The organism is Streptomyces sp. NPDC031274 (assembly GCF_055570235.1).
This window is the reverse complement of record NZ_JBVIHP010000003.1, coordinates 179,332-236,712: the sequence shown is the minus strand read 5'-3', so window position 1 is coordinate 236,712 and position 57,381 is coordinate 179,332. Positions and strand designations below refer to the sequence as shown.

At 69.6% G+C, this 57,381-nt stretch carries 46 protein-coding genes and 2 tRNA genes (1 of these 48 only partly in view); 23 read left to right on the top strand and 25 right to left on the bottom strand.

Annotated elements, in window-relative coordinates:
- Positions 1-374, top strand: the 3' portion of a protein-coding gene (locus ACZ5CR_RS06595) for a hypothetical protein (protein WP_468854213.1). It extends 310 nt beyond the left edge of the window; 374 of the gene's 684 nt are visible here — the last part of the coding sequence; the start codon falls outside the window, past its left edge; it ends in the stop codon at positions 372-374.
- On the opposite strand, the gene ACZ5CR_RS06590 is transcribed toward ACZ5CR_RS06595, so the two are convergent.
- Complete coding sequence (locus tag ACZ5CR_RS06590; protein ID WP_468854212.1) at positions 375-2,999, bottom strand: valine--tRNA ligase; 2,625 nt, start codon at positions 2,997-2,999, stop codon at positions 375-377.
- Between the two features lie 137 nt (positions 3,000-3,136).
- On the opposite strand from ACZ5CR_RS06590, the gene ACZ5CR_RS06585 reads away from it, so the two are divergent.
- The 3 genes from ACZ5CR_RS06585 (at position 3,137) to ACZ5CR_RS06575 (ending at position 6,195) form a co-directional block, all read left to right on the top strand.
- Complete coding sequence (locus ACZ5CR_RS06585) at positions 3,137-4,105, top strand: hypothetical protein (RefSeq protein WP_468854210.1); 969 nt, start codon at positions 3,137-3,139, stop codon at positions 4,103-4,105.
- A gap of 118 nt (positions 4,106-4,223) precedes the next feature.
- Positions 4,224-5,219, top strand: a complete 996-nt coding sequence (locus ACZ5CR_RS06580) for a hypothetical protein (RefSeq protein WP_468854209.1) — start codon at positions 4,224-4,226, stop codon at positions 5,217-5,219.
- Positions 5,220-5,253: 34 nt separating this feature from the next.
- A complete protein-coding gene (locus ACZ5CR_RS06575; protein WP_468854207.1) occupies positions 5,254-6,195 on the top strand; it encodes a hypothetical protein in 942 nt (313 codons plus the stop codon).
- A gap of 81 nt (positions 6,196-6,276) precedes the next feature.
- Here ACZ5CR_RS06575 and clpX read toward each other — a convergent pair whose 3' ends face one another.
- The 5 genes from clpX to ACZ5CR_RS06550 form a co-directional block, all read right to left on the bottom strand.
- Positions 6,277-7,563 carry an ATP-dependent Clp protease ATP-binding subunit ClpX gene (gene clpX / locus ACZ5CR_RS06570; protein ID WP_389907149.1) on the bottom strand — a complete coding sequence of 429 codons (1,287 nt, stop codon included), beginning with the start codon at positions 7,561-7,563 and terminating at the stop codon, positions 6,277-6,279.
- 155 nt (positions 7,564-7,718) lie between these two features.
- Positions 7,719-8,399, bottom strand: a complete 681-nt coding sequence (locus ACZ5CR_RS06565; RefSeq protein WP_468854205.1) for an ATP-dependent Clp protease proteolytic subunit — start codon at positions 8,397-8,399, stop codon at positions 7,719-7,721.
- Positions 8,400-8,461: 62 nt separating this feature from the next.
- Positions 8,462-9,067 carry an ATP-dependent Clp protease proteolytic subunit gene (locus ACZ5CR_RS06560; protein ID WP_249593023.1) on the bottom strand — a complete coding sequence of 202 codons (606 nt, stop codon included), beginning with the start codon at positions 9,065-9,067 and terminating at the stop codon, positions 8,462-8,464.
- A gap of 453 nt (positions 9,068-9,520) precedes the next feature.
- The gene (tig, locus tag ACZ5CR_RS06555; RefSeq protein ID WP_468854204.1) at positions 9,521-10,912 is read right to left on the bottom strand and encodes a trigger factor; all 1,392 of its coding nucleotides are present in this window, start codon (positions 10,910-10,912) and stop codon (positions 9,521-9,523) included.
- A gap of 126 nt (positions 10,913-11,038) precedes the next feature.
- A tRNA-Pro gene (locus tag ACZ5CR_RS06550) sits at positions 11,039-11,115 on the bottom strand.
- A gap of 150 nt (positions 11,116-11,265) precedes the next feature.
- Here ACZ5CR_RS06550 and ACZ5CR_RS06545 point away from each other — a divergent pair.
- Positions 11,266-11,336 (top strand) — tRNA-Gly (locus ACZ5CR_RS06545).
- A 195-nt stretch (positions 11,337-11,531) separates the two neighbouring features.
- Here ACZ5CR_RS06545 and ACZ5CR_RS06540 read toward each other — a convergent pair.
- Positions 11,532-11,726 carry a hypothetical protein gene (locus ACZ5CR_RS06540; protein ID WP_453525728.1) on the bottom strand — a complete coding sequence of 65 codons (195 nt, stop codon included), beginning with the start codon at positions 11,724-11,726 and terminating at the stop codon, positions 11,532-11,534.
- Positions 11,727-12,366: 640 nt separating this feature from the next.
- On the opposite strand from ACZ5CR_RS06540, the gene ACZ5CR_RS06535 reads away from it, so the two are divergent.
- The gene (locus ACZ5CR_RS06535) at positions 12,367-13,647 is read left to right on the top strand and encodes an acyltransferase family protein (RefSeq protein WP_468854202.1); all 1,281 of its coding nucleotides are present in this window, start codon (positions 12,367-12,369) and stop codon (positions 13,645-13,647) included.
- Here ACZ5CR_RS06535 and ACZ5CR_RS06530 read toward each other — a convergent pair.
- Genes ACZ5CR_RS06530 through ACZ5CR_RS06520 form a run of 3 tightly spaced genes read right to left on the bottom strand, consistent with a single transcriptional unit; the run spans position 13,644 to position 17,508 of the window.
- Entirely contained in the window at positions 13,644-14,129 is a 486-nt protein-coding gene (locus tag ACZ5CR_RS06530; RefSeq protein WP_468854200.1) for an HD domain-containing protein, read from the bottom strand. The two genes, ACZ5CR_RS06535 and ACZ5CR_RS06530, sit on opposite strands and share 4 nt — an antisense overlap.
- A 32-nt stretch (positions 14,130-14,161) precedes the next feature.
- A complete protein-coding gene (locus ACZ5CR_RS06525) occupies positions 14,162-16,615 on the bottom strand; it encodes an ABC transporter permease (RefSeq protein ID WP_468854789.1) in 2,454 nt (817 codons plus the stop codon).
- Between the two features lie 50 nt (positions 16,616-16,665).
- Complete coding sequence (locus ACZ5CR_RS06520) at positions 16,666-17,508, bottom strand: ABC transporter ATP-binding protein (protein WP_468854198.1); 843 nt, start codon at positions 17,506-17,508, stop codon at positions 16,666-16,668.
- A 305-nt stretch (positions 17,509-17,813) separates the two neighbouring features.
- On the opposite strand from ACZ5CR_RS06520, the gene ACZ5CR_RS06515 reads away from it, so the two are divergent.
- Complete coding sequence (locus ACZ5CR_RS06515) at positions 17,814-19,001, top strand: cation:proton antiporter (RefSeq protein ID WP_468854196.1); 1,188 nt, start codon at positions 17,814-17,816, stop codon at positions 18,999-19,001.
- Here the strand turns inward: ACZ5CR_RS06515 and ACZ5CR_RS06510 are convergent.
- Positions 18,987-20,147, bottom strand: coding sequence for a PP2C family protein-serine/threonine phosphatase (locus tag ACZ5CR_RS06510; protein WP_468854193.1), 1,161 nt, complete (start codon positions 20,145-20,147; stop codon positions 18,987-18,989). The two genes, ACZ5CR_RS06515 and ACZ5CR_RS06510, sit on opposite strands and share 15 nt — an antisense overlap.
- A gap of 128 nt (positions 20,148-20,275) precedes the next feature.
- Here ACZ5CR_RS06510 and ACZ5CR_RS06505 point away from each other — a divergent pair, with 128 nt between their 5' ends.
- Positions 20,276-21,505 carry a GNAT family N-acetyltransferase gene (locus ACZ5CR_RS06505; RefSeq protein WP_468854191.1) on the top strand — a complete coding sequence of 410 codons (1,230 nt, stop codon included), beginning with the start codon at positions 20,276-20,278 and terminating at the stop codon, positions 21,503-21,505.
- Between the two features lie 6 nt (positions 21,506-21,511).
- On the opposite strand, the gene ACZ5CR_RS06500 is transcribed toward ACZ5CR_RS06505, so the two are convergent.
- The 3 genes from ACZ5CR_RS06500 to ACZ5CR_RS06490 form a co-directional block, all read right to left on the bottom strand.
- Positions 21,512-21,742, bottom strand: a complete 231-nt coding sequence (locus tag ACZ5CR_RS06500; RefSeq protein ID WP_468854189.1) for a superinfection immunity protein — start codon at positions 21,740-21,742, stop codon at positions 21,512-21,514.
- 115 nt (positions 21,743-21,857) lie between these two features.
- On the bottom strand, positions 21,858-22,679 hold the full coding sequence (locus ACZ5CR_RS06495; protein WP_468854187.1) for an Fpg/Nei family DNA glycosylase: 822 nt from the start codon (positions 22,677-22,679) through the stop codon (positions 21,858-21,860).
- Positions 22,680-22,916: 237 nt separating this feature from the next.
- On the bottom strand, positions 22,917-23,402 hold the full coding sequence (locus tag ACZ5CR_RS06490) for a ribose-5-phosphate isomerase (RefSeq protein ID WP_468854185.1): 486 nt from the start codon (positions 23,400-23,402) through the stop codon (positions 22,917-22,919).
- 192 nt (positions 23,403-23,594) lie between these two features.
- On the opposite strand from ACZ5CR_RS06490, the gene ACZ5CR_RS06485 reads away from it, so the two are divergent.
- Positions 23,595-25,076, top strand: a complete 1,482-nt coding sequence (locus tag ACZ5CR_RS06485) for an amino acid permease (protein WP_468854184.1) — start codon at positions 23,595-23,597, stop codon at positions 25,074-25,076.
- Here the strand turns inward: ACZ5CR_RS06485 and ACZ5CR_RS06480 are convergent.
- Complete coding sequence (locus tag ACZ5CR_RS06480; protein WP_468854182.1) at positions 25,073-26,137, bottom strand: serine/threonine-protein kinase; 1,065 nt, start codon at positions 26,135-26,137, stop codon at positions 25,073-25,075. The genes ACZ5CR_RS06485 and ACZ5CR_RS06480 overlap by 4 nt on opposite strands.
- A gap of 147 nt (positions 26,138-26,284) precedes the next feature.
- Here ACZ5CR_RS06480 and ACZ5CR_RS06475 point away from each other — a divergent pair, with 147 nt between their 5' ends.
- Positions 26,285-27,622, top strand: coding sequence for an FAD-binding oxidoreductase (locus ACZ5CR_RS06475; RefSeq protein ID WP_468854181.1), 1,338 nt, complete (start codon positions 26,285-26,287; stop codon positions 27,620-27,622).
- A gap of 1 nt (position 27,623) precedes the next feature.
- On the opposite strand, the gene ACZ5CR_RS06470 is transcribed toward ACZ5CR_RS06475, so the two are convergent.
- The gene (locus ACZ5CR_RS06470; RefSeq protein WP_468854180.1) at positions 27,624-28,202 is read right to left on the bottom strand and encodes a biotin transporter BioY; all 579 of its coding nucleotides are present in this window, start codon (positions 28,200-28,202) and stop codon (positions 27,624-27,626) included.
- Positions 28,203-28,466: 264 nt separating this feature from the next.
- Here ACZ5CR_RS06470 and ACZ5CR_RS06465 point away from each other — a divergent pair, with 264 nt between their 5' ends.
- From ACZ5CR_RS06465 to ACZ5CR_RS06450, 4 genes are all read left to right on the top strand, one after another.
- Entirely contained in the window at positions 28,467-29,879 is a 1,413-nt protein-coding gene (locus tag ACZ5CR_RS06465; protein ID WP_468854177.1) for an amino acid permease, read from the top strand.
- A gap of 146 nt (positions 29,880-30,025) precedes the next feature.
- A complete protein-coding gene (locus ACZ5CR_RS06460) occupies positions 30,026-31,462 on the top strand; it encodes an amino acid permease (RefSeq protein ID WP_468854174.1) in 1,437 nt (478 codons plus the stop codon).
- 213 nt (positions 31,463-31,675) lie between these two features.
- Complete coding sequence (locus ACZ5CR_RS06455) at positions 31,676-32,326, top strand: superoxide dismutase (RefSeq protein ID WP_389907111.1); 651 nt, start codon at positions 31,676-31,678, stop codon at positions 32,324-32,326.
- 142 nt (positions 32,327-32,468) lie between these two features.
- Complete coding sequence (locus tag ACZ5CR_RS06450) at positions 32,469-32,678, top strand: hypothetical protein (protein WP_468854171.1); 210 nt, start codon at positions 32,469-32,471, stop codon at positions 32,676-32,678.
- 93 nt (positions 32,679-32,771) lie between these two features.
- Here ACZ5CR_RS06450 and ACZ5CR_RS06445 read toward each other — a convergent pair whose 3' ends face one another.
- Positions 32,772-33,419: a mycothiol-dependent nitroreductase Rv2466c family protein gene (locus ACZ5CR_RS06445; RefSeq protein WP_468854170.1), complete on the bottom strand. Its 648-nt coding sequence runs from the start codon at positions 33,417-33,419 to the stop codon at positions 32,772-32,774.
- Between the two features lie 164 nt (positions 33,420-33,583).
- Between ACZ5CR_RS06445 and pepN (ACZ5CR_RS06440) the strand changes: the two genes are divergently transcribed.
- Complete coding sequence (gene pepN, locus ACZ5CR_RS06440) at positions 33,584-36,160, top strand: aminopeptidase N (protein ID WP_468854168.1); 2,577 nt, start codon at positions 33,584-33,586, stop codon at positions 36,158-36,160.
- A gap of 272 nt (positions 36,161-36,432) precedes the next feature.
- Positions 36,433-37,488, top strand: a complete 1,056-nt coding sequence (locus ACZ5CR_RS06435) for a hypothetical protein (protein WP_468854167.1) — start codon at positions 36,433-36,435, stop codon at positions 37,486-37,488.
- Between the two features lie 133 nt (positions 37,489-37,621).
- On the opposite strand, the gene ACZ5CR_RS06430 is transcribed toward ACZ5CR_RS06435, so the two are convergent.
- The 5 genes from ACZ5CR_RS06430 to ACZ5CR_RS06410 form a co-directional block, all read right to left on the bottom strand.
- Positions 37,622-38,791 (bottom strand): serine hydrolase domain-containing protein, encoded by a 1,170-nt coding sequence (locus ACZ5CR_RS06430; protein WP_468854166.1) that lies wholly within the window; start codon positions 38,789-38,791, stop codon positions 37,622-37,624.
- Between the two features lie 138 nt (positions 38,792-38,929).
- Positions 38,930-40,711 (bottom strand): TIGR03767 family metallophosphoesterase, encoded by a 1,782-nt coding sequence (locus ACZ5CR_RS06425; protein WP_468854165.1) that lies wholly within the window; start codon positions 40,709-40,711, stop codon positions 38,930-38,932.
- 248 nt (positions 40,712-40,959) lie between these two features.
- On the bottom strand, positions 40,960-41,415 hold the full coding sequence (locus ACZ5CR_RS06420; RefSeq protein WP_468854164.1) for an NUDIX hydrolase: 456 nt from the start codon (positions 41,413-41,415) through the stop codon (positions 40,960-40,962).
- A 9-nt stretch (positions 41,416-41,424) separates the two neighbouring features.
- Positions 41,425-42,321 (bottom strand): pyridoxamine 5'-phosphate oxidase family protein, encoded by an 897-nt coding sequence (locus tag ACZ5CR_RS06415; RefSeq protein WP_468854163.1) that lies wholly within the window; start codon positions 42,319-42,321, stop codon positions 41,425-41,427.
- 182 nt (positions 42,322-42,503) lie between these two features.
- The gene (locus ACZ5CR_RS06410) at positions 42,504-42,992 is read right to left on the bottom strand and encodes a VOC family protein (RefSeq protein WP_468854161.1); all 489 of its coding nucleotides are present in this window, start codon (positions 42,990-42,992) and stop codon (positions 42,504-42,506) included.
- A gap of 124 nt (positions 42,993-43,116) precedes the next feature.
- Between ACZ5CR_RS06410 and ACZ5CR_RS06405 the strand changes: the two genes are divergently transcribed.
- The 3 genes from ACZ5CR_RS06405 (at position 43,117) to ACZ5CR_RS06395 (ending at position 48,644) form a co-directional block, all read left to right on the top strand.
- Positions 43,117-43,695 carry a CGNR zinc finger domain-containing protein gene (locus ACZ5CR_RS06405; protein ID WP_468854160.1) on the top strand — a complete coding sequence of 193 codons (579 nt, stop codon included), beginning with the start codon at positions 43,117-43,119 and terminating at the stop codon, positions 43,693-43,695.
- Between the two features lie 276 nt (positions 43,696-43,971).
- Complete coding sequence (locus ACZ5CR_RS06400) at positions 43,972-47,262, top strand: S8 family serine peptidase (RefSeq protein ID WP_468854158.1); 3,291 nt, start codon at positions 43,972-43,974, stop codon at positions 47,260-47,262.
- Between the two features lie 365 nt (positions 47,263-47,627).
- Positions 47,628-48,644 (top strand): aspartate-semialdehyde dehydrogenase, encoded by a 1,017-nt coding sequence (locus tag ACZ5CR_RS06395; protein WP_468854156.1) that lies wholly within the window; start codon positions 47,628-47,630, stop codon positions 48,642-48,644.
- Positions 48,645-48,740: 96 nt separating this feature from the next.
- Here ACZ5CR_RS06395 and ACZ5CR_RS06390 read toward each other — a convergent pair whose 3' ends face one another.
- Positions 48,741-49,790 carry an MFS transporter gene (locus ACZ5CR_RS06390; protein ID WP_468854155.1) on the bottom strand — a complete coding sequence of 350 codons (1,050 nt, stop codon included), beginning with the start codon at positions 49,788-49,790 and terminating at the stop codon, positions 48,741-48,743.
- Here ACZ5CR_RS06390 and ACZ5CR_RS06385 point away from each other — a divergent pair.
- A complete protein-coding gene (locus tag ACZ5CR_RS06385) occupies positions 49,777-50,328 on the top strand; it encodes a LysR substrate-binding domain-containing protein (protein ID WP_468854153.1) in 552 nt (183 codons plus the stop codon). The two genes, ACZ5CR_RS06390 and ACZ5CR_RS06385, sit on opposite strands and share 14 nt — an antisense overlap.
- 29 nt (positions 50,329-50,357) lie before the next feature.
- Here ACZ5CR_RS06385 and ACZ5CR_RS06380 read toward each other — a convergent pair whose 3' ends face one another.
- A complete protein-coding gene (locus ACZ5CR_RS06380) occupies positions 50,358-50,873 on the bottom strand; it encodes a DUF1203 domain-containing protein (RefSeq protein WP_468854151.1) in 516 nt (171 codons plus the stop codon).
- A gap of 201 nt (positions 50,874-51,074) precedes the next feature.
- A complete protein-coding gene (locus tag ACZ5CR_RS06375; RefSeq protein WP_468854786.1) occupies positions 51,075-52,319 on the bottom strand; it encodes a flavin-dependent oxidoreductase in 1,245 nt (414 codons plus the stop codon).
- A gap of 275 nt (positions 52,320-52,594) precedes the next feature.
- Here ACZ5CR_RS06375 and pepN (ACZ5CR_RS06370) point away from each other — a divergent pair, with 275 nt between their 5' ends.
- The 3 genes from pepN (ACZ5CR_RS06370) to ACZ5CR_RS06360 all read left to right on the top strand — a co-directional run bounded on the left by pepN (ACZ5CR_RS06370) (position 52,595) and on the right by ACZ5CR_RS06360 (position 57,124).
- On the top strand, positions 52,595-55,162 hold the full coding sequence (pepN, locus tag ACZ5CR_RS06370) for an aminopeptidase N (RefSeq protein WP_468854149.1): 2,568 nt from the start codon (positions 52,595-52,597) through the stop codon (positions 55,160-55,162).
- A 175-nt stretch (positions 55,163-55,337) separates the two neighbouring features.
- A complete protein-coding gene (locus ACZ5CR_RS06365) occupies positions 55,338-56,300 on the top strand; it encodes an ATP-binding cassette domain-containing protein (protein WP_468854147.1) in 963 nt (320 codons plus the stop codon).
- Complete coding sequence (locus ACZ5CR_RS06360) at positions 56,297-57,124, top strand: ABC transporter permease (protein WP_468854144.1); 828 nt, start codon at positions 56,297-56,299, stop codon at positions 57,122-57,124. Before ACZ5CR_RS06365 ends, ACZ5CR_RS06360 begins: the two co-directional genes overlap by 4 nt.
- The last annotated feature ends 257 nt before the right edge of the window (positions 57,125-57,381 follow it).

Below are 57,381 nucleotides of genomic sequence, written 5' to 3'. Positions count from 1 at the left end.
TGCTGAGCAGCTGGCTCCCCCGCCGCCTGCGCTGGATCCGGCAGGCGGCCGCCGCCCAGGAGCTCGCCGCGAGCGACGACGGACGCGAGCTGCTCGCCCTGCGCGCCCTGCTGCGGCCGCTGGACGAGGTCGCGCGGACGGCGTACGAACTCCCCGACGCCACCGCGGGCAGCCTCGCCGAGGGCTGGCGCGGCGGCGACCCCGACATCATCGACGCGCTCGCCGAGGCGGAGCTGGTGCGCCTGGGCCTGCACATCCCCGAGCAGGTGTACATCCCCGGGCAGGAGACGGGACCGGAACAGGGTGCGGGACCGGAACACGGGACAGGGCCCATGGAACCGGTCGGTTCCATGGGCCCTGTCCCCACTGCCTGACTAAGCCTGCGGCAGACCGTCCAGCTGGGCCTGGAGCCTGCTGATGTCGGCGTCCGCCTTGGTGAGGCGGCCACGGATCTTGTCGACCACGTTGTCCGGCGCCTTCGCAAGGAACGCTTCGTTGCCGAGCTTCGCCGTGGCCTGCGCCTTCTCCTTCTCGGCCGCCGCGAGGTCCTTGGCGAGGCGCTTGCGCTCCGCCCCGACGTCGATCGTGCCGGACAGGTCGAGCGCGACCGTGGCGCCCGAGACCGGCAGCGTGGCGGTGGCCGCGAAGCCCTCGCCCTCCGGCTGGAGGCGCAGGAGCTGGCGGATGGCCGCCTCGTGCGGGGCGAGCGCCGTGCCGTCCAGGGTGAGGCGGGCCGGGACCTTCTGGCCCGGCTGAAGACCCTGGTCGGCGCGGAAGCGGCGGACCTCGGTGATGACCTGCTGGAGCGTCTCGATCTCCTGCTCGGCACCGGCGTCGCGGAAGCCGCTGTCCTTCGGCCACTCGGCGATCACGAGGGACTCGCGGCCGGTGAGCGTCGTCCAGAGCGTCTCCGTGACGAACGGGACGATCGGGTGGAGCAGGCGCAGCGTCACGTCGAGGACCTCGCCCAGGACGCGGCCCGAGACCTTCGCCGCCTCGCCGCCGCCCATGAACGTGGTCTTGGACAGCTCGACGTACCAGTCGAAGACCTCGTCCCACGCGAAGTGGAAGAGGGAGTCCGACAGCTTGGCGAACTGGTAGTCGTCGTAGAACGCGTCGACCTCGGCGACCGTCGCGTTCAGCCGGGACAGGATCCAGCGGTCCGTCGCCGAGAGCTGCTCCACGGGCGGGAGTTCGCCCTCGATCGTGGCGCCGTTCATCAGCGCGAAGCGCGTGGCGTTCCAGATCTTGTTGGCGAAGTTGCGCGAGCCCTGGACCCAGTCCTCGCCGATCGGCACGTCGACGCCGGGGTTGGCGCCGCGGGCCAGCGTGAAGCGGACGGCGTCCGAGCCGTACTTGTCCATCCAGTCCAGCGGGTTGACCGCGTTGCCGAAGGACTTCGACATCTTCTTGCCGAACTGGTCGCGGACCATGCCGTGCAGCACGATCGTGTGGAACGGCGGGGTGCCGTCCATCGCGTACAAGCCGAACATCATCATCCGGGCGACCCAGAAGAAGAGGATGTCGTAACCGGTGACGAGGACGGAGTTCGGATAGAACTTCGCCAGGCTCTCGGTCTCCTCGGGCCAGCCGAGCGTGGAGAACGGCCACAGGCCGGAGGAGAACCAGGTGTCCAGGACGTCGGAGTCCTGGGTCCAGCCCTCGCCGGTGGGCGCCTCGTCGTCGGGTCCGACGCAGACGACCTCGCCGTTCGGGCCGTACCAGACCGGGATGCGGTGGCCCCACCACAGCTGGCGCGAGATGCACCAGTCGTGGAGGTTGTCGACCCAGTCGAAGTAGCGCTTCTCCATCTCCTGCGGGTGGATCGCGACCTTGCCGTCACGGACCGCGTCACCGGCGGCCTTCGCGAGCGGGCCGACCTTGACCCACCACTGCATCGACAGGCGCGGCTCGATGGTGGTCTTGCAGCGCGAGCAGTGGCCGACCGAGTGCGTGTACGGGCGCTTCTCGGCGACGATGCGGCCCTCGGCGCGCAGGGCGCCGACGATGGCGCTGCGGGCCTCGAGCCGGTCGAGCCCCTGGAAGGGGCCGGGCACGGTGATCACGGCGTGCTCGTCCATGACCGCGATGTTCGGCAGGTCGTGGCGCTGGCCGATCTCGAAGTCGTTCGGGTCGTGCGCCGGGGTCACCTTGACGCAGCCCGTGCCGAACTCGGGGTCGACGTGCTCGTCCGCGACGACCGGGATCGAGCGGTCGGTGAGCGGCAGCCTGATCAGCTTGCCGACGAGGTGTTTGTACCGCTCGTCGTCGGGGTGGACGGCGATGGCCGTGTCACCGAGCATCGTCTCGGCGCGGGTGGTGGCGACGACGACGGTCTCGTCCCCGTCCCCGTACTTCAGCGAGACGAGCTCGCCGTCGTCGTCCTGGTACTCGACCTCGATGTCGGAGATCGCGGTCAGACAGCGCGGGCACCAGTTGATGATGCGCTCGGCGCGGTAGATCAGCTCGTCGTCGTAGAGCTTCTTGAAGATGGTCTGGACGGACTGGGACAGGCCCTCGTCCATCGTGAACCGCTCACGGTCCCAGTCGACGCCGTCGCCGAGGCGGCGCATCTGCCCGGAGATCTGCCCGCCGGACTCGTCCTTCCACTGCCAGACGCGGTCGATGAACTCCTCGCGCCCCAGGTCGTGGCGGGACTTGCCCTCCTTGGCGAGCTCGCGCTCCACGACGTTCTGCGTGGCGATACCGGCGTGGTCCATGCCCGGCTGCCACAGCGTCTCGAAGCCCTGCATGCGCTTGCGGCGGGTGAGGGCGTCGATGAGCGTGTGCTCGAAGGCGTGGCCCAGGTGCAGGGAGCCCGTGACGTTCGGCGGCGGGATGACGACCGTGTACGGAGGCTTCTCGCTCGCCGCGTCGGCGGAGAAGTAGCCGCGTTCCACCCAGCGCTCGTACAGCGTCCCCTCTACCTCGGCCGGCGCGTACTGGGTCGGCAGTTCGGTGATGGGCGCTGGAGTCTGCTGCTGAGGATTCTCGGTCACGGGCCCAGTTTAGAGGTGTCACAGCCCGGTCCCGAAACCGGATTCTTGGGTAACGGTTGCGGCCCGACGCCCCATGGGACTCCGGCGTCGGTCAGGATGTCGGAATCACATAAGCGCACTCAGGGGGAACCCACACGATGAGCTACAACCAGCCTGGCCCGTACGGCGGGCAGCAGCCCCAGCAGCCCGGTCCGTACGGGCAGCAGCCGGGCCAGCCTGGGCCTTATGGCCAGCAGCCGGGCCAGCCTGGCCCCTACGGCCAGCAGCCGCAGGCGCCCCAGCCCGGCTACGGCTATCCCCAGCAGCCCCCGCAGGGCGTCCCTCCGCAGCAGGGCGGCTACAGCCAGCCGCAGCAGCCGGGCCCCTACGACCACGGCCAGCAGCAGGCCCCGTACGGGCAGGTCCCGCCGCCCCCGCCCGCGAGTGGCGGCGGCAAGAAGACCGGCCTCATCATCGGCGCGGTCGTCGCGCTCGTCGCGCTCGGCGGCGGCATCTGGTGGTTCACGGCGGGCAAGGACGACAGCTCGTCGGCGGGCAACTCGGCGGTGACGGACGACGGGAAGCACAAGCTCGTCACGCCGGAGACGGTTCTCTCCGAGTACAAGAAGCAGGCCGGCACCGACGGCGGCTTCAACGACGACGACATGGCGAGGGCCGAGAAGGACGGCGTCAAGAACGGCAAGCCCGTGGACGCCGAGTACCAGTCGGGTGACAAGAGCAACCCGTTGGCGCAGAAGATGATCAAGTTCATGGGCGTCTACGGCGAGATCGACGACCCGTCCAAGGTCGTCGACGGAATGTTCGACAAGATGAAGACGGAGTCCGAGAAGGAGGACGCCTCCACCTCCACCGGCAAGCTGGTCGGCAGCCCGAAGAGCTTCGACGCGGACGGCGCGGTCGTCAAGTGCCAGGAGACGGAGGTCAAGGGTGGCGGCTCCGGACCCAAGTCGATCCGCATGCCGGTCTGCATCTGGGGCGACAACAGCACCCTCGGCATCGTGATCCCGGTCGACATGGGGAGCGCCATGACCGGTAAGAGCGCCTCGCTGGACGACGCCGCCGACACGGCGACGAAGCTCCGCAAGGAAGTCCGCGTCAAGGCCTGATTTCTCCTCCGATGTCCTGACGGCGTCACCTCGCACCCAGCAGCCCCGGTCGCTTCGGCCGGGGCTGCTTCCGTCAGGATGTTGGCTACACATAAGCGCACACAGGGGGAACCCACTCATGAGCTACAACCAGCCGGGCCCGTACGGCGGCCAGCAGCCCCAGCAGCCCGGGCCGTACGGAGGAGGGCAGCCTCAGCAGCCCGGCCCCTACGGCCAGCCGCCGCAGGCCCCGCAGCCCGGCTACGGCTACCCCCCGCAGGCGCCGCAGCAGCAGCCCGGCTACGGCTACCCCCAGCAGCAGGCCCCGTACGGGCAGCAGCCGCAGGCCCCCTACGGGCAGGTCCCGCCGCCCCCGCCCCCGCAGGGCGGCGGCAAGAAGACCGGCATCATCATCGCCGCCGTGGTCGCGGTCGTCGCGGTCGCCGTCGGTGGCTACTTCGTTCTCGCGGGCGGTGACGACGAGGACGGCGGCAAGAAGGGCGGCGGCTCCTCGTCCGTGGCGGGCGGCGGCATCAAGGACGACGGGCCGCACAAGCTGATCACGCCGGCGACGGTCCTCTCCGAGTACAAGCAGAACGAGGAAGCCGGCAGCGAGGGCGGCATGAGCTCCGACGACATCGAGAAGGCCGAGGAGCAGGGCGTGAAGAACGCCAAGGACGTCGCGGCCCAGTACCAGGCGGGGGACGAGGACAACCCGCTGTCGCAGAAGGTGCTGCAGTTCAACGGCGTCTACGGCGACATCACCGACCCCGAGAAGGTCGTCGACGCGATGTTCGGCGAGGCGGCGAAGAACGCCGGGGAGGGCGGCACCGGCGCCGGTGGCGGCGAGATGAAGCTGGTCGGCAGCCCCAAGTCGTACAGCCCCGTCGGGCTCGACGGCGCGGTCCTCAAGTGCCAGGAGATGAAGCTCGACCTCGGTTCGTCGTCGACCGCCGGCAGCAGCCAGGGCCCGAGCGAGATGTCCATGGCGACCTGCATCTGGGGCGACAACAGCACCCTGGGCATAGCGATCACCTCGGACGTGGCGAACGCGATGGCGGGCAAGAGCGCCGACCTCGACGAGGCCGCGGAGACGACGGCCAAGTTCCGCAAGGAAGTCCGCGTCAAGCTCTGAGCCGACCGAAAGCGTCTGGAGGGGAACCCACGTCATGAGTTACAACCAGCCGGGCCCGTACGGCGGCCAGCCACAGCAGCAGCCTGGACCCTACGGCCAGCAGGGGCCCTACGGCGCCCCTCAGCAGCCTCCGCAGCCGCAGCCGCAGCCGCAGCCCGGCTACGGCTACCCGCAGCAGCCGCAGGGGCCGTACGGCCAGCAGCCGCAAGCTCCGTACGGACAAGCCCCATACGGACAAGCCCCATACGGACAAGCCCCGTACGGGCAGGTCCCGCCGAGCGGTGGTGGCGGCAAGAAGGCCGGAATCGTCATCGGTGCCGTCGTCGCGATCGTGGCGGTCGGGGCCGGTGTGTGGTGGTTCACCGCGGGCAAGGACGGCGGATCCGTCGCCGACGACGGCAAGACGTACGAGCTGACGGTGCCCGCGAGCATCCTCGGCGGCGAGTACAAGCAGGACAACTCGGGCGCCGGCGGTGGCGGTATGTCGTCGAGTGACCTGAAGGACCTGGAGAAGCAGGGCGTCGGCAGTCCCAAGGACGCCCACGGCGCGTACAACTCGGGCTCGGGCGCGAGCATGAAGAGCCTCAACTTCTCCGGTGTCTACGGCGAGATCGACGACCCCGAGAAGGTCGTGGACGCCATGTTCGCCGAGATGAAGAAGAAGTCCGGGACCGAGCCCGGGAGCCTGACGCTCATCGGCAGCCCCGAGGAGTTCACCCCGGACGGCTTCGACAACGGCGTCATGAAGTGCCAGAAGGCCGAGTTCCGGCTCGGCGCCCCCGACGAGGCCGAGCAGGAGGAGGACGTCCCCAACACCTTCCAGACGCCGATGTGCATCTGGGGCGACCACAGCACGGTGGCCTCCGTCGGGCACTCCGACGCGAGCGCCGTCGCCAGCGGCAAGGACATCTCGCTCGACACGGCCGCGGGCCTGACCGCCAAGCTCCGCGCCGACGTCCGCGTAGAGGCCAAGTAGCTCCGCACGGCGATACGTTGAAGGGGGCGCCCCGCGATCACTCGCGGGGCGCCCCCTTCGTCGTACGCGACGGGCTGCCGCCTATGCGGACTTCTGCTCTCCCGGCCCCGGACCCCGCGCATCGCGCGGCACCAGCGTCGGGTTCACGTTCGAGTGGACGACGTCCGCCGTGATGACGACGCGGGCCACGTCCTTGCGGGACGGGACCTCGTACATCACCGACTGGAGGACTTCCTCCATGATGGCGCGCAGGCCTCGCGCGCCGGTCTGGCGCAGAATCGCCTGGTCGGCGATGGCCTCAAGAGCCTCGCGCTCGAACTCCAGCTCAACGCCGTCGAGTTCGAAGAGGCGCTGGTACTGCTTGACGAGTGCGTTGCGCGGCTCCACCAGGATCTGGAGAAGAGCCTCGCGGTCCAGGTTGTGGACCGAGGTGATCACGGGGAGGCGGCCGATGAACTCGGGGATCATCCCGAACTTCACCAGGTCCTCCGGCATGATGTCCTCGAACCGGTCCTTCTCCTGGAGCTCACGCTTGGAGTGGATCGTGGCGCCGAAGCCGATGCCCTTCGCGCCCGCCCGCGACTCGATGATCTTCTCGAGGCCGGCGAAGGCGCCGCCCACGATGAAGAGCACGTTCGTCGTGTCGATCTGGATGAACTCCTGGTGCGGGTGCTTGCGGCCGCCCTGCGGTGGAACCGAGGCGGTCGTGCCCTCCAGGATCTTGAGCAGTGCCTGCTGGACGCCCTCACCCGATACATCGCGCGTGATCGAGGGGTTCTCGCTCTTGCGAGCGACCTTGTCGATCTCGTCGATGTAGATGATGCCCGTCTCGGCCTTCTTGACGTCGTAGTCAGCGGCCTGGATGAGCTTCAGGAGGATGTTCTCGACGTCCTCGCCGACATAGCCCGCCTCCGTGAGCGCCGTCGCGTCCGCGATGGCGAACGGGACGTTCAGCATGCGCGCGAGCGTCTGCGCGAGCAGCGTCTTGCCGGAGCCGGTCGGGCCGAGCAACAGGATGTTGGACTTGGCGAGTTCGATCGCGTCGTCACGGCCCTGTGCCCCGCCGGTCTCCCCGGCCTGGACCCGCTTGTAGTGGTTGTAGACCGCTACCGAGAGGGCTTTCTTCGCGGGCTCCTGGCCCACGACATACCCCTCGAGGAATTCGTAGATCTCACGAGGCTTGGGGAGTTCCTCCCACCGCACCTCGCTCGTCTCCGCGAGCTCTTCCTCGATGATCTCGTTGCAGAGGTCGATGCACTCATCGCAGATGTACACACCGGGACCTGCGATGAGCTTCTTGACCTGCTTCTGACTCTTCCCGCAGAACGAGCACTTGAGCAGATCGCCGCCGTCACCGATGCGTGCCACGAGGTGCTTCCCCTTCGCCTGGGAGACGCCACGTTCAGCGACTCCTGGTGCCTCTATCTGACGGTACCTTGCCCGGCCCCCCGTTCGGGCCCCCCTTGGCACGGTTCACTTTGACGTGGACCGCGCCAAGGAACGGCAGATGCTACATCGCTGCGTCAGACGACCGAGGAATTGTTCATCTTCCGGGTGGAGATGATCTGGTCGATCAGGCCGTACGCCAGCGCGTCCTCGGCAGTGAGGATCTTGTCGCGCTCGATGTCGTCGCGGATCTTCTCGATCGGCGTCGTGGAGTGCTTGGCCAGCATCTCCTCCAGCTGCGAGCGCATCCGGAGGATCTCGTTCGCGGCGATCTCCAGGTCGGAGACCTGACCGCGGCCCGTCTCGCTGTAGGGCTGGTGGATCAGGACGCGCGCGTTCGGAAGCGCCATGCGCTTGCCCGGCGTACCCGCCGAGAGGAGCACGGCGGCGGCGGACGCGGCCTGGCCCATGCAGACCGTCGACACGTCGGGCTTCACGAACTGCATCGTGTCGTAGATGGCCGTGAGTGCCGTGAAGGAGCCGCCGGGGCTGTTGATGTAGATCGAGATGTCACGGTCCGGGTCCATCGACTCCAGGCACAGGAGCTGTGCCATGACGTCGTTGGCGGACGCGTCGTCGATCTGCACGCCGAGGAAGATCACGCGCTCCTCGAACAGCTTCGCGTACGGGTCGTACTCGCGCACGCCCTGCGAGGTGCGCTCGACGAAGCGCGGGATGACGTAGCGGGATTCGGCGGACGGGCCGGTGTACTCGGCCTGGGCGCCCTCGTAGAGGCCGCTGCCGGGGAAGTTCTTCATCTCTGTAGGTCTCCTGAGGAGCGTGGGCTGAGGTCGGCTTCGGAGGGGCTGAGCGGTGAGGCTCAGGCTCCGGTGCCGCCGCCGCCCGGCATGCTGGCCGCGTTGGGCATGATGTCGTCGATGAGGCCGTACTCCTTGGCCTCCAGCGGGTCGAACCAGCGGTCGCGGTCCGAGTCGCGGGTGACCTGCTCGACGGTCTGACCCGTGTGGAACGCGGTGAGGTCCGCCATCTTCTTCTTCGTGAGGAGAAGGCGCTCGGCGTGGATCTTGATGTCCGACGCGGAGCCCGCGAGTCCGGCAGAGGGCTGGTGGATCAGGATCTCGGCGTTCGGCAGCGCGAAGCGCTTGCCGGGCGTACCGGCGCTGAGCAGGAACTGGCCCATCGAGGCCGCCATGCCCATCGCGATCGTCACCACGTCGTTCTGGATGTACTGCATGGTGTCGTAGATCGCCATGCCGGCCGTGATGGATCCACCAGGGCTGTTGATGTAAAGGAAGATGTCCTTGTCCGGCTCTGCGGCAAGGAGCAGCAACTGCGCGGTGATCTTGTTGGCGATGTCGTCGTCCACGGCCTGGCCGAGGAAGATGATCCGCTCGCCGAGCAGCCGGTTGTAGACCTGGTCGCCGAGGCCACCACCGATGGAGGGGTCGCCGGCGGCGGAGGGCATCAGATTCGTCACGTATCCACCTGCTCGTCTTACGACGGCGCCGGGCCGTCTCACGTCTTCTTCTGAGGCTTGGGACCCCGCGTGCTCGCCGCTCCGGGACGGCTTCGGGGACTCCCCTGCCCTCGTATTCATGGACCCTAACGCGCGGGCCCCTCCGGAGAATCCCGCAGAGGGAACTGTTCGCTGTGAGCGCAGGTTCTGGCGGGGGCGCCTTGAGCAGGGGCCCCGGGGTTGCCTCGGGCCCCGTCAGGGCCTCGCCAGGGCCTCGTCAGGGGCGCGGGGAACGGCGCGGGCCGCCCCCGCGCGGTCGCGGGCGCATCGCCGCGGGGGTCCCATGGCGGGTGCGGCTCGTACGTGGCTGAGCGCGCAGTTCCCCGCGCCCCTGACGGGGCACGAAAGGGCCCCCGGGACCGAAGTCCCGGGGGCCCTTTCGTACGGGCGTCAGAACGAGGCTCAGGCCTCGGTCTTCTCCTCGGCCTTCTCCTCGGCGGCGTCAGCCGACTCCGTGGCCTCGACCGTCTCGGCGGTCTCATCCTCGTCGTCGAGGTCCACGACCTCGCCGTTCGTGTCCTTGACCGACGCGGCCTCGACGACGACCGCGAGGGCCTTGCCGCGGGCGACCTCGCCGACCAGCATCGGGACCTGGCCGCCTTCGACGACCGCCTGGGCGAACTGGTCGGGGCTCATGCCGGAGGACTGCGCGCGACGCATGAGGTGCTCGGTGAGCTCCTCCTGGTTCACGTTCAGCTTCTCCTTGTTGACGAGCTCGTCGAGGACGAACTGCGTCTTGATGCCCTTCTCGGCCTGCTCCTTGGTCTCGGCGTCGAACTCTTCCTCGGTCTTGCCCTGGATCTCCAGGTACTTCTCGAGGTCGAGGCCCATCTGGCCGAGCTGGTGGTTCACCAGGTTGTGCTTGCGGGTCTCGATCTCGTCCGCGAGGAGCTTCTCGGGGACGGGGACCTCGACGAGCTCGAGCAGCTTCTCCAGGACGCGCTCCTGGGCCTGGGTCGCCTGGTCGTACTGCTTCATGTTCTCGAGGCGCTTGCGGCTGTCCGCCTTGACCTCGTCCAGGGTGTCGAACTCCGACGCGAGCTGCGCGAAGTCGTCGTCCAGGGCGGGCAGTTCACGGGCGGCGACCTGGGTGACCTTGACGGTCACCTCGGACTCCTTGCCCGCGGCGGAGCCGCCCTTGAGCTCGGAGGTGAAGGTGGCCTCGCCACCGGCCTCCAGGCCCTTGACGGCCTCGTCGATGCCTTCGAGGAGCTCGCCGGAGCCGATCGTGTAGGAGACGCCGGACGCGACGCCGTCCTCCAGGACCTCGCCCTCGACCTTGGCCTCCAGGTCGATCGTCACGACGTCGCCGTCCACGGCGGCACGCTCGACCGGCGAGGTGGACGCGAAGCGCTCACGGAGCTCCTCGACGGCCTTCTCGACGTCCTCGTCGCTGACCTCGACCGCGTCCACCTCGACCTCGATGCCGGAGTAGTCCGGGATCTCGATCGCGGGACGGATGTCGACCTCAGCGGTGAAGTTGAGGGTCTCGTTGTCCTTCAGCTCGGTGATGTCCACCTCGGGCTGGCCAAGGACGTTGAGCTCGGCCTCGTTCACGGCCTCGGTGTAGAACTTCGGGAGCGCGTCGTTGACGGCCTCTTCGAGGACGGCGCCGCGGCCGAACCGCTGGTCGATGACTCGGGCAGGGATCTTGCCCTTGCGGAAGCCCTTCACCGTGACCTGCTGGTTGATCTTCTTGTAGGCCGCGTCGAGGCTTTCCTTGAGCTCCTCGAAGGGCACCTCAACAGTGAGCCGAACCCGGGTCGGGTTCAGGGTCTCCACGGCGCTCTTCACGGTTCGGTCTCCTTGGGGCTGACTTCTTGGGATTGAGCCCGGCTCAGAGACACACGGGCACACAGCTTGCATAGTAACGGCAAGCGGGAGCCGACCCACAATGCGATCTTGTGAGGGAGATCTTGCTGGTCGGGGTGGCGGGATTTGAACCCACGGCCTTCCGCTCCCAAAGCGGACGCGCTACCAAGCTGCGCCACACCCCGTCGGTGCGACACGTAGGGTACATGCCCGCAGGCAGTGCGGCGCCCGCTTAATCGCGAGTACGTACGGGGTGTGCGGCGAGGGGCTCCGACCCGCTACGATGCTTGCCGTGCCGCGGTCGCTGACCTGCGGTGTCCTGTGGCACGTGCTGTGCGGGTGTAGCTCAATGGTAGAGCCCTAGTCTTCCAAACTAGCTACGCGGGTTCGATTCCCGTCACCCGCTCTGTTGCCTCCGGCCCGGTTCCTCGGAACCGGGCCGGAGGCTTTTTCGCGTTCCAGGGGGCGCGTTCCAGAGGTCGCGTTCCAGGGGCATGGCGGCGCGCGGGCTCCATCGAGGGCGCCTCAGGGGTCGCCGACGAGAGCGCCGACCGCGCGGGCGGCTTGGCCGGTTTCACATCGCGGCGGACCGCCGCGCCGCTCAGAAGCTGATCGAGTTGATGGTCTCCGCCACCTCGTTGAGGAAGCGGTTTATGGAAGGCGCCATTCCAGTTGAGGCGAGGAAGAACCCGAACAGGATTGCGACGATCGCGGGCCCCGCCTTGATCGATCCTCCACGGATCAGCACTACAAGGATGACCGCCAACAGCAACACCACGGACAGTGAAATGGCCATACTGATCACACCCTAGGTCGGTCTCTCCCCGGCCCGGGGGGTACGACCTCGCACACCCCCGCCAGGACCATCGTGCCACCAACGCGCCGCCCGTATGCGGCCGGTGACACATCGTCGGCCAAGGCCTGACGCGCCCCGCGTGGCCCTCGCGCACGGGGACACCCTTGGGGCGTCTGATCATCGCACCCCCGCACGGCAATTCGAAGCCCGCGCGTGACCGCTAATTCGACTTGATCGTTTCCATTGCCACACAACTCGTTCGCCAGAAATTCGAATTGTTGCCGGACACACATCACCAGCGCCACAAAGGGCCAATCAAGTGGACATTTCGCCAGAGTCGCCTGCGGGCGTTATGCAACGTTTAAGGGGTATTAAATGTGACGTAACGGACATCACGCCCGTTGTTTGTCCCCTGTATCGAGGGTGACAGGAGGTGAATCTCCATGTCGACTTCCGTGTTTTCTGGGTACTCGGACATCAATAGTCCCGAACCGCCTGTGATTGGTATGACAGGCGAGTTGAGGGTTTTACGAATACACGCAAGCGACGCTAGGGTGCCTCAGATGTTCCACGCTGCCACCATCCCCGCAGGCGCAGTGCGGTCCCGGGTCGTCTCACCTGGTTCTTGGTGGGAGGGCCTGTGACGAACTCGGTTCAACCGCACGGCCGCCACCGGGCGCCGCTCCCCCCGGCACACGTGCCGGCAGAGGGAGTCCCTGGCCCCCGCGCCCCCCAGTCCACCATGGCCGCGTCCGTTTCCCACGCCCCGGCCGGCACCACCGCTCGACCCGGCTGCACGGGTCACTCAGGCTCCACCGGTCCCTCCAGCTCCACGGGCCACTCCGGTTCCACCTCAGACAGACCGGTTTCCACCGGTCGGTCCGCCAAACAGCGCGACTCCTTCTTCGACAACGCCAAGTACCTGGCGATCGTCCTGGTCGCCATGGCTCACGCCTGGGAGCCGTTGACGGACGGCAGCCGCGCCGCAGAGGCGCTGTACATGACCGTCTACACCTTCCACATGCCGGCGTTCATCCTCATCTCCGGCTACTTCTCGCGCAGCTTCGACATGCGGTCCGACCGCCTCAAGCGCCTGGTGACCGGCATCGCCGTGCCGTACGTCATCTTCGAAGTCGCGTACACCTTCTTCAAGCGCTACGCGGACGACGATCCGACACAGCCGATCAGTCTGCTCGACCCCTGGTACCTCACCTGGTTCCTGGTCGCGCTCTTCGTCTGGCGTCTGACGACTCCGCTGTGGAAACTGGTCCGCTGGCCGGTGCCGCTGGCGCTCGCCATCGCCGTGCTCGCCTCGGTCTCGCCCGACATCGGCGACGACCTGGATCTGCAGCGGGTGCTGCAGTTCCTGCCCTTCTTCGTGCTCGGCCTGTTCATGAAGCCCGAGTACTTCCAGCTGGTGCGGCGCCGCGAGGTGCGGCTGCTCTCCATCCCGATCTTCGCGAGCGCGCTGCTTCTCGCGTACTGGGCCGGTCCGCGGATGACCTCCGCGTGGTTCTACCGCCGAGACAGCGCGCAGGAGTTGGGCGCTCCGTGGTGGGCCGGTGTCGTGATGACGCTGGCGCTGTTCGGCTGCTCCGTCGTCCTCACCGCGTGCTTCTTCGCGTGGGTTCCGCGTCGCAAGATGTGGTTCACGGTGCTGGGTGCGGGCACGTTGTACGGCTACCTGCTGCACGGCTTCCTCGCCAAGGGCTCGCGCTTCTGGGGCTGGTTCGACCACGACTGGGTACACACGCCTGTCGGTCAGATCTGTGTGTCGTTGGCGGCCGGGACGGTGGTGACGCTTCTCTGTACGCCTCCTGTGCAGCGGATGTTCCGCTTCGCCATGGAGCCGAAGATGGAGTGGGCGTTCAAGCGGGATGCCGCGGCGTTGGCTCGGGAGCGGGCGAAGTCCTCCTCCTAGCGCGGTGGTTCAAGGCCCAGTAGGGCGTGCATGTTGGCGTACTTCGCCGTGAGGCGAGTGCGGGTCGGCCCGTCTAGCTCTGCTAGACGGGCCGGATGTGCGTTGTGGGCCAGGTCCGCCTCCTTCACCAGGCGGGCGCCTGGGGTGGTGAGGATGCGGGTGGCGTAGGCCTCGGGGGATTCGCCCGCGCGCTTGGTGAGGGCGCGCACGATGTCCTTCGTACGGGGGGTGAGGCGCGCGTCCCGCAGCCACTGCTCGGTGAGGGCGTTGTCCTCTATGGCGTCGTGGAGCCAGGCGGCGGCGATCTGTTCCGGCGAGCCGCCTCGGGCCTCGACTCCGTCGGCCACGGCTCGCAGGTGCTCTGTGTAGGGGCGGCCCGCTTTGTCCTTCTGGGTGGCGTGGGCCTGGCGGGCTACCGCTTCCACTTGGGGGAGGGTGAGGTGGGAGTGGGTGTTGGGGTTGGGGTTGGGGTTGGGATTCATGCAGGGATTCTCTCCCCGACCCCGCGGAAGGATCAGCCCTTCTCCCGCAGCGCCACCCTCGCCGGAAGCGCCGTGGCCGCCAGACCGAGCGCCAGCGCCCCGCCCGCGAAGGAGCCGTAAAGGAGCGGTGGGATGTACGGCGACTCCCCCGTCAGGCCGTTCATCATGGGGACCAGCGTCGTCATCGCGATCGCCGAGCCGATGACGATGCCCGCGCAGGATACGAGCAGCGCCTCCCATCGCACCATCCGCATCACCTGGCGCCGGGTGGTGCCGATCAGGCGCAGCGTGCCGAGTTCGCGGCGGCGGTCCAGGACCGTCATGACCAGGGTGTTGGCCGCGGCGACCGCCGCGAAGCCGCCGAGCACGGCCGCCATCATCTTGTTCGCCCAGCCGTTGACCGCACGGTCCGTGGACTGCGCGGTGGCGTAGTCGTCGCGGTCCCGCAGCGTGCCGAGGGCCGTGAGGGAGCGCGGCGCTTCGCCCTTCGTCCAGATCTCCGAGGAGAAGGACGAGGTCACGTGCTGCTTCAAGTCCGAGGAGGGGGCGGTGATTTGAGAGAGGCCAAGGCCTCTGCCGTAGGTGGCGACCACCTTCGGTGTCGCCTTCGTGCCGTCGGGCAGGCGCAGGGCCATGCGCTCGCCCGTCTTCACGTGCGCGGCGTCCGCGAGCTTCGCGTCCACGGCGATCTCGCCCCTGCCGAGCGAGGCCATCGTCCCCGTCCTGACGTCCAGGTCTTGGACCTCGGCCAGGTCACGCGATGCGCCCGTGACGCCCTGCGTCGAGGCCGACTCCAGCCAGCGGTCGCCGCCCGAGCCCACCGGCACGAGGACGGAGGTCTTCAGGAGGCCTACGGCCGACGTGACTCCCTGGGCCCGCCCCGCCTTCCTGACCCCGTCGGCGGTCGCTCCCGCTCCCGAGGCGGAGACGATGTGGTCCGCCGTGATGCCCTCGCGCTGTTGGTCGGCGGCGACCCGGTCCTCGCTGGTGTGCATGAAGACGAGGGTCGACGAGAACGCCATCGCGAGGACGATCGGGGTGATCGCCGAGGCGAGACGGCGGGCGTTCGTACGGGAGTTGGCTGCCGCGAGCGAGGCGGACGCGGACGCTCCGCGCAGCGGAAGTCCGAACAGGGCCGCGCAGCCGCGGGCCACCAGGGGGCCGAGCAGGGCCACGGCCAGCATGAACAGCATGACGATGCCGAGTGCCACGTTGGCCGCGTCGTCGCCCGTCATGGAGGAGGCGACCTTGGCGAGGACGCAGCCGCCGACGGCCGCCGCGATGCCCAGTGGCGTACGGATCCAGCCGGGGCGCAGGCGTTCCACCGAGGACTCGGCCAGCGCCTGGCCCGGTTTGATGCGGGAGGGGCGGCGGGCCGCCATGTAGCCCGCGAGCAGTGCGGTGATCACGGCTGCGCCGACGGCCGAAAGGAGGGGGATGAAGGAGACCGAGAGGTCCAGGGCCTCGGGGATCGCGCCCTTCTCCTTCAGCTGGCCGAACCACCAGCCGGCCAGGGCGATGCCGGGCAGCAGGCCCACCGCTCCCGCGAGGGGTGCGACGAGCAGGGCCTCCGTGGCGATGGTGCGGCGGATCTGGCGAGGCGTCGTACCGATGGCCCGCAGGAGTGCGTACTCGCGGGCCCGCTGGCCGACGGAGAGCGCCACGGTGCCCGCGGCAGTGAACATGGCGACCATGGTGGCGATGCCGCCGAAGGAGCCGCCGAGCCCGGTGAGCATCTCCTTGGCGTAGGCGAGTTCGGAGCCCTCGGCCGCGCTGCGGTCGTCGCCGGTGAGGACGTCGGCCTTGCTTCCGACGGCGTGCGCCACCTGGGACTTGAGGGCGTCGTCCGTGACACCGTCCTTGGGCAGGACGGCGATGGCGTCGACGCGGCCGGGGTGGCCGGAGAGGCGTACGGCCTCCGAGTCGGTGAACCAGGCTGTGGGAGCGCCCTGTTGAGCACTCACGGTGCCGGATACGCGGAAGTCGCGCGGGCCGTCCGCCGTGGTGAGCGTGGTGTGTTCGCCGACGGATGCGCCGGGCGCCGCGAGGACGACCTCACCGGCCTTCGGGGCGCGGCCCGCGGTCAGCTTCTCGCCGGTGAAGGCCGTGGAACCCCAGCCGTGCGCGGTGACGCTCTTGTCCCCCGACTGCACGGGGAAGGTCACGTCCGCGACGGCGGCGCGGGCGCCGGGCACCGAACCGGCCCTCATCGCGAGGGTGTTGTCGATCCTGGCCTTGTCGGGCAGCGGCGTGTCCGACTCGGACCTGCTGTCGCCGCCGCCCGTCACGAAGTGGGCCGTCTGCTGGGCCGCGGCCACCACCGGGGCGTCGGCGTAGCGAGTGGGCGGCACCGACGCCCGCGCCCCCGTCTCCAGGAGGATGCCGCAGGCGGACACGATCATCGCGGCCATCATCAACGCGACGAACGTGCCCGCGAAGGCGGCCGGTTTGAAGCGGATGGCGGCGCGGGCGATGCCGTTGGGCATGAACTGCACGGGGAATCTCCGGAGTTGGTGAAGGGGCGGGGTGAAGGGGACTACGCCGCCGCTGTCGCGTACGCCGGTGCCGTGAGCGTCGTCATCCGCGCCGCGATCTGTGCCGCCGAAGAGCTTTCGAGGCGGTCCACGATCGCGCCGTCCGCGAGGAAGAGCACCCGGTCCGCGTAGGCAGCGGCGGCCGGGTCGTGGGTGACCATGACGACCGTGGCGCCCATCCCGTCGACGGCCGAGCGGAGCAGGGTGAGGATCTCGGCGGCCGTCGTGGTGTCCAGGGCGCCCGTCGGCTCGTCGGCGAAGATCACGTCCGGGTTCGTGACCAGGGCGCGGGCGATCGCGACGCGCTGCTGCTGGCCTCCGGAGAGCTCGCCGGGGCGGCGCTTGTGCTTGTCGCTGCCGAGTCCGACACGGGCGAGGACCTCGGCCGCCCTGCGGCGGTCGGGACGTCGGCCCGCGAGGCGCATCGGCAGGACCACGTTCTGCTCGACGGTGAGCGAGGGCAGCAGGTTGAAGGCCTGGAAGACGAAGCCGAGGCGGGTGCGGCGCAGCGCGGTGAGCTTGTTCTCACTCAGGGAGGTGATCTCCGTACCGCCGAGGCGCACCGTGCCCTCGCTGGGCCTGTCGAGTCCGGCGGCGCACTGCAGGAAGGTGGATTTGCCGGAGCCCGACGGGCCCATGACGGCGGTGAAGCTGCCGCGCTCAAGGGCGAGGTCGATGCCGCTGAGGGCGTGCACGGCGCCGGAGCCCCTGCCGTACCTGCGGCGCACGCCGTGCAGTTCGACGGCCAAGGCGGCGCCGGCGGGCGCACCGGCTGGCATCGGGGGCACCGCTCCCCCGTCGAACCGTTCGCCCGCTTCGGATCGCTTCTTGCGCCGCAGCCCCATCGTCCCGCCCGCCTTCCGTGAGTACGCCCTGATCGATGTCTCGAACGTACGGATTCGGGGGTGCCGTGGACCATGAGGTCCCCTGGCGAATCGGGGGTGGGGTTAGCCCCCGGCAGCCTCCCTGGCACCCCCTCGGCAGCCCCGGCGATCCATGGCCTGAAGCAGTGGCCAGGCACCGCACAGGTCGTTTGGTAGGCTAACTATTGACGCGTTCTTGACGCTCCCTTTGCCATAAGTGTGCGGTGGGTGCGTCGCCGACTACCAGGAGGAACGGGCCCATCGGACACGCAGACACCCTGATAGCCATGGGCGGCGCCTTTCTCGCCGCCGCCGTGCTCGCCCGCCTGGGCGGCCGTATCGGCCTCCCCACCATCCCTCTCTTCATCCTGGCCGGGATCCTTCTCGGCCCTCACACTCCCGGCGTGGTCCTGCTCTCCGACCCCCACGACCTGGAGATGCTCTCGGCGCTCGGCCTGGTGCTTCTGCTCTTCTACCTGGGCCTCGAGTTCCACATGGACGACCTCAAGACGGGCGGCCGCAAGATGGCCCTCGCCGGAGGGACGTACCTCGCGCTGAACGTCGGCGCGGGCCTCGGCTTCGGATTCGCCCTCGGCTGGGGCACCTCCGAGGCTCTGGTCCTCGCCGGGGTGCTCGGCATCTCGTCGTCGGCGATCGTCACCAAGGTGCTCGTCGACACCGGACGCCTCGGCAATCCCGAGACGAAGCCGATCCTCGGCATCATCGTCGTCGAGGACATCTTCCTTGCGCTCTATCTGGCCGCGCTGCAGCCCGTCCTGTCCGGCGCCGACAGCCTCGCGGCGGCCGTCATGGACGGCGGCAAGGCGTTCGGCTTCCTGCTGCTGCTCGCCCTGGTGGCGCGCTTCGGCACGAAGGTCGTCGGGCGGCTCATGGACACCCGTGACGACGAGCTGCTCGTCATCTCCTTCCTCGGCGCCGCGGTCTTCGTCGCCGGTGTCTCGGAGTGGTTCGGGGTCGCGGACGCGATCGGCGCGTTCATGGTCGGTCTGATGGTGGGCAGCACGGCGTCCGGCGAGCGCGTCCGCAAGCTCGTGCACCCCCTGCGGGACGCGTTCGGAGCGATCTTCTTCTTCGGCTTCGGACTCTCGATCGACCCCGGCGACCTGCCCGTGGTGCTCTGGCCGGTGCTCGCCGCAGTGGCCGTGACGCTTCTCATGAACGTCCTCGCGGGACTCGGCGCCGCGCGGATCTACGGCTTCGGGGCAGGACCCGCGGCGAACATCTCCACCACCCTGCTCGCGCGCGGTGAGTTCGCCCTGATCCTCGCGACCATGGCGGCCACCGCGGGACTCGACGAACGCCTGTCCCCCTTCATCGCGGGGTACGTGCTGCTGCTCGCCGTGCTCGGTCCGCTCGCGGCGGGACGCTCGCACTGGCTGGCCCGGATACTGCCGGGCGGACGCGACGCGGCCCCCGAACCGGATCCGGAGCCTGAACTGTCAGGCGCCCGGTGAGAGGTCCCGGCAGATCAGAAGCAGCGCACGGTCGTCGTTGACGTCCTTCGCGACCGCCTCGATCAGATGCCACGCCGCGCCGTGGAAGCCGCCCGCCACATAGCGGTCGGCTTCCCCGGTGAGGCGGTCGATGCCCTCGCTGATGTCGCGGTCGGAGGTCTCGACGATGCCGTCGGTGAACAGCATCAGGACGTCGCCGGGGCGCAGGGAGCCCTTCACCGGGTCGAACTGCGCCCCGTCGTAGACCCCCAGGAGGGGGCCCTCAGCGGCCTTCTCCTCCCAGCGGCCGCTGCCCGCGCTGAGCTGGAGGCCCGGCGGGTGGCCCGCCGTGAAGAGCTCGTAGTCGCCGGTCTCCAGGTCGAGGACCAGATGGGTCGAGGTCGCGAAGCCCTCGTCCCAGTCCTGGCGCAGGAGGTAGCCGTTGGCGGCGGTAAGGAACGCGTGCGGCGGCAGCGAACCGAGCAGGCCGCCGAAGGCGCCGGACAGGAGCAGGGCGCGGGAGCCCGCGTCCATGCCCTTGCCCGAGACGTCCGTGAGGACGACCTCCAGGGTGCGGCCGCCGTTCGTGCGGGCCGCGACCACGAAGTCGCCCGAGAAGGACTGGCCGCCCGCGGGCCGCAGCGCCATCTCGCGGTGCCAGCCCGCGGGCAGCTGCGGCAGCTTGCTCTGTACGCGGATGCGTTCACGCAGGTCGAAGAGCATCGTGCCGCCACCGCGCCAGGGCACACCGACCCGGCTGCGGAACTGCGCGATGACGAGGCCGAAGAAACCGCAGGCCGCGACGACAAGCACCACTCCGGGCGTGACCCGCGACGGCCCTTGCGTGTACGGGCCGAGCTTGACGGACTCCACGATGAGCGCGCCGGCCGCCGTCGCGTAGAGGCCGAGCAGGCTGGAGGGCCGCAGGAGCAGGCCGCCGGCCACGATGGGCAGGACGAGCGTGGAGGGCGCGCACCAGACGTTGTTGACGATGGTGCAGAACGCGATCACCGGAATGGTGACGAGCAGGCCCGCGAGCGCGACCCAGTCCGAACCGTCGCCTCTGAAGTAGTCGACCCCGGATTTGCGCAGGCCTATGCGAGCCCGGTGGATCCGCTTCTTCATCCGGGCTGTGAACGTCTCGGCTTCCGCTCGGCTGCCTGCCATTGCTCCCGGACCCTATCCACCGGGTCAGGCACTTCGCACGGGAGGTACCGGTTGTCCCCCGTCAGTGGCAGGTCCAGGCGGGCGGAAATCCTGTCGCTCCGCCCGCTTCTCCCTGGTAGGCATGGCATATGACGACGGAATTGCGGGAGTTGCGCCAGCAGGACTGGGACGAGTACTACGGCACGCTGGAGCTGGCCTTCGGCGGCGTAGCGGAAGCGCGGGAGGAGCATGAGCTCTGGAACTCGCTGACCGAGTTCGACCGCTTCTTCGGCACCTGGGAGGGCGAGACCTGCGTCGGCACGACCGGAGCGTTCAGCTTCCGCCTCTCCGTGCCGGGCGGCTCCCTGGTGGACGCGGCCGGTGTGACGATGGTCAGCGTCGCGGCGACGCACCGACGGCAGGGGATCCTGACGTCGATGATGCGGCGCCAGCTCGACGACGTACGTGCGAAGGGTGAGTGTCTGGCCGTGCTCACCGCCTCCGAGCCCGTCATCTACGGACGGTTCGGGTACGGCGCGGCGACGCAGACGGTGAAGGCGGAGATCGACACATCACGCGTACGTCTGACGCTGCCGGCCGGCACCGATGACGTACGCCTTCGGTACGCCGAGGCCGCCGACGTCCACGAGGCCTGCGAGGCGCTGTACGCACGACGGGTGAGCGAGCGCCCGGGGATGCTGGCCAGGCAGCCCGGCTGGGAGCGGCTCGGTCTGCTCGACCCGGAGAGCGAGCGGCACGGTGCGTCTGCGCTGCAGTGCGTGGTCGCCGAGCGCGACGGGGAGCTGGTCGGGTACGCGCGCTACAGCGTGAAGCCCGACTGGGACATGGCGGGCCCCAAGGGCACGGTCCGGCTCCGCGACCTCGAAGCCGTCGACCCGGCCGCGAACGCGGCACTGTGGCGCTTCCTCTTCGGCATCGACCTGACGTCGACGGTCGAGGCGCACAGCCGCCCGATGGACGACGCGGTGTTCCACCTCGTCTCGGACATGCGGCGCTGCCGGATCCAGGTGCGGGACTCGCTCCACGTACGGCTTGTGGAGGTCGGGGCCGCGCTGGAGGCGCGCGCGTACCGGGCGCCGGTGAACCTGGTGTTGGAGGTCGAGGACGCCTTCTGCCCCTGGAACGAGGGCCGTTGGCGGCTCAAGGGCGACGTGAAGGGCGCGATCTGCGAGCGCACCGACGACGACGCCGATCTCTCCCTGTCCGTGCGGGACTTGGGCTCGGCCTACCTCGGCGGATTCTCCCTGACGTCACTGGCGGCGGCGGGCCGGGTACGCGAGCTGCGTCCGGGCGCGCTCGCCGAGGCGGCGCTGGCCTTCGGGTCGGACGTGGCGCCGTGGCTGCCGCACGGTTTCTGAGCGTCTCTAAGCGGTCATTCCCAGTGACGGCTTCGGCTTGCGGATCGCGAGGTAGAGGGCGACCAGCCAGCCGATGAACGAGGCACCGAGGAAGATGTTGATGACGAGAATCACCCAACGGAGCTCGACGCCCCGGTTGAAGGCGATGAGGGACGGCAGCAGGTAGACGGCGACGAAGAGCACGCCGAGCACGATGACGATCGGCCCGCTCAGCCAGCCGGCTTCGAAATGGAACATGAGTCCCCCCTTTGAGTATTTGAGTGGCGTTTCGGCCTTCGGCCGAGTGCTGGGTGTCGAGTGTCGCTGAGTGTCGGGTGTCGATCAAGGGGCTCAGGCGTGTCGCCCTCGGGGCTCAGGGCGCCGTTCGCTGGCAGGTGGGGCACCAGAAGAGGTTGCGGGCGGCGAGATCGGCGGTGCGGATCTCGCCGCCACAGATGTGGCAGGGCATCGTGGCCCTGCGGTACACGTACACCTCGCCGCCGTGATCGTCCACGCGCGGCGGGCGGCCCATCGCCTCCGGCGTGTGCTCGGGCCTGACGGTGTCGATGCGGTTGAGGCGCACGCCCTCGCGCATCAGGGCGACCAGGTCGTCCCAGATCTCCGTCCACTGGCCGGGCCCGATGTCCTTGCCCTGGGTGTACGGGTCGATGCCGTGCCGGAAGAGGACCTCGGCGCGGTAGACGTTGCCGACGCCCGCGATGACCTTCTGGTCCATGAGGAGGGCGGCGATGGTGGTGCGGCTGCGGGCGATGCGGGCGTAGGCGGCGGCCGGGTCGTCCTCCGCACGCAGGGGGTCCGGGCCGAGGCGGGCGTGTATCGCCTGCTTCTCCTCGTCGGTGATGAGGGCGCAGGTGGTGGGGCCACGGAGGTCCACGTACGCGTCCTTGGTGGCAAGGCGGAGGCGGACGGTGTCCGTGGGCGGGTTCGCGGTGGCGGTCGTGCCGAAGTTGACCTTGCCGAAGAGACCCAGGTGGATGTGGATCCAGCCGGTCTCGGCGAAGCCGAGGAAGAGGTGCTTGCCGTGGGCCTCGGCGGTGTCCATCTCCTGCCCGTCGAGCAGGGCCGCGCTGTCGGAGAACTTGCCCTGGGGGCTGGTCACCCGGAGGGGGCCGCGGCCTTCGAAGCGGGTGCGGTGGTCGTCCGCGAGGCGGTGAATCGTGTGCCCCTCCGGCACGGGTCCTCCTGGGGTCGGTTCGGAGCAGGGATTCTTCCCCGGCCTCGCCCCGTCCCGGCTGTATCCATGTGCGGCTCCGCCGCGTGGCATGCCTGCGCCCCGGGCCTGCCAGGGGCTCCGCCCCGGACCCCGCTCCTCGAACGCCGGAGGGGCTGAAAGATTCAGCCGTCCGGCGTTCGAGGACGCTCCGGCGCAGCCGGTTTCCGGGAAGGGGCGGGATCAGGGAGAGGAAAGGCCCTACTGCTGCGGGTGGCCTGCCGGGATGGCCGGCAGCTCGCCCGTCTCCTCGTAGGCCGACAGCATCTCGATGCGGCGGCTGTGACGCTCCTCGCCCGAGTACGGCGTCGCCAGGAAGATCTCGACGAACTTCGTCGCCTCTTCCCGCGTGTGCATCCGGCCGCCGATCGACACCACGTTCGCGTCGTTGTGCTCACGCCCGAGCGCGGCCGTCTGCTCGCTCCAGGCGAGGGCGGCCCGCACCCCCTTCACCTTGTTCGCGGCGATCTGCTCCCCGTTGCCGGAGCCCCCGATCACGATGCCGAGCGACGACGCGTCCGCCGCCGTCTTCTCCGCGGCGCGGAGACAGAAGGGGGGGTAGTCGTCCTGGGCGTCATAGATGTGGGGCCCGCAGTCGACGGGCTCGTGGCCGTGGCTCTTGAGCCACTCGACCAGGTGGTTCTTCAGTTCGTAGCCGGCATGATCCGAGCCGAGGTACACGCGCATGCGAATGAGTGTGGCACGTCGCGGGGCGGGTAGCGGCGACCGGGGGCCGGACCTTGGTCACCCTTGTTCAGCTGTTCGCCAAGGTCTGGGCCATTGGGCCGGAATACAACGATCCGGAGTCGGGACTTCCGTCACGTACACCCCTGAGTTTGAATGCGGGGGCTCGTGACCCGAGAACTTAAGGATTCGTCCATGACCTCGCAACCCTCCCTTGCGAAGGCAGACCGTAACCCCACCGACCCTGGGGATTCACAGTCTGGTGACAACGGTGACGGCCTCAAAGCCGGGCTGAAGAACCGCCACCTCTCCATGATCGCCATCGGTGGCGTCATCGGAGCGGGCCTCTTCGTCGGATCGAGCTCCGGAATCGCCGCCGCCGGGCCCGCCATCCTCGTCTCGTACGCCCTCGTCGGCACGATGGTCGTCCTCGTGATGCGGATGCTCGGCGAGATGGCCGCCGCGCGCCCCGCGTCGGGCTCCTTCTCCACCTACGCGGACCAGGCACTCGGCCGCTGGGCCGGTTTCTCGATCGGCTGGCTCTACTGGTTCTTCTGGGTCGTCGTGCTCGCGGTGGAGGCCACCGCGGGTGCCGTCATCCTCAACGGATGGATACCGTCCGTCCCGCAGTGGGGCTGGGCGCTCATCGTGATGGTGGTGCTCACCGCGACGAACCTCGTCTCGGTCGGCTCCTACGGTGAGTTCGAGTTCTGGTTCGCCGGCATCAAGGTCGTCGCCATCGGCGGGTTCGTGATCATCGGTCTGCTCGCCGTCTTCGGCGTGCTGCCCGGCTCCGACAACCCCGGCGCCGGATTCGCGCACCTCACCGACGCGGGCGGATTCATGCCCAAGGGTGCGGGCGCCATCCTCACCGGCGTGCTCATGGTCGTCTTCTCGTTCATGGGCTCCGAGATCGTCACGCTGGCCGCCGGTGAGTCCGAGGACCCGCAGCGCGCCGTCACCAAGGCGACGAACAGCGTCATCTGGCGCATCGGTGTCTTCTACCTGGGCTCGATCTTCGTCGTCATCACGCTGCTGCCGTGGAACGACAAGTCGATCCTCAAGGACGGCTCGTACGTCGCCGCGCTGAACTCGATCGGCATTCCGCACGCCGGTCAGGTCATGAACGTCATCGTGCTGACCGCCGTGCTCTCCTGTCTCAACTCCGGTCTCTACACCGCTTCCCGCATGGCCTTCTCGCTCGGGGCGCGCGGTGACGCGCCCAAGGCCTTCGCGCGCACCAACTCACGCGGTGTGCCGCAGGCCGCGATCCTCGGGTCCGTCGTGTTCGGCTTCATCGCCGTCTGGTTCAACTACCAGTGGCAGGACACCGTCTTCGACTTCCTGCTCAACTCCTCGGGCGCGGTGGCCCTCTTCGTCTGGCTGATGATCGCGTTCACGCAGCTGCGGATGCGCGGCATCATCCTGCGCGAGGAGCCGGAGAAGCTGGTCGTGAAGATGTGGCTCTTCCCGTACCTGACCTGGGTCACGATCGCGATGATCTCGTTCGTGCTCGTCTACATGCTGACCGACGAGGCCGGACGCAAGCAGGTGCTGCTCTCGCTGCTCGCGGCCGCGTTCGTGGTGGTGTTCTCCCTCGTACGGGACAAGGTGCGGCCCCGCGCGGACGACGCGGCTGCCACGGACACCGTCGACACCGTCGACGTCGACGCCTAACCGGTGCCGTCCGACGGTGGCGCGGTCGACGTGCCCGCCACCGTCGGCGGCCTCGTGCTCGGTCCCTTCGGCTCGCCGCCTCCCGGATCGCGCGCGGTGAGGAACATGACAGCTGCCACGGCGGCCGCGACCAGCAGGACCAGGGCGGTCAGGACGCGGTTCTGCAGGTCGGCGGCGGGCTGGGTCCGCGGTGATTCCCGTGGCCTCGGTGGTGCCGCGAGCACCGCACGCAGAGCCGCCTCCGTCTCGTCGAGGCCCGGGCGCCGCTCCGGCTCCTTGATGAGGAGCGCGGCGAGCACCGGACGCAACCGGTTTGATTCCGGCGGCAGTTCAGGTGCCTCATACAGGACCGCCACCAGCGTGTTCAGGGTCGACTCACGGGCGAAGGGCGAGCTGCCGCGCACCGCCGTGCAGAGCGTCGCCCCCAGGGACCAGAGGTCCGACGGCGGTCCCTGCCGCGTCCCGTAGATCCGCTCGGGCGCCATGTACTCGGGCGAGCCCACCAGTGTGCCCGGCGGCGTGAGGCGGCCCGTGTCCTCGAGCGCGGCGATGCCGAAATCGGTGAGGACCACACGGTCGGCGGGTCCGCCGGGGCTCAGCAGGACGTTCCCCGGCTTGATGTCGCGGTGCAGGACGCCCGCCGCGTGCACCCGGCGCAACACCGCCACCAGGGCGAGGCCGACACGCGCCGCCCCGTACTCGTCGAGCGGCCCCTCCTCGTCGACGTACCGGGCGAGAGAGCGCGCGACGATCAGTTCCATGACGATCCAGAGCCGGCCGTCCTCCTCGGCGACGTCATAGACGCGTACGGCACCGGGGTGGTCGATCCGCGCGCTGGCCCGCGCCTCGCGCAGCGCGCGTTCTCTGCGGACGCGGGTGTCCTCCGCGTCAGGGCCCCCGAACGCGCCAGGGCCGCCGAAGGCACCGCCGATCCGCATCTCCTTGACCGCGACAGGGCGGTCGAGGAGCTCGTCGACCGCGCGCCACACGCGGCCCATGCCGCCCTGGCCGATGACGTCGAGCAGGTGGTAGCGGCCCGCGACCACGCGAAGCTCCGGCATGGGCGTCCACCCCCAACCCTCCTCTCATGACAACACAGTCGACGCGGTTTACCGAAGGTCTGGAAACGGCCCGGAAAACTTGACGGCGGATGTCAGGTTTTCCGGGGAACCTCTGGTGCGTCAGCAAGGACTTCCTGGAGGATCACCGTGAACTTCACCGATCAGCGACTCGTGTTCCGGCCCGGCGACGACGGGTACGACGAGGAGACCGCCGGGTTCCAGACCGGTTTCGCGCAGCGGCCCGCGATCGTGTTCGCCGCAGAGAGCGCGGACGACGTCGTCGCCGCCGTGTCGTACGCCGCTGACGCGGGCCTTCCCCTCGGCGTGCAGGCCACCGGGCACGGGCTTCCGGGGTCGTCGGAGGGCGGCGTCCTGATCAGCACGCGGCGGATGGACTCCGTCCGGATCGACGCCGACGCGCGCACGGCGACCGTGGGCGCGGGTGTTCGCTGGGCCCAGGTCGTCGAGGCCGCCGCGGCGCACGGGCTAGCGCCGCTGAACGGTTCGGCCCCGGGCGTGGGCGCCGTCTCGTACACGCTTGGCGGCGGCCTCTCCATCCTGGCCAGGGAGTTCGGGTACGCGGCCGATCACGTCCGGTGGCTCGACGTCGTCACCGCGGACGGCGAGCTGCGGCACGTGACGGCGCGGACCGAGCCCGAGCTGTTCTGGGGGCTGCTCGGCGGGGGCGCGAACCTGGGGGTGGTGACGGCCCTGGAGATCGGTCTGGTGCCGGTGGCGCGGCTGTACGGCGGGGCGATCGAGTTCGACGGGTACGAGGTCGACCCCGGCCGGGTCCTTCGGGCGTACGAGGAGTGGACGCGGACGGTGCCGGACGAGGTGACCTCGTCGGTGGCGGCCCTTGTCTACCCGGACATCCCTCAGCTGCCGCCGCATCTGCGGGGCCGCTACCTCGTCACGGTCCGGGTCGCCTACTCGGGCCCGGAGGCGGCGGGCGAGCTGCTGGTGGCGCCGCTGCGGGAGATCGGGCCCATGGTGTCGGACTCGCTGCGGGAGATGCCGTACACCGACAGCCACACGATTCACAGCGACCCGGACTTCCCGCACTCCTACTACGGGGACAGCGTGGTGGTGGGCGATCTCGACGTCGCTGCGGCGAGTGAGCTGTTCACGCTGACCGGTCCGGCCGCCGATGCGATGCACGTCGTCCAGATCAACCAGTTGGGCGGGGCGCTCGCGAAGCCGGCGGGCAATGCGGTGCCGTACCGGGAGGCGGGGTGGCTGGTGCGGGTGCTCTCGCCGTTCGAGGGCCCCGACCTCGCCGCGGTGCGGGCCGTGCAGGAGCAGGCGTTCGGTCTCTTCGCGCCGGGGACCGTGGGGCGGTTGCTCAACTTCGCCTTCGGCGCGGGCGACCGGCCCGACGGGCTGTACGACGCCGGTACGCGGAAGAGGCTCGCCGATCTGAAGGCCACGTATGACCCGGCGAACCTCTTCAGGCGGAACTACGGCGTGAGCGCCGGCGGCTGAGCTAGCGGTCGAGCAGCTTCCACGCCGTGGGCAGCGCGCCCATCGCGAGCGCGGCCTTGAGGACGTCGCCGATCAGGAAGGGCGTGAATCCGGCGGCGACGGCCTGGGTCAGCGACATGCCGGTCGCCGCGGCGAGGTAGGGGACGCCGACCGCGTAGATGATCGCGGAGCCGAGCACCATCGTGCCCGCGGTGCGCAGGACCGAACGGTCGCCGCCGCGGCGGGCGAGGGCGCCGACCACGGTGGCGGCGAGCAGCATGCCGAGGACGTAGCCGAGGGACGGCGCGGCGAGGCCGGAGCCCGCCTCCGCGAACCACGGCATGCCCGCCATGCCGACGAGGGCGTACACGGCGAGGGAGAGGAAGCCGCGGCGGGCGCCGAGCGCGGTGCCGACGAGGAGGGCGGCGAAGGTCTGCCCCGTCACCGGTACGGGGGAGCCCGGGACGGGCAGGGCGATCTGGGCCGCTATGCCGGTGAGGGCGGCGCCGCCGAGGACGAAGGCCGCGTCCTTCGCGCGGGACGCGGGGAGCAGGTCCGCGAGGACCTGGCCGGGACGGGAAGAGACGGCGGCGATGCTCATCGGGACTCCGCGGGTTCTGGGACGGGCAGGTGGGACCCCGCGACGCTATCTCAGGCGGGCGCGACCGACATCGGTGGTGGGTGACAAGGTGCCGGGGGCTCCGGTGGTGGGCACTGTACAAAGTGCGGGGGTACCCCTGTGGGGGGCGTGATGCTCGTCACTGAGGTGAGCGGCGTGTGGGCCCGCTTTGCGTGGGGGGCCGTGGCACGGCGACACTGTAGGTTCCCGCCAAGCCTTTGTGATCCCGAGAGCAGCCTGAGCACCATGCACGAAGCACCCCCCGATGAATCGGCCCCCTCAGGCGTGGGCACAGCAGGGGGTACTGAGCCCCTCGGCGGAGGTCTGAAGCAGCGGCATCTGACCATGCTCGGGCTCGGTGGTGTCATCGGGGCCGGGCTCTTCGTCGGATCCGGGGCCGGGATCGCCGTCGCCGGGCCCGGCATCGTCGTCTCGTATCTCATCGCCGGTGCGCTGGCGATGTGTGTGATGCGGATGCTGGGCGAGATGTCGGCCGCGATGCCCGCGTCCGGGTCCTTCTCCGTGCACGCCGAGCGCGCCCTCGGCCGCTGGGCGGGGTTTAGCGTCGGGTGGCTCTACTGGTTCCTGCTCGTGGTCGTGCTCGCCGTGGAGGCCACCGGCGCCGCGCAGATCGCGGGCGGCTGGGCGCCGGGCGTTCCGCAGTGGGCCTGGGTGCTGATCTTCATGCTGGTGTTCACGGCGGCCAACCTCGCCGCCGTGAAGAACTTCGGCGAGTTCGAGTTCTGGTTCGCCACGCTGAAGGTCTTCGCGATCGTGGCGTTCCTGGTCCTCGGGCTGCTCGCGGTCTTCGGGGTGCTGCCCGACACGGAGCCCACGGGCCTCAGCAACCTCAGCGGGCACGGCGGGTTCCTGCCGAACGGGTGGGAGGGCGTCGTCTCCGGCGTGCTCGCCGTCGTCTTCGCCTTCGGCGGCCTGGAGGTCGTGACGATCGCCGCCGCCGAGTCCGACGACCCGGTGCGCTCGGTGGCCCGCGCCGTGCGCAGCGCCGTCTACCGGATCCTCTTCTTCTATGTCGGGTCGATGCTGGTCATCGTGACGGTGCTGCCGTGGACGGCGCAGAAGGCGGGCGTCAGTCCGTATGTGAAGGTCCTCGACTCGATCGGGGTGCCGTCCGCGGGCACGATCATGAACATCGTGGTGTTCGTGGCGCTGCTCTCGGCGCTGAACGCCAACCTCTACGGCTCGTCCCGGATGATCTTCTCGCTCGCCGAGCGCGGCGAGGGCCCCAAGGCCCTCCTGAAGGTGTCGGGCGGCGGAGTGCCCCGGCGGGCCGTGCTCGCCTCGGTGGCCTTCGGCTTCGTGTCCGTCGTACTCAATCTGAAGTGGCCCGACTCGGTCTTCCTCTACATGCTCAACTCGGTCGGCGCCGTGCTCCTCTTCGTGTGGGCGCTGATCGCGGTCTCGCAGCTGAGGCTGCGCCGCCGCATCGAGCGCGACGCACCGGAGCGGCTCGTCCTGCGGATGTGGGCGTTCCCGTATCTGACATGGGCGGCGCTCGCCGCGATGGCCGCCGTGCTCGGGCTGATGCTGACCGACGACGGGGCGCGGCCGCAGCTGCTGTGGTCGGCGGGTGCGACGGGGCTCGTGCTCGTGGTCGCGGGGCTGCGGGAGTGGCGCGACCGCGCGAGGCGCACCTGAAACGGGCGTGAACATTTCGTGCCCGCCTCTTCACGACGTGTGAGCGTCGTGTCCGTATAGCGGTCGGGTGTTCCCTGTCAGCGGTGCCGGACTTCAGACTGTGGGCCGCTCGCTCCCCCACTTCAGCTACTGAACAGGGCACGCCCATGTCTCGGATGTCCACTCCCCAGGACACCCCCAAGGACGCAGCACACGACCCGGCTCACACCGTCGATTCGCCGCTCGTCCACGGCCTCAAGCAGCGGCATCTGTCCATGATCGCCCTCGGCGGCGTGATCGGCGCCGGACTCTTCGTGGGCTCCGGGGCGGGCATCGCCGCGGCCGGTCCCTCGATCGTCCTCGCCTACGCGGTATCCGGCGCGCTCGTCATGCTCGTGATGCGCATGCTCGGTGAGATGTCGGCGGCGAACCCGGCGTCCGGCTCCTTCTCGGTCCACGCCGAGCGGGCGATCGGCCCCTGGGCGGGCTTCACGGCGGGCTGGGGCTTCTGGTTCCTGCTCTGCGTCGCCGTCGGCATCGAGGGGATCGGCGCCGCGGACATCATGGTGGGCTGGTTCCCCGGTACGCCCCAGTGGGCGTGGGTCGCCCTGTTCATGCTGGTGTTCTGCGGCTCGAACCTGACGGCCGTGAAGAACTTCGGCGAGTTCGAGTTCTGGTTCGCCGCCCTCAAGGTCGGCGCCATCGCGCTCTTCCTCGGCATCGGCGCCCTCGCGATCCTCGGCATCCTGCCCGGCTCGGACGTCTCGGCGCCCGGCGCGGACAACCTGACCGGCGTGGGCGGCTTCATGCCCAACGGCACGGACGGCCTGATCATCGGCCTCCTCGCGTCCGTCTTCGCGTACGGCGGCCTGGAGACCGTCACGATCGCGGCGGCGGAGTCCGAGAAGCCGGTCCAGGGCGTCGCCAAGGCCGTGCGCACGGCGATGTGGCGCATCGCGGTCTTCTACGTCGGCTCGATGCTCGTCGTCGTCACGCTGCTTCCCTGGGACAACAAGGAGGTCGTGGCGAAGGGCCCGTACGTCGCCACGCTCGACCACCTGGGCATCCCCGGCGCCGGGCAGATCATGAACGTCGTCATCCTCATCGCCCTGCTCTCCGCGATGAACGCCAACATCTACGGCGCATCGCGCATGTCGTACTCCCTGATCGAGCGCGGCCAGGGCCCCAAGGTGCTCGGCCGTGTCCACAGCGGTGTCCCGCGCCTCGCGGTCCTCGCGTCCTCGGTCTTCGGCTTCGTCTGCGTGCTGCTCAGCTACTGGCGCCCCGACGATGTCTTCCCGTGGCTCCTGAACATGATCGGCGCGATGATCCTGGTGGTCTGGATCTTCATCGCCGCATCGCAGCTGATCCTGCGCCGCAGGACGGAACGCGAGGAGCCCGAGAAGCTGGTCGTGAAGATGTGGGCCTACCCGGTCCTGACGTGGGTGGCGCTCGCCGCGATGGCGTACATCTTCTACCTGATGACGCAGCAGCCCGACACGCGCAAGCAGTTGCTCGCGACGGGCCTCCTCACGCTGGTCCTGGCCGCGATCGGATTCGCGCGGCAGAAGATCGCGGAGCGTGCGGCGGTCACCGCCGAGTAGCAGGCGGCGTTCCGTCCCGCGAGAGGGCCCCGAGTCGACGGACTCGGGGCCCTCTCGCGTGGTGTCCGGCGTGTGCGCGTCCCCGGTCCTAGGACGAAGGGCTGATCAACTTCGAACCCCTCCTGCTGCTAGCCTGCACTTGCATATAGGTTGCAATAAGCGTTGCACTACAGAAGAGCAGCACCAGCAGAGCAGCAGTCGGAGGGCTCGGACATGGCCATTTACACGCTTCCAGAACTTCCGTACGACTACGCGGCGCTCGAGCCGGTCATCAACCCCCAGATCGTCGAACTGCACCACGACAAGCACCACGCGGCGTACGTGAAGGGCGCGAACGACACCCTTGAGCAGCTGGAGGAGGCGCGCGACAAGGAGACTTGGGGCGCGATCAACGGCCTGGAGAAGAACCTGGCCTTCCACCTCTCCGGCCACATCCTGCACAGCATTTACTGGCACAACATGAACAGCCCGAAGGACGGCGGCGGCGGTGAGCCGCTGGCCGCGGACGGTGTCGGTGACCTCGCGGACGCGATCACCGAGTCCTTCGGCTCCTTCGCCAAGTTCAAGGCCCAGCTGACCAAGGCCTCGGCGACCACGCAGGGTTCGGGCTGGGGCGTGCTCGCCTACGAGCCGCTCAGCAACCGCCTCATCGTCGAGCAGGTCTACGACCACCAGGGCAACGTCGGCCAGGGCTCGACGCCGATCCTGGTCTTCGACGCCTGGGAGCACGCCTTCTACCTGCAGTACAAGAACCAGAAGGTCGACTTCATCGAGGCCATGTGGCAGGTCGTCAACTGGCAGGACGTGTCGAAGCGTTACGAGGCCGCCAAGCAGCGCGTGAACAGCCTGCTGCTCAGCCCGTGAGGCACATCGTCCTCTGAAACGCCCTGCCTCGTGATCGTCTTCTCAACCTTCGCCGAGGCAGGCGGATGGACGAAAGACCCCCGTGAGGACATGACTTACGGGGGTCTTTCGGTATGCCTGATTCCGGGGGACATTGTGGTCTATGGACAAGATTTCCAGGCATTGCCCGACATGCGGCGGCAAACCGCAGGACTTCCGGCCGGTCAACCAGGAAGAGGAGGACTACTTGGCCACCCAGATGACCCGGGCCGAGGCTCACGGCCACTGGCGCTGTCAGGGCGCGGGGTGCCTCTGGGTGCAGCCGCACCTCAACCAGGTAAAGGGCCGAAGCCTCCCAGAATCGTTCCTCTGACTCGGTCGAAACCGTTCGTCCGACTCGGTCGGAACCATTCGTCCGACTCGGTCGGAACCATTCCTCCGGCTCAGTCCCAACCGTTCCTCCGGCTCAGTCGAAGATCGGACCCTGCTTACGCGTCCGCTTGATCTCGTAGAAGCCAGGCGTCGACGCCACGAGCAGCGTGCCGTCCCACAGCTTCGCCGCCGCCTCGCCCTTGGGGGCGGGTGTCACGACGGGGCCGAAGAAGGCGACCTGCTCGCCGTCCGCGCCGGGAACGGCGATGACGGGCGTGCCCACGTCCTGGCCCACCTTGTCGATGCCCTCCTGGTGGGAGGCGCGCAGCTGGGTGTCGTACTCGTCCGAGTCCGCGTAGTCCGCGAGGTCCTCGGGCAGACCGACGTCCTTGAGCGCGGAGACGACCGCGTCACGGGTCGGGCCCTCGCCGAGGTTGTGGAAGCGGGTGCCGAGGGCGGTGTAGAGCTTGCCGGTGTACTCGTCGCCGTGCTTCTGCTGGGCGGCGATGACCACGCGGACGGGGCCCCAGGCCTTCGTCTCCAGCATGTCGCGGTACTCCTCGGGCAGCTCGTCGAGCCGGTCCTCGTTCAGTACGGCGAGGCTCATGACATGCCAGCGGACCTCGACGTCGCGGACCTTCTCCACCTCCAGCATCCAGCGCGAGGTCATCCAGGCCCACGGGCACAGCGGGTCGAACCAGAAGTCCACGGGGGTCTTGCCGGGCTTGCCGTTCTCGGACATGTCTCTCCCTAGGGGAATGCGTGCGCGCTTGGCCAGGGGAACGTCAGTGATCTACCTGGGCATTCCCGGATACCGCGCGCTGGGGGCACATGCGAGGATCGTAGACATTCGTACAGGTCGTGCGATCCACGACTTTCCCCCGCGAGTACAAAGGAGTGCCGCCCGTGCCCGGTGAGAATCTTTCCCGCGACGAGGCCCAGGAGAGGGCCGCGCTGTTGTCCGTCGACGGGTACGAGGTCTTTCTCGACCTGCGCTCCGCGATCGGCGAGAGCGACCAGGAGCCGCGCACGTTCCGCTCCGTCACCACGATCCGCTTCCGCTCCGCCGAACCCGGCGCCACGAGCTTCGCCGACCTGATCGCCCCGAGCGTCACCGCGGTGTCCCTCAACGGCAAGGACCTGGACCCCTCCGAGGTCTTCGACGGCACCCGGATCACCCTTGAGGACCTGGCCGCGGAGAACGAACTGGTGGTGGACGCCCAGTGCGCCTACAGCCGCACCGGCGAGGGCATGCACCGCTTCGTCGACCCGGAGGACGGCGAGGTCTATCTCTACACGCAGTACGAGCCCGCGGACTCGCGCCGCGTCTTCGCCAACTTCGAGCAGCCCGACCTGAAGGCGCCTTTCCGCTTCGAGGTGCAGGCTCCCGAGGGATGGACCGCGTGGTCCAACGGCTCCGGTGAACTGGTCGACGGGGTATGGAAGTTCGCCGAGACGAAGCCGATCTCGACCTACATCACCGCGGTCGTCGCGGGCCCGTACCACTATGTGACGGACTCCTACAGCCGCACCTTCGACGACGGCACGACGCTGGACATCCCGCTCGGCGCCCTGTGCAGGAAGGGGCTCGCCAAGCACTTCGACGCGGACGACGTCTTCCTGGTCACCAAGCAGGGGCTCGACTTCTTCCACGACAACTTCGACTACCCCTACCCCTTCGGGAAGTACGACCAGGCATTCGTCCCGGAGTACAACCTGGGCGCGATGGAGAACCCCGGCCTCGTGACCTTCCGCGAGGAGTTCATCTTCCGCGGCAAGGTGACCCAGGCGTCGTACGAGCGCCGGGCCAACGTCATCCTGCACGAGATGGCGCACATGTGGTTCGGTGACCTCGTCACCATGCGCTGGTGGGACGACCTGTGGCTCAAGGAGTCCTTCGCCGACTTCATGGGCTCCTTCTCGATGGTCGAGGCGACGCGCTTCACCAACGGCTGGATCACCTTCGCCAACAACCGCAAGGCATGGGCCTACCGCGCCGACCAGCTGCCCTCCACGCACCCGGTCACGGCCGACATCCGCGACCTGGAGGACGCCAAGCTCAACTTCGACGGGATCACGTACGCGAAGGGCGCGAGCGTCCTCAAGCAGCTCGTCGCCTACGTCGGACGTGACGCGTTCCTCGATGGCGCGCGGCGCTACTTCAAGCGGCACGCGTACGGGAACACCCGGCTCGGCGACCTCCTCTCGGTCCTTGAGGAGACCTCCGGGCGCGACATGGCGTCCTGGTCGCAGTCGTGGCTCCAGACCGCGGGCGTCAACTCCCTCACGCCGCAGGTCATCCTGAACGCGGAGGGCCGGATCACCGAGCTCTCCGTGGTGCAGGATGCCGCGGAGTCGCACCCCGAACTGCGGCCGCACCGCGTGGCCGTGGGCCTCTATCGCCGCACCCCCGAGGGCGACCTGACGCGGTACGCGCGCGCGGAGGTCGACGTAGAGGGCCCCCGTACGACCGTCGACGAGCTGGCCGGTGCCGAGGCGCCCGAGCTGGTCCTGGTCAACGACGACGACCTGACGTACTGCAAGATCCGCTTCGACGAGACCTCCCTCGACACGCTGCGGCAGCACCTGGGCGACATCACCGACCCGCTCGCCCGCGCCCTGTGCTGGTCGGCGCTGTGGAACCTCACGCGGGACGCGCTCATGCCCGCGCGGGACTTCATCGGGCTCGTGCTGCGGTTCGCGGGGCGCGAGAGCGACATCGGCGTCCTTCAGATGCTGCACACCTGGGCGGACTCGGCCCTCACCTTCTACGCGGCCCCGGAGTGGCGCGAGGAAGGCGGGCGCGCGCTCGCCGAGGGCGCGCTGCGGGAGCTGCGGGTTTCGGAACCCGGCAGCCAGCACCAGCTGACGTGGGCGAGGTTCTTCGCCGCGGTGGCGTCTTCGGAGGCCGATCTCCAGCTGCTGCGGGGCCTCCTCGCGGAGACGGCGAAGATCGACGGCCTGGACGTCGACCAGGAGCTGCGCTGGTCCTTCCTCGGCCCGCTGGCCGCGGCCGGCGTCGCCGACGAGCAGACGCTCGCCGCCGAACTGGCCCGGGACGACACGGCCTCGGGCAAGCGGCACCAGGTGCGGCTGCTCGCCGCGCGGCCCTCCGAGGCGGTCAAGGCGCAGGCCTGGGCCTCCGTGGTGGAGTCCGACTCGCTGTCCAACGCGCTGGTGGGGGCGACGATCTCGGGGTTCGCACGGGCCTCGCAGCGTGAGCTGACCGCTCCGTACGCGCCCAAGTACTTCGCCGCCATCGAGCGGGTGTGGGCCGAGCGGTCCATCCAGATCGGGATGGACGTGGTGAAGGGTCTCTTCCCGCACCTCCAGGACGATCAGGGGACGCTGGAGGCGGCGGACGCGTGGCTCGCGTCCCATGAGTCGGCCGCGCCGGCACTGCGGCGGCTCGTGCTCGAAGCCCGGGACGACCTCGCCAGGTCGCTGCGGGCGCAGAGTTGCGATGCGGCTGCCGCTTCGTAGGTCAAACGGGGTGGGCGCACCGGCCGTTGCCGCTCGGCGGCTTCGGCGATGTGCCCACCCGTAGGGCCCGCGGAGGATCCTGCGAAGAGGCTTGCGGAGGGGCTCGCGGCGGGGCCCTCGAAGGGGACTGAGCGCGACTGCTGGAACGTACCCAACGCAAACGGACCTTTTCGGCAGTCGAACGTCTGCACTTTAGTGCGGGGTTGTCCGGTTATGTCGACGGGCGTGTAACAGCGGTTAGGGGATGGATCAGCAGCGGGAAGGGCCCCGTCATGAACCACAACACCCCGCTCTCCCCCCGCCCCCTCCACCACCTCGCCGACGTCCAGCGCCGCGTGATGAGCACCGCCCAGCTCCGCGCCCACGGCATCACCGCAGCCGACGCCGCGGCGCACTGCCGCCCGGAAGGGCCCTGGCAGCAGCTGCTCCCGGGGGTCTGCCTGCTGCACCCGGGGCCGCCGACCAGTGAAGAGCGCCTGCACGGCGCCCTGTTGTTCGCGGGGCGGCCGCCGGCCAAGGCGGCGAAGACCGTGCCCGCACAGCCCTGCGCGGGCGCCCCCCACGCCCCGTACGCCGACGCCCTGATCACGGGACTCGCGGCGCTCACCCTGCACCGCTTCTCGTCGGCTCCCCCGCTGCTCTCCCTGGACCGCATCGACGTCCTGCTCCCCCGCACGCGGCGGCTGCGGTCCACCGGGTTCGTCCGCCTCGTGCGGACCCAGGCGCTGCCGACCGCCGTACAAATCGCCGGAGTTCCGGTGGCCCCGGTGCCGCGCGCGCTGGCCGACGCCGTGGCGGGACTCTCCGAGGCGGGCGCGGTGCGCAGGCTGCTCACGGAGGCGGTGCGCGGTGGACACTGCGAACCGGCCGCCATCGTGCGGGAGTTGAACCAGGCGAAGCTGCTCACCCGGCCGCATGTCGTGGACGCGGTGGACTCTCTGCTCGCCGAAGGCCGTGCCATCGCCGAGGACCGTCTCTACCGGATGGTCGCCGAGCACGGCCTGCCCGATCCGCTGTGGAACGTCGACCTGCGATTGCCCGGCGGGCCGCACCTCGGGGGCGTCGACGCCTACTGGCCCGATCTGGCCGTCGCGGTCGAGCTGGACACCCGGGCACCCCGCCACGGCCTCCGGCAGGACGACGACGCGCAGTGGTCCGAGTACGCCCGCAAGCGCGACCACCTGGAGCGGCTCGGCATCACGGTCGTCCATCTGACGCCCAAGAAGCTGCGCGAGTCCCTCGAACAGCAGGCGACCGTCATGCGGACCGCGCTGATGGCCTCGGCCGACCGTGATCCGGCGGCGTACGTGGTGGTGCTGCCGCGATAACCCGAGCAAGCGGGGCAGGAGGAGAGCAGGGGGAGCAGGAGGGGAGCGAAGGGGGCGGGACCGCGCGACGGTCCCGCCCCCTTCTCGTACGCAACTCCCGTACTTTTCACGTCACTTACCACTACTTCTTAAGTCACTTACCGCAGAACTCCGCGTTCAGGATCGCCTGGCGGTCGCCGTCCGGGCCGTTGAAGTTCGCGGCGATCGCATGGCCGCCGTTCTGAGTCGCCAGCGCCATCGAAGCCGAACCGTGGATGTCGCCGCCGTGCCCCCAGACCACCGTGCCGCAGGAGGTCTTGCGGCTCTCCAGGCCGAGCCCGTACCGCTCGTCGGGGTTGTCCTTCCCCTGCTCGACGGTCGTCTTCATCTCGGCCAGCTGCTTCTTCGGCAGGAGCTTGCCGCGCAGCAGGGCCGTGTAGAAGCGGTTCAGGTCGGCCGAGTCGGAGATCATCCCGCCCGCCGAGCCCGCCACCGACGGGTTGAGCTCCGTGACGTCGTGGTTCTTGGCGTCCGGGGCGTCGGACAGTTTCGTGTACGCCCGTGAACTCGGCTTCGGCATCGCGGAGTCCGTCTCCGGCACGCTGGTGGCGCCCAGACCGAGCGGCTTGATGATGCGCCGTTCGATCTCGTCCGCGTACGACTTCCCCGTCACCTTCTTGATGATCATTCCTGCGAGGAGGTAGTTGGTGTTGGAGTAGTTCCAGTCCGTGCCGGGCGCGAAGTCCGGTTCGTGGCGCATGGCGATCGCGACCTGCTGCTCGGCGGTCCAGGTGTCGTAGCGGTGCGCGAGGAACTTCTCGCTGAACACCTTGTCCTGGAAGCCCTTGTCGGCCGTCACGTCGAAGATGCCGCTCGTGTGGTTGAGGAGCTGGCGGACCGTGATGCGGTCGCCGTCGTGGCCGTGGCCCTCGACCACGCCCGGCAGCCACCGCCCCACCTTGTCGTCGAGGCTCAGCTCCCCCTCGGCCACCAGCTGGAGCAGCACCGTCGAGACGAAGGTCTTGGTGATGCTGCCGACGCGGTACCGGTCGTGGGCGCCGCGCGGGCTCTGCCGTTCGAGGTCCCCGATGCCCGCGGCCGCGTTCCAGGCCCCGTGCTTGTCCTTGGCCTGGACGGTCACGCCGGGGGCGTCCTCGTTGACGGCGGCCTCCATCGCCTTCTGCGTCGCCCGGTGCCGATCCCCGTGCCCGGCCCCTCCACCGGGCGTCCCGGCAGCCAGCGCCGGGGCCGCGAACGCTCCCGCTGTCACCGTCATGGCCACTCCTGCGGCCACGCCCATCAAAGCTCTCTTGCGCGCTGACATCTCTCCCCCTTGTTCACGACGTGCTGTTCACGACGTGCGGCTCACGACGTGCTGCTCACGAACGTGCTGCACATGACGTCCGGGGGGACTCACGGGGGCGATGTGGAGGTTGACCGCCTCGCGCGGGTTGAGCGGGTTTCAGCCCTTCTTGAGGATCAGTTCCGTGTTCCGGTCGCCCGGCTCACCGCCAAGGGCGGGCTTGGCGCCGGGGGCGTTGAAGGAGAGTTCGCGGTAGAGCGCGGCGAGGCCGGTCTGCGAGAGATCGGCGTAATCCGTGCGGTGCGGGGCCGATGACTCGATGAGGGTGGTGAAGAGGGAGAGCGTGCCGTCGTGGTTGTCGCTCAGTTCCACCACGCGGGCCAGCTGCGGGAAGTCGATGTGCGAGGCCGTGGAGACCTCCCAGAAGGAGCCGTGCGGGCTCTGGTGCGCGGTGATGTCGTTCTTGTGGCTGTGCCCGTTGACCCAGGCGAGTACGGAACGGTGGCGGGCGAGGAGGGCGACGATCTCGTCACCTCCGTGCCTGGCCTCGCGCGGGCGGTCCGGGTCCTGGCGCAGATTGCGCATGGTCCTGCTGGTGTGGTGGCTGAAGACGATGACGTACGAACCGCCGCCGTCCTTCTCCTCGTTCGCCTTCAGCTCCCGCTCCAGCCAGTCCATCTGGGCCTTGCCGAGCGAGCCTTCGTAGTGGCCGCCGGGGTCCGTCGAGTCAAGGCTGATGCCGAGTACGTCCTCGCTGACGCGGAAGGAGTAGTACTGGGTGCCCGCGTCGAGGTTCTCCTGCGTGTAGCCGTGTCCGGCGGGGCCGTGGCCCTTGTACGCCGGGTCGAGGTGGGCCTTGACGTACTCGGCGGGGGTGAAGGGCGCGCGGCTCTCGTCCGGGGTGACCGAGCGCATCCGCCGCGCCTCGCTCTTGAGCAGCTCCTTGAACTGCGCGCCCTTGGGGTCGCGGCCCTTCTTGACGGCCTTCCACAGGGCGGCGCCGCGCGACTCGTCGAGGGACATCAGCTTCTTGCCACCGACGGCGAACTCGGTGAAGTACGAGTCTCCCGGCCCCCAGCAGCCGCCGGGCAGCGCGTCGTGGTTGCCGACGGTCGAGTACCAGGGAAGCCCGAGGCCGGGGCTGTTGACCTCGCGGAGCGCCGCGTCCAGGAAGCCGTCGACCTGCGGGAAGCCGAGGGCTTTGTCCGAGTCGCGGAGGTCGTCGTCCGGGTGCCAGTACAGCTTGAGGCCGCTGTCCTGGACGCCTTCGTAGCGGCGCGGATCACCGGTGTTGGGGTTGATGCGCCCGCCGCTCATGGTCTTGAGGAACCAGTCGAGCTCGGAGCGGGAGTTGTTGTCGGTGTTGTCGCCCGTCGTCACCACGCAGTGCAGCGGCGATCCGGTGGCGGGCGCCCCGCGCAGCGCGTTGACCCGCTCGACGAGCGCGACCGCTCCGGCCACCGAGAGGGCCTCCTGCGGGCGCCAGGCACTGGCGGTCTGGGCGCGCAGGTACTCGTACCGCAGCGGGTGCTGCACGTCGACCAGATGCAGGTCGGTGAACTGGACGAACGCGGCGAGCGAGGTACGCCGTCCCTCGCGGCCGCTCTTGGCGGCGGCCAGGTCACCGCGGACCACCCGGTCCCAGGCGGGCCCGTCGCCGAGGCGCCGGTAGCCGGAGGTGCCGCGCGGGGCGGCGACGGTACGCAGTGTGGTGCCGTCCCGGTAGGGCGTCAGGGGCGCGGCGGGCGCCTGCCGGGAGAGCGCGACGGGGGCGGGCCCGGCGGTGGCGGCGTGGCTGCTCGCGGGCCGCATCGCGTATCCGATACCGGCGGAGAGGGAGACGGCCGCGGTGGTCGCGAGGAAGGCCCGGCGGTCCACGGCACGGACGGCGGAGTGGGTGGCGGTCTGGGCGGCGGTGGCGACGTGGCGTATGCGCGGCATGGCGCGGTCTCCCCGGTTGCGAACGCGTCGGCAGTGGTCGCGGGGAGCTCCGCAGTAGGCGAGATTCCCGCTCGTACTGGATCGTTGACATCCGGAATGACCTGCGCGTTAACGAGACAGCAACGGGCAACGCCGATCACCGTACGTGGATCATCAGGCACCCTGCGCGGTCACACACCCCTCTCCGGGCGGAGAGGAAGCGGTCACTCCACGTTCACCTTTCGGGGAAGGCGAGGCGCCGCGCAGTCTCAGGAGGGCACCGTCAGGTGTCCGTCGTCGGGCCGGTTCCGCCACAGGTCGAGCCCGATGTCGACGAGCCCGACCCGTTCGAGTCCGGGGACGGCGTCAAGGTCGTGCCAGGCGGCGAGATCGGTGGAACCGTCCCGCTCGTGCCGCAGCTCGCCGCCGGTGATCCGCGCCTCGTAGACGATCCGCAGGCCGTGGAAGTCGGCGATGGCGCCGAGCTTGCGCGGGTAGCGCCGACGCAGCGAGTCGACGCCGAGCAGCACCACGGGCTCGATGACGTACCCCGTCTCCTCGTCGGCCTCGCGGATCACCGTGTCGTACGGATCCTCCCCGTGGTCCATCCCGCCGCCGGGCAGCGTCCAGCGCTTGCTGCCATCGCCCGCCACCCACCGGGCGAGCAGCAGCTGTCCGTCCTGAACGCATACGGCGTAGGCCGCCACCCGGAGTTCTTTATGCACAGAGTGACGCTAGTCCTCCTGGAGGGGATTGGCAGGGGAGTACTCCGGAGAGGTCCAGCTCCAGGGGCTCGCGCCGAGGGTCTGGACCGCCTCGGCGAGGGTGAAGCGGACCGTGCGGGTCCCGTCGTCGCCGTGTTCGGTGCGGGCCGTGCCGGTGAGCTGGAGGCTGATGCCGGTCACCCAGTCGAGGAAGAGAAGCCCGGCGCGGGGGTCGGTGGCGAGGTTGCCGAGGGACAGGAACATGGAGTTGCCCGGGAAGTCGTCCCACTCCAGCGTGTACGGAGAGGTGACGCGGACGAAGCCGGGGTTGCCGCCCCGGTGACTGGCGTCGGCGCCTTCCGCGTGGACGGTGGCGAGGAAGAAGGTGTCCGCCTCGGCGACGAACGCGCGCTGGTCGCCGGTGAGCTTCACTCCGTGGCGGGGCGCGGACGGACGGCCCGGCATGGCACCGGGCGGAAGCTGCCGCTTCTGGATGTACTTCGGGCAGTTCGAGAAGACCTGATCGGCCTCGATCGCCAGACCCCGGGGGGTCGGCCGCGCCCGGCCGTTCAGCCGCATGCGGCGCCGGGTGCGGGGGTCAAGGGCGATGGTGCCCACGGGGGTGCCCGCCTCTTTGAGGGCCCGCGCGAGGGGGTCGGCCCGGCGAAGGCCGCCCGCGATCGATATCTGGTTCGGCCCTGTGGCCCGTACGAACCCGGGTTCGCCGGTGAGCAGCGAGGCCCATACGGCGCCGCCCGCCCCGTCCGCGCCGCCGATCACCAGCATGGGCTGGATCTCCAGGAAGGCGGCGGCGACGGGGCGGATGCCGTCGCCGATGGACCGGCCCACGTGGTCGGCCAGTTCCCGCACACCGACGAGATCCTGAACGGCGCGGGAGCCGTGGTGGTACGGGGCTTGCTGGGTCATGTCACTCCTGCCGAGCAATCAGGGGGAGCGCCCGAAGGGACGCGGGGAACTGCGCGACCAGCCACGAACAACCCGCGGACGGCAGACGGTACTCCGCCGCGAAAGTGCGGGTCAGGGACTAAGGGGTCACGGGGCCATGGCGCCAAGGGGCCAACGGGCCAACGGGCCAACGGGCCAAGGGACTAGAAGAATCCGCACGTCGGCGCAGCCGGCACCGGGGCCCGGCCCGAGGCGCCCACGCCGGCGTAGATCTCAAGGCGCGTGCCGTCCGGGTCGTGGAAGAAGATCCCGCCGGACGCCGAGCCCTCACCGTGCGGGACGACCCCTTCGTACGCGAACTCCACCCCGTACGCCCGCAGCGCGCCCTCGTACTCCCTGACCTGCTCGATCGTGTCGACCTCGATCGCGAGGTGGTGCAGGCCGGCGTTCCCCGCGGAGTACGCGGCGTCGGCCTGCTGCCAGAGCGTGAGTACGGGCCGCCCACCCCCCTGGCCACCCTCTTCGCCGCTCTCCGGGCCGCTCTCCCCGAGGAAGGCGTAACGGCGGCCCTCCTCCTTGCCCTCGCCGAGCACGCCGTAGCCGAGCGCGTCCCGGTAGAACGCGAGCGAGCGCTCCAGGTCGGTGACGTTCAGGCCGATGTGGCCGGTGCGCGGTGTGGTGGACGTCGTCATGGCTCTCCCCTTGGCTGCTTCGGACGCTCTATTAGCTAACCGTTGAAAGCAACTTTAAGAGTTAGAAGTCAAGCCCGTCAACCGGTCACGTACTCTTGAGTGGTTAGCACCGAAGGGAACGTTCATGTCCGACGCCAGGCCCGCCGCCGAGGCCACCGCCAAGGCACCCCACGACCCCCGCCCGCTCGTCGGCGAGCCGCTCTCCCTCGATCTGCTCAACACCGTCTGGAATCACGACGGCGTGCGCCGGGACCTGCTCACGGACACCGAAGGGCTCGCGCTCTGGCTCGCGGCGAACGGCCTCGACACACGCTTCGCCGCCGACGGGCCGACCCTGGCGAACGTGCTGCGCGCCCGCGACGCACTCGCATCCGCGGTGGAATCGCCCGGCGAGCCGACGGGCATCGCCCGCGTCGACGCGGTCCTGGGGCACGGCCGCATCCGCGCGACCCTCACCCCGGAAGGCCCCGGCGAGGAGCCCGAGTTCGAGGACCCGGCATGGGGTGCGGCCTGGCTCGCGGCGCGCGACTACCTGAACCTCCTCGCCACCGCGCCCGACCGGATCCGCGGCTGCGCCCACGACACGTGCGTCCTGCATTTCTTCGACACCTCACGCAACGGCACGCGCCGCTGGTGCTCCATGGCGGCCTGCGGCAACCGCGCGAAGGCGTCGCGGCACTACGCGCGCTCGCGCGAGAGCTGACCCCACCGGACCCGACCGGACCCACCGGACTCGACCGGACCCACCGGACCCCACCGGGACCGACCAGGCCCGACGGGGACCGACCATGCCCCCCGGAAAATCCCGGAGCAAGTCCCTCTATCCACCGCCTTGTCCGGCATGGCGGATGGCGGAATTACGTCATGCCCTGATCACAGCTCGGACAACTCTCCCCAAACAGCAGTCACTTACGTAAGGCTGAGCGGTCATCCGGTTCCGGATTCCGGACCTTTTCGACCTTTACGTACAGGGACGCTGATGCACAGATCCAGTGCTAGACGCACGACCCGTCTCGCGATAGCCGTCGGCCTGACCGCCGCGCTCTCCGCCGCCGGTCCCATACCCATGGCCCTCGCGGCCGACGGCGACCCCGGGGGCCAGAGCACCCCGAAGTCCGCCGAGGAGAAGCTCGGTTCGGCCGACGCCGAGCTGCTCGCCGCCGCGCAGGCGGACGGCGAGAAGACCGTCACGATGATGGTGGCCACCGCACCCGGCGCCACCGAGCAGGTCGCCGACCAGCTCGACGCCGTCAAGGGCGGCTCGGTCGGCCGGACGTACGACAAGCTCGGCTACGTACGCGCCACCGTGCCCACCGCGAAGGCCGAAGCGGCCATCAAGGCCGCCGGGAAGCTGTCGTCCGTGCACGGCATCGATCTGCGGCACGAGATCGAGCTCGACGACCCGACGCCCTCGGCCGACCGGGCCAAGGGCGCGAAGGCCGCCGCCAAGGGGACGTACGCGGGACCCGGCAAGAACACCCCGGCGAAGAACCCGTACAACCCGTCCTTCGAGACGGGCGCCGTCGACTTCGTGAAGAAGAATCCGAAGGCGGACGGCCGCGGCACCACCATCGGCATCCTGGACTCCGGCGTCGACCTCGGTCACCCCGCGCTCCAGAAGACCACCACGGGCGAGCGGAAGATCACCGACTGGGTGACCGCGACCGACCCGATCGTGGACGCGGACGGCACCTGGCGGCGGATGACCAACCCCGTCTCAGGCCCCGTCTTCACCTGGGAGAGCGAGACGTGGAAGGCCCCCGCGGGCTCCTACCAGGTCAACCGCTTCCGCGAGTCGGCCACCACCGGCGGTGACGCCAACGGCGACATCAACCGCGACGGCGACACCACCGACAGCTGGGGCGTGCTCTACGACCCGGCGGCCGGGACGGTCCGCGTCGACCTGAACGACAACAACGACTTCACCGACGACGAGGTGCTCAAGCCGTACAAGGAAGACCACCAGGTCGCCTACTTCGGCAAGGACGACCCGGCGACCGACGTCGTCGAGCGCGTCCCCTTCGTCGTCGAGATCCGCAAGGACGTGCCGACCGACCCGTACGGCGGCGACTGGGTCGGCAAGAAGGCCGACTTCGTCAACATCGGCGTCATCGAGTCCGAGCACGGCACGCACGTCGCGGGCATCACCGCGGCCAACGGCCTGTTCGGCGGCAAGAAGATGAACGGCGCGGCGCCCGGCGCCAAGCTGGTCTCCTCGCGCGCCTGCACCTGGAGCGGCGGCTGCACGAACGTCGCGCTCACCGAGGGCATGATCGACCTCGTCACAAAGCGCGGCGTCGACATCGTGAACATGTCGATCGGCGGGCTTCCGGCCCTGAACGACGGCAACAACGCGCGCGCACTGCTCTACACGCGCCTCATCGACGACTACGGCGTCCAGCTGGTGATCTCCGCGGGCAACAGCGGCCCCGGCGCGAACACCATCGGTGACCCCGGCCTCGCCGACAAGGTCATCTCCGTCGGCGCCTCCATCTCCAAGGAGACCTGGGCCGCCAACTACGGCTCCGCCGTGAAGAAGTCGTACGCGATGATGCCGTTCTCCTCGCGCGGTCCGCGCGAGGACGGCGGCTTCGCGCCGATCATCTCCGCGCCGGGCTCGGCCATCAACACCACGCAGACCTGGCTGCCGGGCGCCCCGGCAGCCGAGGCGGGCTACAAGCTCCCGGCCGGCTACTCGATGCTGCAGGGCACGTCGATGGCGTCCCCGCAGGCGGCAGGCGCGTCGGCACTCCTCCTCTCCGCCGCCAAGCGCGAGCACGTCGACCTGACCCCGGCGAAGCTGCGTACGGCGCTCACCTCGACGGCGAGCCACATCCGCGGCGAGCAGGCGTACGCGCAGGGCACAGGCCTGATCGACGTCGTCGACGCCTGGAAGGCCATCGAGGACGACGCGAAGGCGTACACGTACACGGTGAAGGCTCCGGTCGACACCGCGCTCGACCAGGAGCTGAAGAAGCCCGGCACCGGCGTCTACGACCGCGAGGGCGGCCTGAAGACCGGCGAGAAGCGGACGTACGACGTCACGATCACCCGCACCTCGGGCCCTGACCGCTCCGTCCGTCACGAGCTGGACCTGGTCAACAACCACGAGGGCACCTTCCGCCTGCTCGGCGACGACGAGGTGAAGCTGCCGCTGAACAAGCCGGTCACCGTCAAGGTGCAGGCGAAGGCCAAGTCGGCCGGTCTGCACAGCGCGATCCTGACCGTCGACGACGAGCGCACCGAGGGCGTCGACCAGCAGATCATGTCGACGGTCGTCGTCTCGTCGCCGCTCGCGAAGCCCACGCACACGTTCTCGGCGTCCGGTTCGGTGCAGCGCAACAGCACCCAGTCGTACTTCGTGACGGTCCCCAAGGGCGCCAAGTCCCTTGAGGTGGCGCTCGGCGGCCTGAAGGGCAAGAGCCAGACGCGGTTCATCGCGGTGCACCCGTACGGCGTTCCGATCGACTCGACGTCGTCGCTCGTCTGCTACTCGAACTACGACAACCCGGCCAACACCTGCCGCCCCGACCTGCGTTCGTACCCCGAGCCGCAGGCGGGCGTGTGGGAGATCGAGGTCGAGTCGCGCAGGACGTCCCCGCTCCTGGACAACCCCTACAAGCTGGACGTCTCCACTCTGGGTGTCGCGTTCGACCCGGCCGTGCAGACGGTTCCGGAGGCGAAGGTCGGCACGCCGACGCCCGTCTCCTGGAAGGTGACGAACAACTTCGCCGCGGTGGACGGCAAGCTGAAGGGCGGTTCGCTCGGCTCGGCGAAGGCGGCGCGTCCGTCGATCAAGCAGGGTGAGACGCAGACGACGACCGTGGTCGTGCCCGAGGGCGCGGAGCGGCTCGACGTCGCCATCGGGTCGACGGCGGACGTCGCGGCCGACCTGGACCTGTCGGTCCTGAAGGACGGCAAGGTCGTGGGCTCGTCGGCGGAGGGCGACTCGGAGGAGTCGGTCAGCCTCACGAAGCCCGCGGCGGGGACGTACGAGATCGAGGTGGCGGGCTACTCGGTACCGTCCGGCACCACCGCGTACGACTACCGCGACGTCTTCTTCTCGGGCGCGCTCGGCTCCGTCAAGGTCGACGGTTCGGCGCCGGTGAAGCTGGCGAACGGGGCATCCGCCCAGGTCACCGCCCAAGTGGCGGCGGACGCACCCGCGGCCGAAGGACGCCAGCTGTTCGGTGAGGTGGCTCTCCTGAACGGGCGGGGCACGGTTGCCGGTACCGGCAGCGTCCTGATCGAGAAGGTGACGGCTCCCTAGTAGCCGCCGATACACCGATCACCCGCACCGGCCGGGCTGGATGATTCCAGCCCGGCCGGTGTTTCGCGCCCGGCGCGTGTCCGCGCCGCCCAGCACTCCGTCCCCCCTCCGTCCCTTTGCCCTTCCCCCGCGCCTCCGTCCTCCCTGTGGTCCCCGCGTTTCCTCTACGCTGCCGGGGGCGCCCGGAATGTCCGATCCAGGGCCGATCCGGATCCGATCCGGGTTCGATCCGGGTTCGATCAAGGTGCGCGGAAATGTGACATCCCGAACTCCGGACAATGGATTGGACAAGGCGACCGTGGACAGACGCATGATGGAACGCACAGGCCAACGCCTGTGCCCATGCACATACGGAGGACATCCCTGTGAAGGTCGGAATCGTCGGAGCCACCGGTCAGGTCGGCACGGTCATGCGCAAGATCCTCGTCGAGCGGGACTTCCCCGTCGACGAGCTGCGCCTGTTCGCATCGGCCCGCTCGGCCGGCTCGACCCTCGACGGTGTGACGGTCGAGGACGCCTCCACGGCCGACTACAGCGGCCTTGACATCGTCCTGTTCTCGGCCGGTGGCGCCACCTCGAAGGCGCTCGCCGAGAAGGTCGCGTCGCAGGGTCCCGTCGTGATCGACAACTCGTCGGCCTGGCGGATGGACCCCCAGGTCCCCCTGGTCGTCTCCGAGGTCAACCCGCACGCGATCGCGGACCGCCCCAAGGGCATCATCGCCAACCCGAACTGCACGACGATGGCCGCCATGCCGGTCCTGAAGCCGCTGCACAAGGAGGCCGGGCTCACCGCGCTCGTCGTGGCGACGTACCAGGCCGTGTCCGGCTCGGGCCTCGCCGGTGTCGACGAGCTCTTCGAGCAGGTCAAGAAGGTCGGCGACGACGCGCCCAAGCTCACGCACGACGGCTCGGCCACCGAGTTCCCCGCGTCGAACAAGTACGTCGCGCCGATCGCGTACAACGTCCTTCCGATGGCGGGCTCCATCGTCGACGACGGTCTGAACGAGACCGACGAGGAGCAGAAGCTCCGCAACGAATCCCGCAAGATCCTCGAGGTGCCGGACCTCAAGGTCTCCGGCACCTGCGTGCGCGTGCCGGTCTTCACCGGTCACTCCCTCCAGGTCAACGCCCGTTTCGAGCGTCCGCTGAGCGCCGAGCGCGCCACCGAGATCCTCGCGTCGGCCGAGGGTGTCGTCCTCACGGACGTCCCGACCCCGCTGGTCGCCGCGGGCAAGGACGACGCCTTTGTGGGCCGTATCCGCAACGACGAGACGGCGGAGAACGCCCTGGCCTTCTTCATCTCCGACGACAACCTCCGCAAGGGCGCCGCGCTGAACGCGGTGCAGATCGCGGAGCTGGTGGCGGCCGAGCTCAAGGGCTGAAGTGTTCAAGGCCTGAAGCTCGTGAGCTGAGGTCTCGTATACGGAGGTCTCGCATACGGAGGTCTCGCATACGCCGATGGGGGCGGGCGCCGATGTCTATTCGGTGCCCGCCCCCTTCGCGTACCCCACGACGAGCAGGGCAAGGGCCGCGAGGCCGCCGCCGAGCCACAGGACGTCCGTCGTCCCGAAGCCGTCCGCGACCAGGCCGCCGGTCAGGGCGCCCAGGGCGATCGCCGCGTTGAACACCCCGGCGAAGAGCGCCGACGCCGCCTCACGGGCGTGGGGCGCGGCGGCGAGTATCCAGTGCTGGGTCGAGACGGAGACCCCGCCGTAGGCCAGGCCCCACGCGACGAGCAGCGCCACCGAGGCCAGGAGCGAGCCGCCCGCGGGGCCGAGCAGCAGGACCACGGCGGCGAGCGTGGCGGAGATGGCGAGCAGCGCCCGGCGCGGATCGCGGGCCGCGAGCGCGCCGCCCGCGAAGTTGCCGACGATGCCCGCGATCCCGTACCCGAGGAGCAGCCCGCTGATCAGCCCGGCGCCCAGGTCGGGAACGCGCTCCAGGACGGGGCGGACGTAGGTGTACGCGGCGAAGTGCCCGGTCACCAGAAGCAGCACCACGAGCAAGCCCGCCCGCAGCCGCGCGTTCCGCAGCAGGCCGGGGAACGTGCCGAGTCGTACCGCCGCCGAAGCGGCCAGCGCGGGAAGCACCGCCGCGAGCAGCCCGGTGACCGCGAGCGCGAACGCGCCCATCACCGCGAACGCCCAGCGCCAGCCCGCGAGTTCACCCAGGAACGTACCGGCGGGGACGCCGAGCACGGACGCCACCGCGATCCCGCTGAAGATCACCGTGGTGGCCCGCCCCGCAGACTCCTCACGCACGAGCCGTACGCCGAGCCCGGCCGCGATCGCCCACACGCCCCCGATGCAGACCCCGACCAGGACCCGTGCGGCGAGCAGCACGCCGAAGGCGGGCGCGAGCGCGGAGAGGAGGTTGGCGGCGGCGAGCAGGGTCATCAGAGCGCACAGCACCGTCCGCCGGTCGGCGCGCCGCGCGGCGACCGGAAGCAGCAGGGCGGCGAGCGCCGCGGGGCGGCTGCGGATCGGTTTCCAGGGGACGGTGGACGCACGGTTGATGGGGGCGATCACCGATTTCCAGGAGCGGCATCCGAGCTGTGTGACGGAGATCGTGGAGGTGCCGTTCGCGGATCCCTTCGGCGCTGTGCGGCACGGGGACGTGGACGCGGCGATCGTGCTGCTGCCCGTCGAGGAACCGGATCTGGTGCTCGGCCCGCTCTTCTCGCGCCAGCAGCAGACGGTCGCGGTGTCGGTGCGTCATCCCTTCGCGGACCGCGCGGCACTGCACGCGGACGAGCTGTCCGGGACCCCGCTGATCTCCGCGACGGCTCCCGCGCCCGCGTACTGGCGCGCGGCGCAGGCTCCGTCGACGGCGGCTCCTCCTGCGCCCCGGGTGCGGACTCTCCAGGAGGGATTGACGCTGGTCGCCGCCGAGCGCGGGGCGATGCTGCTGTGCCGTCCCACGGCGGAGTACCACGGGCGGCGTGACGTCACGTTCGTGCCGGTGGAGGGGCTGCCGGATTCGGTGCTCGGCATGGTGTGGCGCGGGGACGCGGAGACGGAGCGGGTGCGGGCGTTCGCACGGGCGGTGGGGGCGGCGGTTGCCTGAGAAGGAGTTCTAAGGAGTTCTAAGGAGTTCTAAGGGCGGCGGACCTCGAAGAGGAAGCAGCCGTACTCGACTGCCCTGACGTGCACGAGGGCGACGTCCGGGTCCGCGAAGGCCTCCGCGAGAGCGGCGTCGAAGCCTGCCGTCGCCGGGTCCGGGATCTCCAGCAGGTGGCCGCCGACGATGTGGCCTTCGGCGTTGTAGCGGCGGAGGGCGCGCAGGGCGCCGGGCCTTGCGAAGGGGTACTCCTCGCTGCTCAGCGCCGGGCCCTCGCACTCCTCGGCGTGGATGAAGACGGGGCCCTGCTCGTCGTAGGCGCCGGGGGTGGCGCCGGTCTCCTCGGCCCAGCGGCGCAGGGGGGCGTACGAGACGAGGGCGACGTGGTCGCCGGGGGCGATGCGGCGCAGGCAGCAGCGGAGTGGGTCGCCGCCCTCCGTGTCCACGTAGGGGAGGCAGGGGCGGCCCGCGTCGTCGGTGTCGCGGAGTTGCTTGAGGGTGGTGGGGTGGATGGGGCGGGGGGCGTAGGTCAGGTTCGTGGTCGCGTTCATGTGCCGAGGGTCGCGCGTGGGGAGGGGCGGGCGCTGGCGGCTTTCAGACGTTGCTGTTCCCCGACCCCGACCCCGACCCCGACCCCGCCCCTGCCTCCGCCTCCGCCTCTGCCCCTGCCCCTGCCCCTGCCCGAAAACCCGCCGCGCGGGGGCGTCCTCAAACTCCGGACGGGCTGGATGCTTCCAGGGAAAGAAGAACCGCTACCAATACCCCCGCATCCGCCGATACCCCTCCCCCAGCCCCGCCAACTCCTCCCCCGTCAAAACGTCCTCCACCCGAGCGAACCCCTCAGGGGCGCGCTCAGCCACCACCCGCAACACCTCGTCCACCGGCATCGCCCGATTCGCCAGGGCCACCGCGTTGGCCGGCCCCCACCGCTGCGCCTCGTAGGCCCGCAGTCCACCCATCCGGTCCGCCCCGGCAAGGGCCATGCACCGCGCGAGCACCCGCGCGTCGAGCACCGCCTCCGAGCCCCCGCTCGACCCCACGGGGTACATCGGATGGGCCGCGTCGCCGAGCAGGGTCACGGGGCCACGGCCCCACCACGGCAGCGGGTCACGGTCCACCATCGGGTACTCCAGGATCCGCCCCGTCGACCCGGTCGCGGCGAGGAGCGCGGGCACGTCCAGGTCCCCGATCCGCCACCCGGAGAAGTGCGGAAGCACGTCGGACAGGCGTCCCGAGCGGTTCCAGTCCGCGGGGCCCTGCGCCCCGTGGTGGTGCACCGGATACCGCACCTCGGCCACCCAGTTGAGCAGCGCGCGCCCCCGTACCTCCGCCTCCCGCGAGATCGGGTAGACGACGAGCTTCGTGGCCGCGTTGCTGCCCGCGATCGCCATCGTCCGGCCGCCGAGCACCGGCTCCCACTCGGTGACGCCCCGCCACATGCGGACGCCGTTCCACAGCGGCGGCCCCTCCCCGGGATGCAGACAGGACCGGACCGCCGAGTACAGGCCGTCGGCCCCGACCAGGGCTCGCACCGGCACCACGAACTCCCGGCCGCGCCACACGTCCCGCAGGGTCACCCGCACCACCCCCGCCCCCTCCGGCTCGGCGTGCCGTACGTACGCCGTACCGGTCTGGACAGCGTTGTCGCCGAGGCGTTCGCGCACCGCGTCCAGGAGGATCAGCTGGAGCGCGCCGCGGTGCAAGGAGTACTGGGGCCAGTGGTGGCCGCGGGCGAGGCCGAACGGCTCGCCCCAGATGTGGTTGCCGTGCCGGTCGAAGTGCAGCACCCCGGCGGTCGGTACGGCTGTCGCGGCCAGTTCGGCGCCGAGGCCGAGTTCCGTCAACGCGCCCACCGCGTGCGGGAGAAGGTTGATGCCGACCCCGGCGGGCCGCAGCGAGTCGACCGCGTCCACGACCCGCACCCCGATACCCGCGGCGTGCAGGCTGAGCGCGGTGGTGAGCCCGCCGATCCCGGCTCCCACGACGAGCACGTCGATCACGGGGCGCACCCCGCGCCGGGTAATCGTCGCAATCCTGGTAATCGCGGCAGTCCTGGTAATCGCGGCAATCCTGGTAATCGCCGTAATCGTCTGGGTCCCATGAACGCTCCCCCCGGGGCGTGAGCCGACGCGCGGATGGTAGCGGCACGACAGCCTGCGAACAATCCCGCCCGGCACCCGGTGGCCGATGCCCCGCCATGCCCGTGGATCCACGTGGAAGGATGGCTGGAAACGCCACAAGTCGTACCTGACGTTCCTGAGGAGATGACCGCGTGCCCGGCACCAATCTGACCCGCGAAGAGGCGCAGCAGCGGGCGAAGCTGCTCACCGTTGATTCGTACGAGATCGATCTCGATCTCTCCGGCGCCCAGGAGGGCGGCACCTACCGGTCGGTGACCACGGTGCGCTTCGACTCCGCGGAGGCGGGCGCCGAGACCTTCATCGACCTCGTCGCCCCGGCGGTCCACGAGGCCGTCCTGAACGGCCGTTCGCTGGACGTGGCCGCCGTCTTCCGTGACTCGCGCATCGCGCTCAATCGCCTGGAGGCGGGGCCGAACGAGCTGAAGGTGGTCGCCGACTGCGACTACACCAACACGGGTGAGGGGCTGCACCGGTTCGTCGACCCGGTCGACCAACAGGCCTATCTCTACACGCAGTTCGAGGTTCCTGACGCGCGCCGCGTTTTCGCGTCCTTCGAACAGCCCGATCTCAAGGCGACGTTCCGGTTCACCGTGAAGGCGCCGTCCGGCTGGACGGTCATCTCGAATTCGCCGACCCCCGAGCCCAGCGGTGACGTCTGGGTCTTCGAGCCCACGCCGCGCATCTCGACGTACATCACGGCGCTCATCGTCGGTCCGTATCACTCGGTCCACAGCTCGTACGAGGGTCCTGGCGGCCAGTCGGTTCCGCTCGGCATCTACTGCCGCCCCTCGCTCGCGGAGTTCCTCGACTCGGACGCGATCTTCGAGGTCACGCGGCAGGGCTTCGACTGGTTCCAGGAGAAGTTCGACTACGCGTACCCCTTCGCCAAGTACGACCAGCTCTTCGTGCCGGAGTTCAACGCGGGCGCGATGGAGAACGCGGGCGCGGTGACCATCCGCGACCAGTACGTGTTCCGTTCGAAGGTGACGGACGCGGCGTACGAGACGCGCGCGGAGACCATCCTCCACGAGCTGGCCCACATGTGGTTCGGCGACCTGGTGACGATGGAGTGGTGGAACGACCTCTGGCTGAACGAGTCGTTCGCCACGTACACGTCCATCGCCTGCCAGGCGTACGCGGAGAACTCGCGCTGGCCGCAGTCCTGGACGACGTTCGCCAACTCCATGAAGACCTGGGCGTACCGCCAGGACCAGCTGCCGTCCACGCACCCGATCATGGCCGACATCCAGGACCTCGACGACGTCCTGGTCAACTTCGACGGCATCACGTACGCGAAGGGCGCGAGCGTCCTCAAGCAGCTCGTCGCGTATGTCGGCACGGACGAGTTCTTCCGGGGTGTGCAGGCGTACTTCAAGGCGCACGCGTTCGGGAACACGCGCCTGTCCGACCTGCTCGGCGCGCTGGAGGAGACCAGCGGGCGCGACCTCAGGACCTGGTCGAAGAAGTGGCTGGAGACGGCGGGCATCAACGTCCTGCGCCCTGTCGTGGACGTCGACACGTCCGGCAAGATCACGTCGTTCGCGGTGAAGCAGGAGGCCCCCGCGCTCCCGACGGGCGCGAAGGGCGAGCCGACGCTGCGCCCGCACCGGATCGCGATCGGCCTGTACGACCTCGACGACGACAGCGGCAAGCTCCTTCGCACGGACCGCGTGGAGCTGGACGTCGACGGCGAACTGACGTCGGTGGACGAGCTGGTGGGCCGCGCGCGTCCCGCGGTGATCCTCCTGAACGACGACGACCTCTCGTACGCGAAGGTCCGTCTCGACGCGGAGTCGCTCGCGTTCGTCACCGAGCACATCGGTGACTTCGAGGCGTCACTGCCGCGTGCCCTTTCGTGGGCGTCGGCGTGGGACATGACGCGGGACGCGGAACTCCCCACGCGGGAGTACCTCTCCCTCGTCCTGTCCGGCATCGCCAAGGAGTCGGACATCGGGGTCGTCCAGTCCCTGCACCGCCAGGTCAAGATGGCCCTGGAGCTGTACGCGGCCCCCGCCGGACGCGAGGAGGCGCTCTCCCGCTGGACGGACGCGACGCTCTCGCACCTGCGCTCGGCGGAGCCCGGCAGCGACCACCAGCTGGCGTGGGCACGGGCGTTCGCGTCGGCGGCGCGTACGGACGAGCAGCTGGACCTCCTGGAGGAACTGCTCTCCGGGAAGCAGTCGATCGAGGGCCTCGCCGTGGACACGGAGCTGCGCTGGGCGTTCGTGCACCGGCTCGCGGCGACGGGACGGCTCGACGAGGCCGGAATCGCGGCGGAGCTGGAGCGCGACAAGACGTCCGCGGGCGAGCGGCACGTGGCGGCGGCGCGTGCGGCGCGGCCCACCGCGGAGGCGAAGGCGGAGGCCTGGGCCTCGGTCGTGGAGTCCGACAAGCTCCCGAACTCGATCCAGGAGTCCGTGATCAGCGGCTTCATCCAGACCGACCAGCGCGAACTCCTCGCCCCGTACTCGGAGAAGTTCTTCGCGGCGGTCAAGGGCGCGTGGGACTCGCGCTCGCACGAGATGGCCCAGCAGATCGCGCTGGGCCTCTACCCCTCGCTCCAGGTGTCGCAGGCGACCCTGGACGCGACGGACGCGTGGCTCGCGTCCGCGGACCCGTCGGCGGCCCTGCGCCGCTTGATCACGGAATCCCGTGCGGGTGTGGAGCGCGCGCTGCGGGCGCAGGAGGCGGACGCGTAGCACTCCCGTAGGTCGAAACACACGACACGGCCCACCCGATTGCCCCAGGGCAGTCGGGTGGGCCGTGTCATGGGTGGCGTCAGGGGACGTGTCAGGGGTCGCGTCAGAGCTCATGTCAGTGGCCGTGTCAGCGGGGTGACAGGTGCGTGACAGGGCCCGTGGCCACGGTGGGGACATGAAGAATTCGGCAATCGCAATCACAGTCGCAGGACTGCGCAAGGCGTACGGCGACAAAGTCGTGCTCGCCGGCATCGACTTCGATGTCGCCGCGGGATCGGTCTACTCCATGCTCGGCCCGAACGGCGCGGGCAAGACGACCACGGTGAACGTCCTTGCGACGCTGCTCAAAGCCGACGCGGGGACGGTGCGCGTCGCCGGGCACGACGTGGCGACCGCGACCAGGCAGGTGCGCGCGTCCATCGGCGTGACCGGTCAGTTCGCCGCGGTGGACGAGCTGCTCTCGGGCCGGGAGAACCTGCGGCTGATGGCGGACCTCAAGCGCGTGCGCTCCGGCGACCGGGTGGTCGCGGGGCTCCTCGAACGGTTCGATCTGGCGGAGTCGGCGGACAAGATGACGTCGACGTACTCCGGCGGTATGCGCCGGAAGCTGGACCTGGCGATGACGCTGGTCGGCAACCCGCGGATCATCTTCCTGGACGAGCCGACGACGGGCCTCGACCCGCGCAGCAGGCGCACGATGTGGGGAATCGTCCGCGAGCTGGTCGCCGAGGGCACCACCATCTTCCTCACCACCCAGTACCTCGACGAGGCCGACCAACTCGCCGACCGGATCGCGGTACTCGACCAGGGCCGACTGGTCGCCGAGGGCACCCCCGAGGAGCTCAAGCGCCAGATCCCCGGCACCCATGTCCGACTCCGGTTCGCCGAGCTCCACGAACTCGACGTGGCGGCGCGGATTCTGACCGGGTCCACGCGGGACGACGAGGAGCTGACCCTGCGGGTGCCGAGCGACGGTGAGTCGAGGTCGCTGAAGGCCCTCCTCGACCGGCTCGACGAGCACGCGCTCAACGCCGCGGAGTTCTCCGTGCGGACACCGGACCTCGACGACGTCTTCCTCGCCCTGACCGAGAACACGAGCACGAGCACGAACACGAGCACGAAGGCGGCCGCACTGTGAGTACTGTCCCGACGAGCACCGTCACCACGAGCACCGTCACCACGAGTACGCTCCCGACGCGGACCGGCGCCTTCTCGACCTCGCTGGCCGATTCGGCGATCATGCTGCGCCGCAATCTGAAGCACACTCTGCGGAACCCGACCACGGTGTTCAACGCGGTCCTGTTCCCGATCGTGATGATGCTGATGTTCGTCAAGGTGTTCGGCGGCGCGTTCAGTGTCGGTGAGAACTACATCGACTACGCCACGCCGGGTCTGCTCGTGATGGCCATCAGCTACGGCCTCGGTGCCACGTCGGCGGCCGTCAACGACGACATGACGAAGGGCATCATCAACCGGTTCAAGACCATGGACGTGTCCCGCGGCGCCATGATGACCGGGCATGTCGTCGTCACCACGGTGCGCTGCCTGGTGGCCTGCGTGGCCATCATCGCGGTGGCCTTCACGATGGGGTTCGACCCGGCCGCGAGCGCCCTCGACTGGCTCGGCGTACTCGGTCTCGTCCTGCTGCTCAGCTTCTCGATCAGCTGGCTCACCGTCGCCCTCGGTCTCGCCGCGAAGTCGGTGGAGTCGGCGGGCTTCGCGACCGTGCCGCTGATCATGCTGCCGTTCCTGAGCAGCGCGTTCGTGCCCGCGGACACGATGGGCGCCGGTGTGCGGCAGTTCGCGCAGTACCAGCCCTTCACCCCGATCATCGAGACCCTTCGCGGGCTGCTCGCGGGCAACCCGTCGAGCGGCGACGCGGTCACGGCCCTCGCGTGGTGCGTCGGGCTAGCCCTCGTCGGATACGTGTGGGCGGTCTCCACGTTCAAGAAGCGGGCGTGACCCGCACGTTCATGTTCACGAAGCGAGCGTGCCCCGTACATTCACGACCCGAGCGTGACCCGCACGTTCAAGACCCGAGCCTGACCCGCACGTTCACGACCCGAGCGTGACCTCGACCAGCTGGGACCAGCTGGTCCGCGTCCCCTCCTCCGCCGCCTCGGCGTACCGGGGGGGGGGGGGGGGGGGGGGGGGGGGGGGGGGGGGGGGGGGAAGGGGGGGGGGGGGGGGGGGGGGGGGGCCCCGCCCGCCCACTGCTC

Coding starts and splice junctions, on each gene's coding strand:
- ACZ5CR_RS06585 (WP_468854210.1), top strand. CDS start 3,137: ATGAGCTACAACCAGCCTGGCCCGTACGGCGGGCAGCAGCCCCAGCAG.
- ACZ5CR_RS06580 (WP_468854209.1), top strand. CDS start 4,224: ATGAGCTACAACCAGCCGGGCCCGTACGGCGGCCAGCAGCCCCAGCAG.
- ACZ5CR_RS06575 (WP_468854207.1), top strand. CDS start 5,254: ATGAGTTACAACCAGCCGGGCCCGTACGGCGGCCAGCCACAGCAGCAG.
- ACZ5CR_RS06565 (WP_468854205.1), bottom strand. CDS start 8,399: ATGAAGAACTTCCCCGGCAGCGGCCTCTACGAGGGCGCCCAGGCCGAG.
- ACZ5CR_RS06560 (WP_249593023.1), bottom strand. CDS start 9,067: ATGCCCTCCGCCGCCGGCGACCCCTCCATCGGTGGTGGCCTCGGCGAC.
- ACZ5CR_RS06540 (WP_453525728.1), bottom strand. CDS start 11,726: ATGGCCATTTCACTGTCCGTGGTGTTGCTGTTGGCGGTCATCCTTGTA.
- ACZ5CR_RS06530 (WP_468854200.1), bottom strand. CDS start 14,129: ATGAATCCCAACCCCAACCCCAACCCCAACACCCACTCCCACCTCACC.
- ACZ5CR_RS06525 (WP_468854789.1), bottom strand. CDS start 16,615: ATGCCCAACGGCATCGCCCGCGCCGCCATCCGCTTCAAACCGGCCGCC.
- ACZ5CR_RS06520 (WP_468854198.1), bottom strand. CDS start 17,508: ATGGGGCTGCGGCGCAAGAAGCGATCCGAAGCGGGCGAACGGTTCGAC.
- ACZ5CR_RS06515 (WP_468854196.1), top strand. CDS start 17,814: ATGGGCGGCGCCTTTCTCGCCGCCGCCGTGCTCGCCCGCCTGGGCGGC.
- ACZ5CR_RS06510 (WP_468854193.1), bottom strand. CDS start 20,147: ATGGCAGGCAGCCGAGCGGAAGCCGAGACGTTCACAGCCCGGATGAAG.
- ACZ5CR_RS06505 (WP_468854191.1), top strand. CDS start 20,276: ATGACGACGGAATTGCGGGAGTTGCGCCAGCAGGACTGGGACGAGTAC.
- ACZ5CR_RS06500 (WP_468854189.1), bottom strand. CDS start 21,742: ATGTTCCATTTCGAAGCCGGCTGGCTGAGCGGGCCGATCGTCATCGTG.
- ACZ5CR_RS06490 (WP_468854185.1), bottom strand. CDS start 23,402: ATGCGCGTGTACCTCGGCTCGGATCATGCCGGCTACGAACTGAAGAAC.
- ACZ5CR_RS06485 (WP_468854184.1), top strand. CDS start 23,595: ATGACCTCGCAACCCTCCCTTGCGAAGGCAGACCGTAACCCCACCGAC.
- ACZ5CR_RS06480 (WP_468854182.1), bottom strand. CDS start 26,137: ATGCCGGAGCTTCGCGTGGTCGCGGGCCGCTACCACCTGCTCGACGTC.
- ACZ5CR_RS06470 (WP_468854180.1), bottom strand. CDS start 28,202: ATGAGCATCGCCGCCGTCTCTTCCCGTCCCGGCCAGGTCCTCGCGGAC.
- ACZ5CR_RS06465 (WP_468854177.1), top strand. CDS start 28,467: ATGCACGAAGCACCCCCCGATGAATCGGCCCCCTCAGGCGTGGGCACA.
- ACZ5CR_RS06460 (WP_468854174.1), top strand. CDS start 30,026: ATGTCTCGGATGTCCACTCCCCAGGACACCCCCAAGGACGCAGCACAC.
- ACZ5CR_RS06455 (WP_389907111.1), top strand. CDS start 31,676: ATGGCCATTTACACGCTTCCAGAACTTCCGTACGACTACGCGGCGCTC.
- ACZ5CR_RS06450 (WP_468854171.1), top strand. CDS start 32,469: ATGGACAAGATTTCCAGGCATTGCCCGACATGCGGCGGCAAACCGCAG.
- ACZ5CR_RS06445 (WP_468854170.1), bottom strand. CDS start 33,419: ATGTCCGAGAACGGCAAGCCCGGCAAGACCCCCGTGGACTTCTGGTTC.
- ACZ5CR_RS06435 (WP_468854167.1), top strand. CDS start 36,433: ATGAACCACAACACCCCGCTCTCCCCCCGCCCCCTCCACCACCTCGCC.
- ACZ5CR_RS06430 (WP_468854166.1), bottom strand. CDS start 38,791: ATGTCAGCGCGCAAGAGAGCTTTGATGGGCGTGGCCGCAGGAGTGGCC.
- ACZ5CR_RS06425 (WP_468854165.1), bottom strand. CDS start 40,711: ATGCCGCGCATACGCCACGTCGCCACCGCCGCCCAGACCGCCACCCAC.
- ACZ5CR_RS06415 (WP_468854163.1), bottom strand. CDS start 42,321: ATGACCCAGCAAGCCCCGTACCACCACGGCTCCCGCGCCGTTCAGGAT.
- ACZ5CR_RS06410 (WP_468854161.1), bottom strand. CDS start 42,992: ATGACGACGTCCACCACACCGCGCACCGGCCACATCGGCCTGAACGTC.
- ACZ5CR_RS06405 (WP_468854160.1), top strand. CDS start 43,117: ATGTCCGACGCCAGGCCCGCCGCCGAGGCCACCGCCAAGGCACCCCAC.
- ACZ5CR_RS06400 (WP_468854158.1), top strand. CDS start 43,972: ATGCACAGATCCAGTGCTAGACGCACGACCCGTCTCGCGATAGCCGTC.
- ACZ5CR_RS06385 (WP_468854153.1), top strand. CDS start 49,777: ATGGGGGCGATCACCGATTTCCAGGAGCGGCATCCGAGCTGTGTGACG.
- ACZ5CR_RS06380 (WP_468854151.1), bottom strand. CDS start 50,873: ATGAACGCGACCACGAACCTGACCTACGCCCCCCGCCCCATCCACCCC.
- ACZ5CR_RS06365 (WP_468854147.1), top strand. CDS start 55,338: ATGAAGAATTCGGCAATCGCAATCACAGTCGCAGGACTGCGCAAGGCG.